General features: G+C 67.3%; 52 protein-coding genes and 5 tRNA genes (2 of these 57 only partly in view). 33 read left to right on the top strand and 24 right to left on the bottom strand.

The genetic code is table 11. The features are described from left to right. The 6 genes from C6P61_RS04890 to C6P61_RS04915 all read right to left on the bottom strand — a co-directional run. On the bottom strand, nucleotides 1–972 hold the 5' portion of the coding sequence (locus C6P61_RS04890) for an acyl-CoA dehydrogenase family protein (protein WP_105728807.1). Its footprint begins 192 nt before the window's first position; only the first 972 of its 1,164 coding nucleotides appear in the window; it begins with the start codon at nucleotides 970–972; its stop codon lies off the left edge, out of view. A gap of 159 nt (nucleotides 973–1,131) precedes the next feature. Then, a complete protein-coding gene (locus C6P61_RS04895; protein ID WP_105728808.1) occupies nucleotides 1,132–1,941 on the bottom strand; it encodes a sugar phosphate isomerase/epimerase family protein in 810 nt (269 codons plus the stop codon). A 16-nt stretch (nucleotides 1,942–1,957) separates the two neighbouring features. Continuing rightward, nucleotides 1,958–2,584, bottom strand: coding sequence for an NIPSNAP family protein (locus tag C6P61_RS04900; RefSeq protein ID WP_105728809.1), 627 nt, complete (start codon nucleotides 2,582–2,584; stop codon nucleotides 1,958–1,960). Between the two features lie 62 nt (nucleotides 2,585–2,646). Continuing rightward, nucleotides 2,647–4,389 carry an FAD-dependent oxidoreductase gene (locus C6P61_RS04905; RefSeq protein ID WP_105728810.1) on the bottom strand — a complete coding sequence of 581 codons (1,743 nt, stop codon included), beginning with the start codon at nucleotides 4,387–4,389 and terminating at the stop codon, nucleotides 2,647–2,649. Between the two features lie 16 nt (nucleotides 4,390–4,405). Continuing rightward, nucleotides 4,406–5,239: an IclR family transcriptional regulator gene (locus C6P61_RS04910; protein WP_105728811.1), complete on the bottom strand. Its 834-nt coding sequence runs from the start codon at nucleotides 5,237–5,239 to the stop codon at nucleotides 4,406–4,408. A 21-nt stretch (nucleotides 5,240–5,260) separates the two neighbouring features. Next, a complete protein-coding gene (locus tag C6P61_RS04915) occupies nucleotides 5,261–6,307 on the bottom strand; it encodes a Gfo/Idh/MocA family protein (RefSeq protein ID WP_105728812.1) in 1,047 nt (348 codons plus the stop codon). Nucleotides 6,308–6,435: 128 nt separating this feature from the next. On the opposite strand from C6P61_RS04915, the gene C6P61_RS04920 reads away from it, so the two are divergent. The 8 genes from C6P61_RS04920 to C6P61_RS04955 all read left to right on the top strand — a co-directional run bounded on the left by C6P61_RS04920 (nucleotide 6,436) and on the right by C6P61_RS04955 (nucleotide 15,647). Next, the gene (locus tag C6P61_RS04920) at nucleotides 6,436–7,230 is read left to right on the top strand and encodes a shikimate dehydrogenase family protein (protein WP_105728813.1); all 795 of its coding nucleotides are present in this window, start codon (nucleotides 6,436–6,438) and stop codon (nucleotides 7,228–7,230) included. Next, entirely contained in the window at nucleotides 7,231–8,985 is a 1,755-nt protein-coding gene (locus tag C6P61_RS04925; protein ID WP_105728814.1) for an FAD-dependent oxidoreductase, read from the top strand. Nucleotides 8,986–9,153: 168 nt separating this feature from the next. After that, nucleotides 9,154–10,167, top strand: coding sequence for a tripartite tricarboxylate transporter substrate binding protein (locus C6P61_RS04930; protein WP_105728815.1), 1,014 nt, complete (start codon nucleotides 9,154–9,156; stop codon nucleotides 10,165–10,167). A 114-nt stretch (nucleotides 10,168–10,281) separates the two neighbouring features. Beyond that, on the top strand, nucleotides 10,282–10,788 hold the full coding sequence (locus C6P61_RS04935) for a tripartite tricarboxylate transporter TctB family protein (protein WP_105728816.1): 507 nt from the start codon (nucleotides 10,282–10,284) through the stop codon (nucleotides 10,786–10,788). Beyond that, nucleotides 10,785–12,278 carry a tripartite tricarboxylate transporter permease gene (locus C6P61_RS04940; protein ID WP_105728817.1) on the top strand — a complete coding sequence of 498 codons (1,494 nt, stop codon included), beginning with the start codon at nucleotides 10,785–10,787 and terminating at the stop codon, nucleotides 12,276–12,278. Before C6P61_RS04935 ends, C6P61_RS04940 begins: the two co-directional genes overlap by 4 nt. 171 nt (nucleotides 12,279–12,449) lie before the next feature. Continuing rightward, nucleotides 12,450–13,463 (top strand): tripartite tricarboxylate transporter substrate binding protein, encoded by a 1,014-nt coding sequence (locus tag C6P61_RS04945; protein ID WP_105728818.1) that lies wholly within the window; start codon nucleotides 12,450–12,452, stop codon nucleotides 13,461–13,463. Between the two features lie 368 nt (nucleotides 13,464–13,831). Further along, nucleotides 13,832–14,875, top strand: coding sequence for a TRAP transporter substrate-binding protein (locus tag C6P61_RS04950; protein WP_105728819.1), 1,044 nt, complete (start codon nucleotides 13,832–13,834; stop codon nucleotides 14,873–14,875). Nucleotides 14,876–15,002: 127 nt separating this feature from the next. After that, nucleotides 15,003–15,647 (top strand): HAD family hydrolase, encoded by a 645-nt coding sequence (locus C6P61_RS04955; protein WP_105728820.1) that lies wholly within the window; start codon nucleotides 15,003–15,005, stop codon nucleotides 15,645–15,647. A 3-nt stretch (nucleotides 15,648–15,650) separates the two neighbouring features. Here the strand turns inward: C6P61_RS04955 and C6P61_RS04960 are convergent, their stop codons facing one another. Then, entirely contained in the window at nucleotides 15,651–16,736 is a 1,086-nt protein-coding gene (locus C6P61_RS04960) for an ABC transporter ATP-binding protein (protein WP_105728821.1), read from the bottom strand. A gap of 60 nt (nucleotides 16,737–16,796) precedes the next feature. On the opposite strand from C6P61_RS04960, the gene C6P61_RS04965 reads away from it, so the two are divergent. From C6P61_RS04965 to hemP, 8 genes are all read left to right on the top strand, one after another. Next, nucleotides 16,797–18,428 carry an ABC transporter permease gene (locus tag C6P61_RS04965; RefSeq protein ID WP_105728822.1) on the top strand — a complete coding sequence of 544 codons (1,632 nt, stop codon included), beginning with the start codon at nucleotides 16,797–16,799 and terminating at the stop codon, nucleotides 18,426–18,428. Between the two features lie 180 nt (nucleotides 18,429–18,608). Next, on the top strand, nucleotides 18,609–20,921 hold the full coding sequence (locus C6P61_RS04970) for a TonB-dependent receptor (RefSeq protein ID WP_105728823.1): 2,313 nt from the start codon (nucleotides 18,609–18,611) through the stop codon (nucleotides 20,919–20,921). Nucleotides 20,922–20,975: 54 nt separating this feature from the next. Further along, nucleotides 20,976–21,662: a Fe2+-dependent dioxygenase gene (locus C6P61_RS04975; RefSeq protein ID WP_105728824.1), complete on the top strand. Its 687-nt coding sequence runs from the start codon at nucleotides 20,976–20,978 to the stop codon at nucleotides 21,660–21,662. Between the two features lie 15 nt (nucleotides 21,663–21,677). Next, a complete protein-coding gene (locus tag C6P61_RS04980; RefSeq protein WP_105728825.1) occupies nucleotides 21,678–22,817 on the top strand; it encodes an alpha-hydroxy acid oxidase in 1,140 nt (379 codons plus the stop codon). 56 nt (nucleotides 22,818–22,873) lie between these two features. Next, nucleotides 22,874–23,662, top strand: a complete 789-nt coding sequence (locus C6P61_RS04985; RefSeq protein WP_105728826.1) for an energy transducer TonB — start codon at nucleotides 22,874–22,876, stop codon at nucleotides 23,660–23,662. Between the two features lie 4 nt (nucleotides 23,663–23,666). Next, entirely contained in the window at nucleotides 23,667–24,365 is a 699-nt protein-coding gene (locus C6P61_RS04990) for a MotA/TolQ/ExbB proton channel family protein (protein WP_105728827.1), read from the top strand. A gap of 10 nt (nucleotides 24,366–24,375) precedes the next feature. Beyond that, on the top strand, nucleotides 24,376–24,786 hold the full coding sequence (locus tag C6P61_RS04995; RefSeq protein ID WP_105728828.1) for an ExbD/TolR family protein: 411 nt from the start codon (nucleotides 24,376–24,378) through the stop codon (nucleotides 24,784–24,786). A 53-nt stretch (nucleotides 24,787–24,839) separates the two neighbouring features. After that, nucleotides 24,840–25,046: a hemin uptake protein HemP gene (gene hemP / locus C6P61_RS05000; protein ID WP_244908774.1), complete on the top strand. Its 207-nt coding sequence runs from the start codon at nucleotides 24,840–24,842 to the stop codon at nucleotides 25,044–25,046. A gap of 13 nt (nucleotides 25,047–25,059) precedes the next feature. Here the strand turns inward: hemP and C6P61_RS05005 are convergent, their stop codons facing one another. Then, nucleotides 25,060–26,259: a HAMP domain-containing sensor histidine kinase gene (locus C6P61_RS05005; protein ID WP_105728830.1), complete on the bottom strand. Its 1,200-nt coding sequence runs from the start codon at nucleotides 26,257–26,259 to the stop codon at nucleotides 25,060–25,062. After that, complete coding sequence (locus C6P61_RS05010) at nucleotides 26,256–26,975, bottom strand: response regulator (protein WP_416338611.1); 720 nt, start codon at nucleotides 26,973–26,975, stop codon at nucleotides 26,256–26,258. Before C6P61_RS05010 ends, C6P61_RS05005 begins: the two co-directional genes overlap by 4 nt. Nucleotides 26,976–27,101: 126 nt before the next feature. Between C6P61_RS05010 and C6P61_RS05015 the strand changes: the two genes are divergently transcribed. Further along, nucleotides 27,102–27,692, top strand: coding sequence for a Spy/CpxP family protein refolding chaperone (locus C6P61_RS05015; RefSeq protein ID WP_105728832.1), 591 nt, complete (start codon nucleotides 27,102–27,104; stop codon nucleotides 27,690–27,692). Nucleotides 27,693–27,707: 15 nt separating this feature from the next. Here C6P61_RS05015 and C6P61_RS05020 read toward each other — a convergent pair whose 3' ends face one another. Then, on the bottom strand, nucleotides 27,708–28,724 hold the full coding sequence (locus C6P61_RS05020) for a Fe(3+) ABC transporter substrate-binding protein (protein ID WP_105728833.1): 1,017 nt from the start codon (nucleotides 28,722–28,724) through the stop codon (nucleotides 27,708–27,710). 180 nt (nucleotides 28,725–28,904) lie between these two features. On the opposite strand from C6P61_RS05020, the gene C6P61_RS05025 reads away from it, so the two are divergent. The 4 genes from C6P61_RS05025 to greB all read left to right on the top strand — a co-directional run bounded on the left by C6P61_RS05025 (nucleotide 28,905) and on the right by greB (nucleotide 29,904). Further along, nucleotides 28,905–28,981, top strand: a tRNA-Arg gene (locus C6P61_RS05025). A 77-nt stretch (nucleotides 28,982–29,058) separates the two neighbouring features. Next, nucleotides 29,059–29,135: transfer RNA gene (locus tag C6P61_RS05030), tRNA-Arg, on the top strand. 76 nt (nucleotides 29,136–29,211) lie between these two features. Continuing rightward, a tRNA-Arg gene (locus C6P61_RS05035) sits at nucleotides 29,212–29,288 on the top strand. Nucleotides 29,289–29,346: 58 nt separating this feature from the next. Beyond that, nucleotides 29,347–29,904: a transcription elongation factor GreB gene (greB, locus tag C6P61_RS05040; protein WP_105728834.1), complete on the top strand. Its 558-nt coding sequence runs from the start codon at nucleotides 29,347–29,349 to the stop codon at nucleotides 29,902–29,904. A 29-nt stretch (nucleotides 29,905–29,933) separates the two neighbouring features. On the opposite strand, the gene C6P61_RS05045 is transcribed toward greB, so the two are convergent. From C6P61_RS05045 to C6P61_RS05060, 4 genes are all read right to left on the bottom strand, one after another. After that, nucleotides 29,934–32,195 carry a RelA/SpoT family protein gene (locus tag C6P61_RS05045; RefSeq protein WP_105728835.1) on the bottom strand — a complete coding sequence of 754 codons (2,262 nt, stop codon included), beginning with the start codon at nucleotides 32,193–32,195 and terminating at the stop codon, nucleotides 29,934–29,936. Nucleotides 32,196–32,320: 125 nt separating this feature from the next. After that, the gene (gene rpoZ, locus C6P61_RS05050) at nucleotides 32,321–32,524 is read right to left on the bottom strand and encodes a DNA-directed RNA polymerase subunit omega (RefSeq protein ID WP_105728836.1); all 204 of its coding nucleotides are present in this window, start codon (nucleotides 32,522–32,524) and stop codon (nucleotides 32,321–32,323) included. 32 nt (nucleotides 32,525–32,556) lie between these two features. Next, nucleotides 32,557–33,177, bottom strand: coding sequence for a guanylate kinase (gmk, locus tag C6P61_RS05055; protein WP_105728909.1), 621 nt, complete (start codon nucleotides 33,175–33,177; stop codon nucleotides 32,557–32,559). Between the two features lie 11 nt (nucleotides 33,178–33,188). Further along, nucleotides 33,189–34,097 carry a YicC/YloC family endoribonuclease gene (locus C6P61_RS05060; protein ID WP_105728837.1) on the bottom strand — a complete coding sequence of 303 codons (909 nt, stop codon included), beginning with the start codon at nucleotides 34,095–34,097 and terminating at the stop codon, nucleotides 33,189–33,191. A 135-nt stretch (nucleotides 34,098–34,232) separates the two neighbouring features. Between C6P61_RS05060 and rph the strand changes: the two genes are divergently transcribed. From rph to C6P61_RS05080, 4 genes are all read left to right on the top strand, one after another. Continuing rightward, entirely contained in the window at nucleotides 34,233–34,991 is a 759-nt protein-coding gene (rph, locus tag C6P61_RS05065) for a ribonuclease PH (RefSeq protein ID WP_105728838.1), read from the top strand. 10 nt (nucleotides 34,992–35,001) lie between these two features. Then, nucleotides 35,002–35,625 (top strand): non-canonical purine NTP pyrophosphatase, encoded by a 624-nt coding sequence (locus C6P61_RS05070; RefSeq protein ID WP_105728839.1) that lies wholly within the window; start codon nucleotides 35,002–35,004, stop codon nucleotides 35,623–35,625. Beyond that, nucleotides 35,622–36,818: a radical SAM family heme chaperone HemW gene (gene hemW / locus C6P61_RS05075; protein ID WP_105728840.1), complete on the top strand. Its 1,197-nt coding sequence runs from the start codon at nucleotides 35,622–35,624 to the stop codon at nucleotides 36,816–36,818. Before C6P61_RS05070 ends, hemW begins: the two co-directional genes overlap by 4 nt. A gap of 101 nt (nucleotides 36,819–36,919) precedes the next feature. Next, entirely contained in the window at nucleotides 36,920–39,577 is a 2,658-nt protein-coding gene (locus tag C6P61_RS05080; protein ID WP_105728841.1) for a DUF349 domain-containing protein, read from the top strand. Between the two features lie 28 nt (nucleotides 39,578–39,605). Here C6P61_RS05080 and C6P61_RS05085 read toward each other — a convergent pair whose 3' ends face one another. From C6P61_RS05085 to C6P61_RS05105, 5 genes are read right to left on the bottom strand one after another with little or no spacing between them, the layout of a single operon-like run. After that, the gene (locus C6P61_RS05085; RefSeq protein ID WP_105728842.1) at nucleotides 39,606–40,466 is read right to left on the bottom strand and encodes a M90 family metallopeptidase; all 861 of its coding nucleotides are present in this window, start codon (nucleotides 40,464–40,466) and stop codon (nucleotides 39,606–39,608) included. Nucleotides 40,467–40,520: 54 nt separating this feature from the next. Beyond that, entirely contained in the window at nucleotides 40,521–41,339 is an 819-nt protein-coding gene (locus C6P61_RS05090; RefSeq protein WP_105728843.1) for a UDP-2,3-diacylglucosamine diphosphatase, read from the bottom strand. Further along, on the bottom strand, nucleotides 41,329–41,835 hold the full coding sequence (locus C6P61_RS05095) for a peptidylprolyl isomerase (protein ID WP_105728844.1): 507 nt from the start codon (nucleotides 41,833–41,835) through the stop codon (nucleotides 41,329–41,331). The genes C6P61_RS05090 and C6P61_RS05095 overlap by 11 nt, the downstream gene beginning before the upstream one ends. Before the next feature lie 2 nt (nucleotides 41,836–41,837). Further along, entirely contained in the window at nucleotides 41,838–42,437 is a 600-nt protein-coding gene (locus C6P61_RS05100) for a peptidylprolyl isomerase (protein ID WP_105728845.1), read from the bottom strand. A 35-nt stretch (nucleotides 42,438–42,472) separates the two neighbouring features. Next, on the bottom strand, nucleotides 42,473–43,027 hold the full coding sequence (locus C6P61_RS05105) for a tetratricopeptide repeat protein (protein WP_146114966.1): 555 nt from the start codon (nucleotides 43,025–43,027) through the stop codon (nucleotides 42,473–42,475). 154 nt (nucleotides 43,028–43,181) lie between these two features. On the opposite strand from C6P61_RS05105, the gene cysS reads away from it, so the two are divergent. The 8 genes from cysS (at nucleotide 43,182) to C6P61_RS05145 (ending at nucleotide 52,124) form a co-directional block, all read left to right on the top strand. Continuing rightward, on the top strand, nucleotides 43,182–44,564 hold the full coding sequence (cysS, locus tag C6P61_RS05110) for a cysteine--tRNA ligase (RefSeq protein ID WP_105728846.1): 1,383 nt from the start codon (nucleotides 43,182–43,184) through the stop codon (nucleotides 44,562–44,564). 1 nt (nucleotide 44,565) lies between these two features. After that, the gene (locus C6P61_RS05115; protein ID WP_105728847.1) at nucleotides 44,566–45,252 is read left to right on the top strand and encodes a DNA-3-methyladenine glycosylase family protein; all 687 of its coding nucleotides are present in this window, start codon (nucleotides 44,566–44,568) and stop codon (nucleotides 45,250–45,252) included. Between the two features lie 39 nt (nucleotides 45,253–45,291). After that, nucleotides 45,292–46,281: an acetyl-CoA carboxylase carboxyltransferase subunit alpha gene (locus C6P61_RS05120; protein WP_105728848.1), complete on the top strand. Its 990-nt coding sequence runs from the start codon at nucleotides 45,292–45,294 to the stop codon at nucleotides 46,279–46,281. After that, nucleotides 46,259–47,251, top strand: coding sequence for a tRNA lysidine(34) synthetase TilS (tilS, locus tag C6P61_RS05125; RefSeq protein ID WP_105728849.1), 993 nt, complete (start codon nucleotides 46,259–46,261; stop codon nucleotides 47,249–47,251). The genes C6P61_RS05120 and tilS overlap by 23 nt, the downstream gene beginning before the upstream one ends. Nucleotides 47,252–47,324: 73 nt before the next feature. After that, nucleotides 47,325–48,608, top strand: coding sequence for an aspartate kinase (locus tag C6P61_RS05130; protein ID WP_105728850.1), 1,284 nt, complete (start codon nucleotides 47,325–47,327; stop codon nucleotides 48,606–48,608). Nucleotides 48,609–48,642: 34 nt separating this feature from the next. Beyond that, nucleotides 48,643–48,735, top strand: a tRNA-Ser gene (locus tag C6P61_RS05135). Nucleotides 48,736–48,884: 149 nt separating this feature from the next. After that, nucleotides 48,885–50,114 carry a GGDEF domain-containing protein gene (locus C6P61_RS05140; RefSeq protein ID WP_170067322.1) on the top strand — a complete coding sequence of 410 codons (1,230 nt, stop codon included), beginning with the start codon at nucleotides 48,885–48,887 and terminating at the stop codon, nucleotides 50,112–50,114. Between the two features lie 78 nt (nucleotides 50,115–50,192). Beyond that, nucleotides 50,193–52,124 carry a 3'-5' exonuclease gene (locus tag C6P61_RS05145; RefSeq protein ID WP_105728852.1) on the top strand — a complete coding sequence of 644 codons (1,932 nt, stop codon included), beginning with the start codon at nucleotides 50,193–50,195 and terminating at the stop codon, nucleotides 52,122–52,124. Nucleotides 52,125–52,512: 388 nt separating this feature from the next. Here C6P61_RS05145 and C6P61_RS05150 read toward each other — a convergent pair whose 3' ends face one another. The 5 genes from C6P61_RS05150 to C6P61_RS05170 all read right to left on the bottom strand — a co-directional run. Further along, the gene (locus tag C6P61_RS05150; protein WP_105728853.1) at nucleotides 52,513–52,719 is read right to left on the bottom strand and encodes a hypothetical protein; all 207 of its coding nucleotides are present in this window, start codon (nucleotides 52,717–52,719) and stop codon (nucleotides 52,513–52,515) included. A gap of 154 nt (nucleotides 52,720–52,873) precedes the next feature. Beyond that, nucleotides 52,874–52,965 (bottom strand) — tRNA-Ser (locus C6P61_RS05155). A gap of 40 nt (nucleotides 52,966–53,005) precedes the next feature. Continuing rightward, on the bottom strand, nucleotides 53,006–54,301 hold the full coding sequence (locus tag C6P61_RS05160) for a tryptophan--tRNA ligase (protein ID WP_105728854.1): 1,296 nt from the start codon (nucleotides 54,299–54,301) through the stop codon (nucleotides 53,006–53,008). Nucleotides 54,302–54,344: 43 nt separating this feature from the next. After that, nucleotides 54,345–55,013: a site-2 protease family protein gene (locus C6P61_RS05165; protein ID WP_105728855.1), complete on the bottom strand. Its 669-nt coding sequence runs from the start codon at nucleotides 55,011–55,013 to the stop codon at nucleotides 54,345–54,347. Nucleotides 55,014–55,035: 22 nt separating this feature from the next. Then, a protein-coding gene (locus C6P61_RS05170) for an L-threonylcarbamoyladenylate synthase (protein ID WP_105728856.1) crosses the window boundary here: on the bottom strand, nucleotides 55,036–55,074 show its end. It continues 594 nt past the right edge of the window; the window shows 39 of its 633 coding nt (coding positions 595–633); its start codon lies off the right edge, out of view; its stop codon occupies nucleotides 55,036–55,038.

The raw sequence follows: 55,074 nt of genomic DNA on the forward strand, positions 1-55,074 counted from the left end.
GGTCTCGGCCGCGTGCACCTTGACCATCGCGATCTGCTCGCGCGCGTCCAGACCCTGGTCCAGCATCCAGGCCGCCTGATACACCATCCAACGCGCGGCATTGATCTCGATCACGCTGTCGGCCAGCATCTGCTGCACCATCTGGAAGTCGCCGATGCGGGTGTTGAACTGCTTGCGGTCATTGGCGTAGTCCAGCATCATTTCGCAGACATGGGTCGCCTTGCCGACCGCGCGTGCGCCGACCTGGGCCAGACGCACCACGTTGAGCGCGCCCATCGCGAGCTTGAAGCCCTGGCCCTGCTCGCCCAGCAGCGTGGCGTCTTCCAGCACCACGTTGTCGAAGAACAGTTCCAGGTGCGGCGTGCCGCGCAGGCCCATCATCTTCTGGTCCTTGCCGACCGTGAAGCCGGGCAGGCCCTTGTCGACCATGAACATCGAGATCTCCTTCTCGCCGGTCTTGGCCGAGACCAGGAAGAAGTCGCTCCACTCGCCGTCGCTGATGAAATGCTTGGAGCCGTTGAGCACCCACTGGCCTTGCTCGTTGCGCTTGGCGTGGGTCTTGATGCCGGCGGCGTCGGAGCCGGCGCCGGATTCGGTGATCGTGATCGCGCAGGTGCGCTTGCCCTCGATCGCGGGCTTGAGCCAGCGCTCGACCTGCTCGCCCTTGCAGTGCAGCAGCGGCTCGTAGACGTTGCCGAAGGCGCGCCGGACCAGGATGTCGGTGGTGTGGCCGAACTGCTCCTCGCACAGGATGCGGTCCATGTTCGACAGGCCACCGCCGCCGAGTTCGGCCGGCATGTTGAGCGCGTACAGGCCGAGTTCCTTGCCCTTGGCGTGGATCGCGGCGGCCTTTTCAGGTTCGAGATAGCCTTTTTCCTCGACCTCGTTTTCCAGCGGCTTGAGGTCTTCGGCGATGAAGCGACGGATGGTGTCGATCATCATTTTCTGTTCGTCGTTCAGGGAAAAGTCCATGGGGTGCTCCTGTTTTCAAGTCATGGGGGCGAATCGCCACCCGGGGTTCAATGCGGTTGGATCAAGGCGGCTGATGCCCGGGCTCAGGCGCTGCTGAACCAGCGCGCACCAAAGAAGAAGGGCAGGCGCGACAGGATTTCTGAACGGACGAACATGGCTTCAGCGCTCGACGAAGGGGCGGCTGGCCGCCAGGCAGATCGCGGCCCATTCGGCCGGGTTGGCGGTCTTTTCGCGCTCGAAGTTGACCACTTCGACGCTGATCGGCAGATCGGCCGGCAGGGCATCGAACAGGCCCTGCAGGTCGATGTTGCCGTCGCCGGGCAGCAGGCGTTCGCAGCGCGCGGTATGGATCATCTGCTCGGTCGTGAACTCGCGCCCCGCCTGCGCGTCGCAGATCTGGGCGTAGTGCAATAAAGAGCGCGGGATGGCGCGGATGTCGTCCAGCGTCGTGCCCGAGCGGCCGAAATGCAGCGCGTCGACCAGGATGCCGGCATTGGCCGGCTGGCCGGCGTTATTGACGATGCGCAGCGCGGATCTGGCGTCGGGCACCGCGGTCCAGGGCATGAACTCGAGGTCGGCGCTCATGCCGTAGGGGGCCATGACCTCGCACAGGCGGGCGTAGTTGGCGGTCAGGCGCGCCTCGTCGGTGTCGTCGCCGGCGACCAGGATCGCCTTGGCCTGCAGCGCCGCGCCGGCTTCGTAGAGCGCCTGCCAGCGCTGCGGGTCGAAGTCGGCATCGAGCCGGATGATCTCGAGGTCGAACACGCCGACGCCGGTATCGCGCTGGACCGCCAGCGTTTCGCGCAGCACCTCGGGCTGGCCGAGCAGGAACTGCTGCGGCGCGCCGGCCGCGTTGGGCCACAGGCGCAGGCCGACATAGGCATAGCCGGCCTGGGCCGCGACCCGAAGGGCTTCGGGCGGGCTGCAGCGGTGCGAGTTCAGGTAGGCGAGCGAATAGGTACGCGACATGTTCGACTCCAGCGGCTTACTTCAGCGGCGAAACGGCGGTGGGCAGGGCGATGGTCGAGACCATGGCGGTGGTCAGGTGGGCCGGGCCGCCCTTGGGCGGCCAGATGCCCTGTGCCACTGCGTCGGCGCGCGCCTTGCTGCGGGCGTCGAGCGTCGGGTAGGACCAGATGTTGGTGAAGCGCAGCGGGCCGTCGAGCGCGACCATCGCGACCACGCAGGGCGACAGCGCCTCGCGCGGCGGCACATATTGCTGCCACAGGTCGATGGTGGGCTGGACGCCGCCCGGCTTGATGCCGTAGGTGCGGATCTCGTAGACCGGGCCGCTGATGCCGCTCTCGGCGCTCGGGCGCACCGGCTTCATCCACGGGAAGCCCTTGTAGCTGTGCTGCTCCAGGCTCTGGAAGATCTCGCCGCAGCCAAACGGGCTGGCGCTGTGCTGGGTGCGCTCGCGCTCGGCCAGCAGGTCCTGCTCGTTGGCGAAGCCGCGCAGCACGATCATCTGGTTCAGCACGCCGATGTCGGTGAACCAGCAGCCCAGCAGCTCGCCCTTGGCTTCAGCGGCAGTGGCGAAGGCCTGGACGTTGGCAGCGGCGGCGCCAGCGGTGCCGAACGGCAGGGTCATGGTCGCGAGTTCGTAATACATGGAAGTCCTGTTGAAGCGGGAAAAAGGAAGGAAGAGGGCGTTCGAGCCGGTGCGTCAGTGCCTTAGCCGGCCTGTGTGGCCGGATCGACGCCGGCGGCATGGTGGGCGGCGATGAAGCCGAAGGTCATGGCCGGCCCGAGCGTGATGCCGCCGCTCGGGTAATGCCCGCTCATCATGCTGCTGAGGTCGTTGCCGCCGGCGTAGAGGCCGGCAATCGGCTGGCCCTGGGCGTCGAGCACCTGGGCCTGGTCGTTGACCTTGAGGCCGGCGAAGGTGCCCAGGCTGCCCATGACCACCTTGACGGCATAGAACGGACCCTGTGCCAGCGGCCCCATGCAGGGATTCTTGAGGCCGGCAGCCTGGGTCCGGATCGCGTCACCCTGGATCCGGTTGTAGGGCGTCTCGCCCTTGGCGAAGTCCTGGTCCCGGCCCTGCAAGGCCATGGCGTTGTAGCGCTCGACCGTGGCCTGCAGTGCCGCGGCCTTGATGCCGCAGGCCTGCGCCAGTTCGGCCAGGGTCCGGCCGCGCTTGAGGTAGCCGTTCTTGAGCCAGGGCCCCAGCGGCAGCGGGAAGGGCTTGACCGCGCCCAGGCCGTAGTAGCGGATGAAGGCATGGTCCACCACCAGCCAGGCCTCGGGTTTTTCGCCTTGGGGCGTGGCGGCCAGCAGGCCCTGCATGAAGTCGTGGTAGCTGTCGGCCTCGTTGGTGAAGCGCTGGCCGCGCGCGGTGACCGCGATCAGTCCGGGCTTGGCGCGTTCGATCAGGTGCGGGAAATGCGCCACGCTGCCGTCGGCGCGCGGCACCAGCGACACCGGCGCCAACGCGGCGGCTTGTACCAGGTCGTCGGCCACCCGGCCGCTGGCGCTTTCGCCCAGGCGCAGGCCGTCGCCGCTATTGCCACGGTTGGCGGCCGACCAATGTTCCTGCCCGGTCGGGGCATGCGGCAGCAGCTGCGCCTTGCGCGCCGGGTCGTGCGGGAAGCCGCCGGTGGCCAGCAGCACGCCGCGCCGGGCGTGGATCGTCACCTCGCCGTCGGGCGTCTGCAGCACGGCGCCGGTCACGCGACCGGCTGCCCGCAGCAGGCGCCTGGCCGGGCTGTTGACGCGGATCTCGACGCCGCGGTCGAAGGCCGACTTGGCCAGTGCCGCCACCAGCGCGTTGCCGTTGACGGATCGGGTGCCGCGCCCCTTGAGCAGCAGATCCTTGCCGTGGCGCAGCACCAGCTTGGTCACATGCCAGAACGAGGCCGGCTTGGAGCTGGCGTTGAGGAAATGGCGCAGCTCGGCGCCCGAGGCGATGCCCATGCCCCAGAGCGTGGTCTCGTGGAGCGGTGGTTTGAGCTCGTGCAGTCGCGCGCCGAGCTGGGCCGCATCGAACGGCGCGGCGCAGATCGAGCGCCCGCCGGTTGCCGCATCGGGCGTGCGGCCGTGAAAATCCGGGATCACATTGCCGTCGATGAACTGCAGCGCGGTCCTGCGCTGGAAGAACTCGACCATGCGCGGACCGTTCTCGAGGAAGGCGCGTGCGCGCGACTCGTCGAACTTGTCACCGAGCTCATGGCGCAGGTAGGACAGCGGTTGGTCAATGTCCTCGACGATGCCGGCCTGCCGCGCCAGCGGATTGCGCGGAATCCACATCCAGCCGCCCGACCAGGCCGTGGTGCCGCCGAACTGCGGATCTTTCTCGGCCACGATCACCCGCAGGCCCAGTTCGGCCGCAGTGACGGCCGCCGACAGGGCACCGGCGCCCGAACCCACGACCAGCAGGTCGCACTCGGTAGCGTGTTGGGGGGCAGCGTAGGACATGCGGGGTGAGGTGGCGTCAGAGCGCGTAGATCGGCTTGCGGCCGGCCGCGCCGTCGCTGGCACCGGTCTCGGCGGTCAGGGTGAAGAAGGGCGAGGCGCCGCTGGTCGCCGCCAGCTGGGCCGTGGTGCTCAGCAGCTCGGGCAGCAGCGCCTGCATGCGCTCGGGCGTGAAGCGCACGGTCGGGCCGGCGATCGTGACCACGCCGAAAGCCGGCTGGCCGGCGAAGCGCACCGGCGCCGACATCGCGCTCAGGCCGGCGGTATAGGTTTCGATCGTGATGCTGTAGCCTTGGGCGCGCGTGACATGCAGCGCTTCGAGCACGGCCGGCAGCGTGGCCGGCGCCGCCGGGCCGAAATGCTCCGGCTGGCCTATGCCCTGGCGCGCCACCAGGGCCAGCGCCTCGTCATCGCTCATGGTCGACAGCCAGGCCCAGCCCGAGGACGAGCATGAGAGCCGCGCATCGCTGCCCATGTCGGGGTCGTAGCGCAGGCCCTGGCGTGCGCCCTGGGCCCGGGCGACCCAGGTCAGGCGCTCGCCGTCGACCACCGACAGCCGCACCAGTTCGCCCGAGATCTCGGCCAGCCGGTTCAGCAGCGGCTGGGCGATGTCGATGATGCCGCTGTTGCCCAGATAGCTCAGGCCCATCGAGACCAGCTTGGTCGTCAGCAGATAGTCACCATGGCCGCGCGTCTGGCGCACATAGCCCAGTCGCACCAGGTCGGCCAGCAGGCGGTGCACCGCGCTGCGCGGGATGTTGAGCTGGTCGGCGATGGCGCCGAGTTCCATGCCTTCACCATGCTGGGCCAGCAGCTCCAGAATGCCCAGGGTTCGTTCGAGTACGCCGTTCATGCTTGTTTCTCCTGTTTTCAGTCAGGAGGCTAGCGTACAGGCGATGGCCTGGCCCGAGACCGCCGCCTCGTGCACTGCCAGCGTGGCTTGCAGCGTGCGCAGGCCGTCGAGCGCGCTGCACAGCGAGTGCTCGCGGCCCTCGATCACGCCGGCGAAATGCTCCAGCTGGCGCTGGTAGGGGTCGGCCAGGTGCACCATGGTCTGCTCGCGCGTCAGCTCGGCATGCCAGCTGCGCTCGCCGCGGTAGTGCCACAGTGCCAGATCGGGCAGCGACAGCGAACCCTGGGTGCCGGCAATGAAGTGTGACTGCACTTGCTGGCGCGGGTATTGCCCCTGTTCGCCAGCGCTGAAGTCCCAGCTCCAGGGCGAGGCGGTCGCGTCCGACAGCACCACGGTGCCGATCGCGCCGTTGGCAAAGCGCAGCACGGCGGCCGCGCTGTCCTCGACCTCGAAGCCGCGCACGGCGCGGCTGTCCATCGCCTGCACCGAGACGATCTCGCCGACCAGGAAGCGCAGCATGTCGATCTCGTGGATCAGGTTGATCAGGACCGGGCCGCCGCCGGCCACCCGGCGCCAGGCAACGTCGAAGTAGGCATCGGGTTTCAGGAAGGTCGCCATCACGTTGGCCGTCACCAGCTGGCCGAGCTGACCGCCCTGGATGATGTCGCGCGCCCGGCGGTTGATCGGGTTGTGGCGGCGGTGGTGGCCGACCAGCACCGGCACGCCGCTGCGGGCCTGCGCATCGACCAGCAGCTGGGCTTCGGCCACGCTGTCGGCGACCGGCTTTTCCACCAGGGCCGCGACGCCGCGCTCCAGGCAGTCCAGCGCGACCGGGATATGGCTGGCATTGGGCGTGGCCACGATCGCGCCCTGCGGCTTGAGCTGTTCGAGCAGGCTGCGGTGATCCGCGAACCAGGGCAGGTCCAGGCTGCGTGCCAGCGCCTCGCCAGCCGGCGTCGGGTCGGCAATGCCGACCAGCTCCAGCGTCGGGCTGCGCTGCAGTCGATCGATGTGGGTGCGGCCGATGGCGCCGGCGCCAATCACAGCCAGTCGGGTTGCTTGGGTCATGGGGTTTTGCTTGAGTTCTGATTTGCGAGTGTATTCAAAAATTGAGACATATTCAATAATTGAACGATATTCCACTTTTATGTATGATCGGCCTCAAACGTTAACTTCCCTCTTTGGCAGAGACAGACATGACCCAGCTTCTCAATGGTGCGACGCGAGTGCATTTCATCGTCGGCGACCCGATCGCCCAGGTGAAATCCCCGGCTGGCGTGACCCAGGCCTTCAACGATGCCGGCCACAACGCCATCTGCATCCCGGCCCATGTGACGCCGGCCAATCTGGCAGGCTGGCATGCCGGTGTCTCGCTGGCCGGCAACGTCGACGGCATCATCGTGACCGTGCCGCACAAGTTCGCCTATCAGGCGCTGTGCGACACCAGCTCCGACCGTGCCGCCTTCCTGGGGGCTTGCAACGTCCTGCGTCGCAACGCCGACGGCCGTTGGCATGGCGACATGTTCGACGGCGTGGGCTATGTCGAGGCCATGCGCAGCAAGGGGGTGACGCTCGAAGGCAAGCGCGCGCTGCTGGTCGGTGCCGGTGGTGCCGGCTCGGCGATCGCCTATTCGCTGGTCACCGGCGGCGTCAGCCAGCTCGCGATCCACGACCCGGACCTGAACCGGCGCGACAGCCTGGTGCAGCGCCTGGGCAGCCTGGGCCTGTGCCCGGTGGTGGCGGGCAGCCCCGACCCGAGCGGCTACGACATCGCGCTCAATGCCACCCCGATCGGCATGAAGGAGGGCGATCCGCACCCGATCGACTCAAGCCGCTTCACGCCCGAGATGTTCGTCGGCTGCGTGATCACCGCGCCGGCCGTGCCGCCCATGATCCAGGCCGCGCGCGAGCTGGGTTGCAACACCCTGATCGGCGCCGACATGTTCGCCCGGGTGCGCGACCTGATGGTGGCCTTCCTGCTGGAGCAATAAATGCAAGTCCTGAGCCAGAACCTGCAAGCGATCCCGGAGCAGGACAGCTACGACCTGGTCGTGATCGGCGCTGGCGGCGCCGGCATGTCGGCCGCGCTCTACGCCGCGATCGACGGCGCCAAGGTGCTGCTGGTCGAAAGCACCGAACATGTCGGCGGCACCACCGCCTGGTCGGCCGGCACCACCTGGGTGCCGGGCAGCCACCATGCGGCCAAGGTCAATCCGCAGGACAACCTGGCCGAGGCCAAGCGCTACCTCGACAATGCCATCGGCGAGCGCAGCGATCCAGCACTGCGCCAGGCCTTTCTCGACCATGGCAAGGCCGCAGTCGAGCAGATCGAGGCCCACAGCGAGCTGCGCTACCGTCCCTACCCGAAGCACCCGGACTATATCTCCGACCTCGGCGGCTCGACCCTGAGCGGGCGCGCGCTCGAGCCGCTGCCCTTCGACGGCCGCCTGCTCGGCGACCTGTTCCCGCTGATCCGTCCGCCGATCCCCGAGTTCACCGTGCTCGGCGGCATGATGGTCGACCGCACCGACATCAACCACCTGCTGGCCATGACGAAGTCGCTGGCCTCGTTCAAGCATTCGGCCCGCATCATCCTGCGCCACCTGAAGGACCGCCTCAGCCACAGCCGCGGCACCCGCCTGGTGATGGGCAACGCCCTGACGGCGCGCCTGCTGTATTCGCTCTCGAAGCACGACAAGGTCACGCTGGCGCTCAACACCACGGTCGAGCATATCCACCAGAACGCCCAGGTTGGCCAGACCGGCCAGGCCGTTGACCGCGTGACGCTGCTGCAGAACGGCCAGCGCCGCACGGTCAAGGTGCGCGGTGGGGTGGTGCTGGCCAGCGGCGGCTTCAACCGCAACCCGGAACTGCGCGCCAGGCTGCTGCCCGGCATCCCGCTCGACTGGTGTCCGGCTGCGCCGGGCCATACCGGCCAGGCCCATGAGCTGGCAGCCAGCCTGGGCGCGCATTACGGCCAGGGCGCCTTGTCCAACTCGTTCTGGGCTCCGGTGTCGCGGCGCCAGCGCCCGGACGGCAGCACCGCGGTGTTCCCGCATTTCGTGATGGACCGCGCCAAGCCCGGCTTCCTGACCGTGAACCAGGCCGGCGAGCGCTTCCTCAACGAAAGCACCTCCTATCACCTGTTCGGCCTCGGCATGCAGGCGGCGCACCAGCAAAGCCCCAGCATTCCGGCCTACCTGGTCTGCGACAGCGCCGCGCTGCAGCGCTACGGCGTCGGCATGGTGCGCCCCGGTGCCAGCGCCGGCCTGCTCAAGACCTTCCTCGATGACGGCTACCTGACCCAGGGCGCGACCCTGGACGAACTGGCGGCCCGGCTCGGCATCAACGCCCAGGGCCTCAAGTCCAGCGTCGAGAAGATCAACGCCTACGCCCGGACCGGCATCGATCCGGACTTCGGCCGCGGCTCGACCGCCTATTCGCAGAACATCGGCGACGCCAGTGCCGGCGGCAAGAACCCCAACCTGGGGCCGCTGCGGCAAGGCCCGTACTACGCGGTCAAGCTCTATCCGGGAGACATCGGGGCCTGCACCGGCTTTGCCACCGATGCCAGCGCGCGCGTGCTGGGCGCCGACCAGCAGCCGGTCGCCGGCCTGTACGCGGTCGGCAACGACCAGCATTCGATCATGGGCGGCGTCTACACCGCGCCGGGCATCACGATCGGCCCGGGCCTGGTGTTTGCCTATATCGCGACCCGCGACGCGCTGGCGCGTGCGCGAGCCTGACGCTTACCCCGTGATTACCCTTGCTTTGATCGATGATCGTTCGGAAGTTGTCGATTGACGAACATCGCAAGGGTGCTCAGGTGGGCCCACTGGCCGCAAACGGGCATAGAGTGCACCACCTGCAGCCCCCCAGCTCTTCAACCTTTTTATCTTGACAGGAGACAGCAGATGCAACACCACAAACGACAGATCCTGGGTGCAGCCCTGGTAGCCGTGGCCGCCGCCAGCGTCGGCGCCAACGCCTTTGCCCAGGCCTACCCGGCGCGTGACATCACGGCCGTGATCCAGTGGGGTGCTGGTGGCGGCACCGACGTGGCAATGCGTGCCTACGCGCCCTATGCCGAAGAGGCACTCGGCAAGAAGATCGTGTTGCAGAACAAGCCCGGCGCGTCCGGTGCCATCGGTGCCAACTTCGTGCTGCAGCAGCCGGCCGACGGCTACACCCTGTTGATGGGCGCCGAGCCGCAGTCGCTGTTCCGCGTCATGGGCACGGCCGATTTCGACTACGACAAGTTCTACCCGATCAACATCGCCGCCATTGCCAACACCGTGTTGCTGGTGGCGCGCGCCGATGCACCGTGGAACACGATGCAGGACCTGCTGAGCCATGTCCAGGCCAACCCGAACAAGGTCAAGCAGTACACCTCCGGCCCTGGTTCGGTGCCCTTCACCGTCAACGCCATGATCGGCAGCCTGACCAAGTTCGACACGATCCGGATTCCGTTCGACGGTGACGGTCCGGCGATCGCGGCGCTGCAAGGCGGCCATGCCGACATCGGCTTCATTGCCTCGGGTGCCGTGATCGAGCACATCAAGGCCGGCCGTCTGAAGGCACTCGGCGTGCTGAGCGACAAGCCCTACCAGGGCATTCCGCCGATGACCGATGCGCCGTCGGTGCGCAACATCACCAAGTACCTGCCCTGGGGTGCCTGGTATGGCGTGTTCGTGCGCAAGGAAGCCCCTGACGAGGTCAAGGCCAAGCTGGTCGCGGCCTTCAAGAAGGCCGCCGAGACGCCCAAGTACCGTGAGTTCATGGCCAACCGTGGCACCACGATCCTGAACCTCAGCGGCGCCGAAGCCGAGAAGTTCATCAAGAAATGGCAGTCGACCACGGCCTGGCTCTACCAGGGCGCTGGCGTGGCCAAGAAGAACCCGGCCGAGCTGGGCATCGCCAAGCCCTGAGTCTGGCCTGACCTGGGACCGGCCTGACATCCGTTGTCGGCCGGTCCCGGGCATCTTGTCAACGCAGTACCCCCAGCCTGCCAGTTCTCTGGCTTACAAGAGGAGACATATTTCATGCACACCAGCCATCCGCGGCTGCCCGGCGAGTTGACCTTCATGGTCCTGGCCGTGGCATTCAGCGCCTTCATGCTTTGGACTGCCTACGGCATTTCCCAGTTCGAATCGATCTCGTCGCCTGGCGTCTTCCCGATGCTCTGCGCCGCCTTGCTGCTGATCACGGGCCTGATGAGCCTGGTCAGCACCGCCAAGGCCCGGCTTCAGCTCGAAGGCGAGACCTTTTTCCAGCATTTCGTGCGCAAGCTCGCGCCGCTGCAGCTGGTGTTGTTCACGGTGTTGATCGTGGCCTATGCGCTGACGCTCGAGATCCTGGGCTTCCTGCTCGGCTCCTACCTGTTCCTGCTGCTGTCGATGCAGGTGCTGGGCAGCAAGCGCATCGGCCTCAACCTGCTGGTGAGCGCCGTGGTGCTGGCCGCGATCTTTGTCGTGTTCCAGACCGCTTTCTCGGTCGTGCTGCCTGCGGGTAGCCTGGTCGGTCCCTATCTGCCGGAGTTCCTCAAATGACCGAAATCCTGGGCTATTTCCTGATGTCCTGGCTCGATCCGATGATGCTGCTGCTGACCGCAGCGGGCACCTTCGCGGGCATCTATATCGGCGCGATCCCTGGCCTGTCGGTCACGATGGCGGTGTCGATCCTGGTCTCGTTCACCTTCAAGTGGGACGTCAACCACGCGCTGGCGCTGATCTCGGGCATCTACCTGGGTGGCGTCTACGGCGGCTCGCGCAGCGCGATCCTGCTAAACATCCCGGGTGCGCCGTCGGCCATCGCCACCGGCCTGGACGGCTTCCCGCTGGCCAAGCGCGGCGAGGCAGGCCAGGCCATCGGCCTGACCACGGTGGTCTCGGTCTATGGCGGCTTCATCGGCATCCTGGCCCTGGCCGTCGCGGCCCCGGCCGTTTCGGAGCTGGCGCTCAAGTTCGGTCCGCGCGAATACCTGCTGCTGGCCATGTGGGGCCTGCTGCTGGTGGGCAGCCTGTCGGGCGAGTCGCTGTCCAAGGGCATCTTCTCGGGCGCGCTCGGCGCGCTGATTGCCTGTGTCGGTCTCGACCCGATGACGGGCGAGCAGCGCCTGACCTTCGGCAGCCTGCAGCTGTCGGCCGGCATCTCCTACATCGCGGCCATGATCGGCTTCTTCGGCGTCGCCGAGGTGATCGCGCAGGTGCACGAGCTCAAGCTCAAGGCGGTCAAGCAGAACGTCAGCAAGATCATCCCGTCCTGGAGCCTGGTGCGCAAGCACCTGGGCCTGGCGACCCGCACCTCCACTATCGGCGTGGTGGTCGGTGCGCTGCCGGGTGCCGGTGGCGACATCGCGGCCCTGATGGCCTACGACCATGCCAAGCGCACGGTCAAGAACCCGTCGCGTCCCTTCGGTGAAGGCGCTTACGAGGGCCTGGTGGCGCCCGAGTCGGCCAACAACGCGGCCGTCGGCGGTGCCTATGTGCCGATGCTGACGCTGGGCATTCCGGGCGATGCGGTGACCGCCGTCATCATCGGCGCGCTCTACATCCACGGTCTCAAGCCGGGCCCGATGCTGATGATCGAGACCCCGCACCTGTTCTGGTTCATCGTCGGCTCGCTCTGCCTGGCCAATATCTTCCTGCTGGTGTTCGGCCTGACCGGCATCAAGATCTTCGCCAAGATCGTCGAGACCCCCAAGCCGGTGCTGCTGCCGCTGATCCTGGTGCTGTCCGCCGTGGGCGCCTATGCCATCAACAACAACCCGGTCGATGTCTACTGGATGCTGGGCTTCGGCTTGCTGGGCTATTTGCTGAAGATGTACGGCTTCCAGGTCGGCCCGGTCATCCTGGGCATGATCCTGGGCCCGATGATGGACCGCAGCTACCGGCAGGCCATGATGTCGACCGGCAACGACGTCGGCCTGTTCGTGACCGAGTTCTTCACCACCCCGCTGTCGGCCATCATCCTGGCCGCCGTGGTCTTCACCGTGGTCAGCCAGACCCAGTGGTGGAAGAAGCTGCTGCGCCGCAGCTGATCAGCCTCGGAGCCCGGGCCCTGTCCCGGGCTTTTTTCCGCAGCGACTGGGCCGGCAGGTTCGGGTTTTCATCCATAGACTGAACCGTAGCCGCTGCATAGAATCTCAACTGGAATGGCATTCCAGTAAAACTGCTGCCAAACAGCAAAACCACCCCGTCAGGAGACAACCATGCAAAACCATAAACGACAGCTCCTGGGCGCAGCCCTGGTAGCCGTGGCCGCCGCCAGCATCGGCGCCAACGCCTTCGCCCAGGCCTACCCGGCGCGCGATGTCACCGCCGTGATCCAGTGGGGTGCTGGCGGCGGCACCGACGTGGCAATGCGTGCCTATGCGCCTTACGCCGAAGAGGCACTGGGCAAGAAGATCGTGCTGCAGAACAAGCCTGGCGCGTCCGGTGCCATCGGCGCCAACTTCGTGCTGCAGCAACCGGCCGACGGCTACACCCTGCTGATGGGCGCCGAGCCGCAGTCGCTGTTCCGCGTCATGGGCACGGCCGATTTCGACTACGACAAGTTCTACCCGATCAACATCGCCGCCATCGCCAATACCGTGTTGCTGGTGGCGCGCGCCGATGCACCGTGGAACACGATGCAGGACCTGCTGAGCCATGTCCAGGCCAACCCGAACAAGGTCAAGCAGTACACCGCCGGTCCCGGCACCGTGCCCTTCACCGTCAACGCCATGATCGGCAGCCTGACCAAGTTCGACACGATCCGGATTCCGTTCGACGGCGATGGTCCGGCGATCGCGGCGCTGCAAGGCGGCCATGCCGACATCGGCTTCATTGCCTCGGGTGCCGTGATCGAGCACATCAAGGCCGGCCGCCTGAAGGCGCTCGGCGTGCTGAGCGACAAGCCCTACCAGGGCATCCCGCCGATGACCGATGCACCGTCGGTGCGCAACATCACCAAGTACCTGCCCTGGGGCTCCTGGTATGGCGTGTTCGTGCGCAAGGAGACGCCGGACGACGTCAAGGCCAAGCTGGTCGCGGCCTTCAAGAAGGCCGCCGAGACGCCCAAGTACCGCGAGTTCATGGCCAACCGCGGCACCACGATCCTGAACCTCAGCGGTGCTGGCGCCGAGCAGTTCATCCAGCGCTGGCAGTCGACCACCGCCTGGCTCTACCAGGGCGCTGGCGTGGCCAAGAAGAACCCGGCCGAGCTGGGTATCGCCAGGCCCTGAGACTGGCTGCAGCACAGTTCCCGCGGCTGCGGGACTGCATGGCCCGCGACTGCCTGGCAGCGCGGGCTTTTTCATGGGCCAGCCTGAACTTTTCAGCGCCTGTCTGCTGAACTGAATCTGGGCCAGGCGCGTCCCGGTCAGACGGCCGCTGGGCCTCGGGCATACTAGGACTAACCCTATGACTGAACGTTCATCGATCGTGGGTGTTCGTTGATCGAGCTTCATGTGCAGGCCGCATGGCCTCAAGTCAGCGGCTTAAACCTAAAGTCCAGTCATCGAATCGAAGGCTGACCAGGCCGCTGTCATCCAGCCTGCTGGTTGGCAGTGGTGGGGCTTCCCTAGTTTTCCAATCATCAGGACATAGACAGATGCAACAGTTCAAGCGCCAATTCCTGGCGGCCGCCGTCGCCACGGTCGCCGCCGTCGCCTTCAGCGGCTCGGCCTTCGCCCAGGTCAAGGAGCGCACGCTCAAGTTCGCGATGCAGAACAGCGCCGGCAGCGCCCAGTACGATGCCGCCATCAAGTTCGCCGACATCGTCAAGGCCAAGAGCGGCGGCAAGATCAAGGTCAACGTCTTCGGTGGCGGCGCGCTCGGCAAGGACACTGCGGTGGTTTCCGCAATGCAGGGCGGCACGATCGACCTGTGCGTCATGAACTCCAGCCTGCTGGCTGGCGTCGTCAAGGAAATGGCCCTCTACGACTTCCCCTTCGTCTTTGCCAACGAGCAGGAAGCCTACACCGTAGTCGATGGCGCCTTCGGCAAGAAACTGCACGCCATGCTCGAGTCCAAGGGCCTGGTCGGCCTGTCCTACTGGGAACTGGGCTTTCGCCATTTCCACAACAGCAAGCGCCCGATCGCCAAGCTCGAGGACCTGCAGGGCCTGAAGATCCGCGTCATCGAGACCCCGATCTACGTCGACTTCATGCGCGCCATGGGCGCCAACCCGGTGCCGCTGCCTTACCCCGAGCTCTACGGCGCGCTTGAGCAGGGTGCGGTCGATGGCGGCACCCAGCCGGTCATCAACATGACCAGTGCCAAGCTGTACGAGGTGCAGAAGTACTTCTCGCTGACCGGCCACATGTACAACCCGCAGTCGGTGATCTACAGCAAGAAGATCTGGGACGGCTTCAGCGCCGAGGAGAAGAAGCTGCTGCAGGACGCCGCTGACGAGGCGCGCGACTACCAGCGCAAGATCTCGCGCGAGCGCAATGCCGCCGGTATCGCCGAACTGAAGGCCAAGGGCATGCAGATCAACGAGCTGCCGGCCGCCGACCGCGCCAAGATCAAGGAAAAGGCCCAGCCGGTGGTCGACAAGTACACCAAGCAGATCGGCGAGCCGCTGGTCAACGAGCTGTACGCCGCCGTTGACAAGGCGCGCGCTGCCGCTGCTGCCCCGGCCAAGAAGAAGTAAGTCCCGGCCAGCCGGTGCTGCGGCTGACGCTCAAGCCTGGGCCAGTCCCAGCCGCAAGCCCCGGGCTCATGCCCGGGGTTTTTTGCACCCGCGCTTACCATCAGTGATTTGAACCGGAGCATTGACGATGCAGCCAATTGAAGCGGTGATATTCGATGCCGACGGCACCCTGGTCGACAGCGAAACCCCCGGGCTCGACGTGCTGCACGAGCAGGCCCTGGCGTTGGGCCTGAGCTGGGAGCGCGAGGCCCTGCATGACCGCTTTCGCGGCGTGCGCATGGCCGAATGCGCCGCCAGCCTGGCCGCCGAGGCCGGCCGCCACGAGCCCGGCTTCGCCGACGCCTTCCTGCAGCAGATCCGCGCCGCGATGGCCGAGCGCTTTCGCCGCGGGCTGTCGCCGATGGCCGGCGCCGAGGCCTTGCTGCGCCGCCTGACGCTGCCGTTCTGCATCGCGACCAATGGCCCGCGCGAGAAGGTCGAGCTCACGCTTGGCCTGACCGGCCTGCTGCCGCTGGTGCAGCAGCGCCTCTACAGCGCCTACGAGGTCGGCAGCTTCAAGCCCGAGCCGGGCCTGTTCCTGCATGCGGCTGCCGGCCTGGGCGTGGCGCCGGCGCGCTGCGCGGTGGTCGAGGACAGCCTGCCCGGCGTCGAGGCCGGCCTGGCCGCCGGCATGCAGGTCTTCACGCTGCTGCCACGCCAGCAGGCGCCGCTGGCACTGCAGGACCGCGCAATCTTCATCCGAGAGCTTGCCGAGCTCGAGCGCTATTTCTGAGCCTCAGGTCGCGCTCGACTTGAATGCGACCACATGGTCGACGTCGAGCCGGATGCCGATCGGCTCGCCGAGTGCATGGTTGTGGTGGCTCGGCACCAGCGACAGCACCCGCTCGCCGCTGCTGAGCTCCAGCGTGTAGAGGATCTCGGCGCCGCGAAACGCCTTGTTGACCACCTTGGCCCGTACCGGGCTGTCATCGTCGTGCACCACGTCGTCCGGGCGCAGCAGCACGTCGACCGCGCAGGGCTCGGACGGCTGGCGGCTCGGACAGCCGGCGCAGCTGCGGCCGCATTCGACCGGATCGACCGACGGCAGGACGCCGAGCGCGATCTCGACCTCATGCTCGTTGATGATCCGGCCTGGCAGCAGCACGCCCTGGCCGATGAAGTTGGCGACGAAGCGGTTGGCCGGCTGGTGGTACAGGTTGTAGGCGCTGTCCCATTGCTGGATCCGGCCCTCGGCGACGACCCCGATCACGTCGGCCATCGCGAAGGCCTCGTTCTGGTCATGCGTGACCAGCACCGCGGTCGCGCCCTCGCGCTTGAGGATTTCGCGCACCTCGAGCGAGAGCCGCTCGCGCAGGTCGACGTCGAGATTCGAGAACGGCTCGTCGAGCAGCACCAACTGCGGCCGCGGCGCCAGCGCGCGCGCCAGCGCGACCCGCTGCTGCTGGCCGCCCGAGAGCTCGTGCGGATGCTTGTGGCTCTGGCCCGACAGTCCGACCCGCTCGAGCAGATGCTCGACCCGCTGTTGCCGCTCGGCCGCGCTGGCCTGGCTCAGGCCGAAGCCGACGTTCTGTGCCACCGTCAGGTGCGGAAACAGCGCATAGTCCTGGAACACCATGCCGATCTGGCGCTTCTCGGGCGCCAGGCTGTAGCCCGGGCGGCTGACGCAGACGCCATCGAGCCGGATCTCGCCGCCGGCCACCGGCTCGAAGCCGGCGATGCAGCGCAGCAAGGTGGTCTTGCCGCAGCCCGACGGCCCCAGCAGACAGGCGATCTGGCCCGCCTGCACCTGGAGGCTGACGTCCTGCACGATGGTCTGCTGACCGTAGCGTTGCACGAGATTGACAATGTCCAGATGAGCCATGGCAGCAAGGATAGTTAACAAACGATTATTATTCTCAACTAAAAACCGGTTCCGTTCACCATGCGCCCCATTTCTCCCTTGCTTCAGCTGTCGCTGCTGGTCGCTGCCCTGGCGGCGCTGCCGGTCGCCAGCATCGCTTTCTACCTGCTGGCCGGAGGCACCGGCGCGACCTGGCAGCATCTGGTCGACACGGTGCTGGCGGACTATATCCTCAACTCGCTGCGGCTGTGCCTGGGGGTGGCGGCGGGCGTGATCCTGCTCGGCGTCAGCACCGCCTGGCTGACCGCGATGCATGATTTCCCGGGCCGGCGTGTCTTCGAATGGGCGCTGGTGCTGCCGATGGCGATGCCGGCCTATGTGCTGGCCTACCTCTACACCGACTGGCTGCAGTTCGTCGGTCCGGTGCAGACCGCCTTGCGCGAGGCCTTCGGCTGGCGCCGCAGCGACTACTGGTTCCCGGACGTGCGCAGCCTGGGCGGTGCGGCCGCGATGTTCACGCTGGTGCTCTATCCCTATGTCTACCTGCTGGCGCGCAATGCCTTCCTCGAGCGCAGCAGCGGCATGCTGGAGGCGGCGCGCACGCTGGGGCAGGGGCCCTGGCAGGTGTTCTGGCGCATCTCGCTGCCGCTGGCGCGACCCGCGATTGCCGCCGGCGTCGCGCTGGTGCTGATGGAAACCCTGGCCGACTACGGCACCGTGGCCTATTTCGGCGTCGACACCTTCACCACCGGCATCTACCGCGCCTGGTTCTCGCTGGGCGACCGCACGGCCGCGGCCCAGCTCGCTACGCTGCTGCTGGGTTTCGTCGTGCTGCTGCTGCTGATCGAGCGCCATTCGCGCGGTCGCGCCAGCTATCACAACACCACCGGCCGCAACCGGCCCATGCCGGGCCAGCGGCTGCAGGGCGGGCGCGCCTGGCTGGCGGCGCTCTGGTGCCTGCTGCCGCTGCTGCTGGGCTTCCTGTTGCCGGCCGGCCTGCTGCTGCGCATGGCCTGGGCCCAGGGCATTGGCGAGTTCGGCAGCCGCTTCTTCCACCTGGCCGGCAACAGCCTGACGCTGGCGCTGCTGACGGCGGCGCTGGCGGTCGGCCTGGCGCTGCTGCTGGCCTATGCGGCACGCCTGTCGCGCAGCTGGCTGGCGCGTGGCCTGAACCGGCTGGTCGGGCTCGGCTACGCGGTGCCGGGTTCGGTGATCGCGGTCGGAGTGCTGATTCCGGTGACCCGGCTCGACCATTGGCTGGCGGCCGGCTGGCAGCAGCTGTTCGGCCACAACCCCGGCCTGCTGTTGACCGGCGGCATCGCGGCCCTGGTCTATGCCTATCTGGTGCGCTTCCTGTCGGCGGCGCTGCAGACGGTCGAAGGCAGCCTGGGCAAGATCACCCCGAGCATGGACGACGCCGCGCGCAGCCTGGGCTCGGGCCAGTTCGCGGTGCTGCGCCGGGTCCACCTGCCGATCCTGCGCGGCAGCCTGTTCACCGCCGGCCTGCTGGTGTTCGTCGATGTCATGAAGGAGCTGCCCGCCACCCTGGTCATGCGACCGTTCAACTTCGACACCCTGGCGACCCAGACCTACAACCTGGCCTCCGACGAGCGCCTGGCCGAGGCCTCCAGCGCCGCACTGGCCATTGTCGTGGTCGGCCTGCTGCCGCTGATCCTGCTGTCGCGCCAGATCGCCCGCGGCCGCAAGGTCTAGCCCGCACCTCATCCGCCGCGCTATCGCCCGCGCCCTGGAGCGGGGCGAAGCGGAGCAGGGGAAATTTTGGCTTGCGAATGAGATTGATTCTTGTTTGATGTCATAATCGCGCCATCCAGCCAGCCACAGCGCGTCCCGGCGTTGCCAGCCAGCCAGCAATCTATCCAACGATTCTGCAACATGACTCGCAACGCCCGCTCCGATCTGTCTCTCGGTTTCCAGACCTCCCAGCCGCCCCGCGCTGAAGTCCAGGCCCCCACCGCCTCCGGTCTGCCGCTGCTGCCCCTGTTGCCGCTTGGCGCGCTGCTGCTGGCCGGCTCGATCAATGCCGCCGCTCAGACGGTTCCTGCCGCCAGCGAGGCCACGCTGTCGACCGTGACCGTCAAGGAGCAGGGCGATCCGATCGAGCTCAAGGCCAAGAACAGCCTGCGCACCACCGCCAGCCGGATTGGCAAGGGCGAGCAGGCGCTGCGCGACATTCCGCAGAGCGTCACGGTGATGACCGAGCGGCTGATGGATGACCGCAACCTCGACGATTTCCGTGAAGTGCTCAAGACCACCGCTGGCGTGACCTTCATGGCCGGCGAAACCGGCGAGGAAGACGTGCGCCTGCGCGGCTTCTCGCTCGGCCAGGCCGGCGACATCTACGTCGACGGCCTGCGCGACGCGCCGCTGATCGAGCGCGACACCTTCAACCACGGCAGCGTCGAAGTGCTGAAGGGATCGGCCTCGATGCTGTTCGGCAAGGGCTCGACCGGTGGCGTGGTGAACCAGGTCAGCAAGCAGCCCTATCTGATGGACCAGCACGAGGTCGATGTCACCGTCGGCAGCGGCAATGAACTGCGCGTGACTGGCGACTTCAACCTCAAGACCGGCGAGGACTCGGCGCTGCGCATCAACGCGATGACGCACGAGGCCGACAACCACGGCGCCAGCATCGACAAGAAGGGCATCGCTGCCGGCTATCGCTGGGGCATCGGCTCGCGTGACGAGTTCTCGGTCGGCCTGTATCACCTCGAAACCGACGGACAGCCGCTCTACAACCACCCCTGGTTCACGGCCAACGGCAAGATCGAGCCGACCCTGTCGGCCAAGAACTACTACGGACTGGTCAGCGACTACCTCAAGACCGAAAGCAGCTACGCCACCCTGAGCCACCTGCACCGCTTCAGCCAGGACTCCGAGCTCAAGACCACCTTGCGCCACGGCCGCTATGAGCGCGACCTGCTGGCCAGCGCGGTCCGCTTCGCGCCGGCGGCGCAGCAGCCGGGCGGAGTGGCCGTGACGGCCGACACCCTGAGCGCCAACAGCGTGCTGTCCCGCAGCGCCAAGGCCCGGGTCGGCTACAGCGACCTGACCCAGCTCCAGAGCGACTACAGCGACAAGTTCCAGGCCTTCGGCAAGCAGCACAGCCTGATCGCCGGTGTCGACCTGTCTTACGAGGACGCTGAGCGCAACAACAGCTACACCAGTGGCCTGACCGCATCGCCCAATACCCAGGTCGGCACGCCGAACGACGGCGCCAGCGTGGCCGATACCCGCCTGCCGCCGCTGCTCAATACCTTCCAGGCCAGCAACATCGGCCTCTATGCGCAGGATACCGTCAGCCTCACCGATACCGTCAAGCTGATTGCCGGCCTACGCCTGGACCATTTCGAGGCTTCCTACCATGCGCCGGCCAACGGCAGCACGCCGGCGGCGAGCTTCAAGCGCAGCGACGACCTGATCAGCCCGCGCCTGGGCGCGCTCTACCAGCCGAACGCGGCCGAGTCCTACTACGCCTCTTTCGGCACCTCGTACAACACCTCGGGCGACAGCTACCAGTTCGCGCTCGGCTCGCTGGCAGCCGGCAGCAGCAACGCCAGGACCGCCCAGACCGACCCCGAGAAGAGCCGCAACTTCGAGCTCGGCAGCAAGTTCGAGCTGTTCGACAACAAGGCTTCGCTCGGCGTCGCGCTGTTCCACTCCGAGAAGTACAACGAGCGCAACACCGACCCGGACAGTGCCTCCAGCCAGATGCTGCTGTCGGGCAAGCGCCACGCCACCGGCATGGAATTCAACCTGGCCGGCCGCATCACGCCGAAGTGGGAAATCTTCTACAACCACAGCTGGATTCCGCTGGCCAAGATCGACGAGAGCAACGTCGCGCTCAACGCCGCGGGCACCGGGTCCCAGGTCAAGGGTGACCGCCCGGCGCTGACGCCCAAGCACAGCGCCAGCCTGTGGACCACCTACCGCGTCGCGCCGCAATGGCGCCTGGGTGCCGGCCTGAACTACCGTGGCGAGCAGAACCCCGAGGGCGCGCGCCAGATCACGGCCAAGGCCTTCACCACGGTCGACGCGATGGCCGAATACACCGTGGACGCCAACCAGACGCTCAAGCTCAACGTCACCAACCTGACCGACGAGCTGTATGCCGACGCGCTCTACCGTGGCTTCTATGCTCCGGGTGCCGCGCGCCAGGTCCAGCTGAGCTACAAGGTCCTGTTCTGATCCGATCCTGTTGTTGAACACTGCTCCGGCCGCGCGGCCGGGGCTCAAGTCCCCATGTTGCTGCACCTTAAAAACCTCCTGCGCCCCGAAGAACTGGCCCGCGCCCGTACCCTGCTCGGTGACGATGCGCCCTGGACCGATGGCGCCAGCACCGCCGGCGCCCAGGCCGTCACGCACAAGCGCAATGCCCAGCTGGCGCAGGACAGCCCGCAGGCGGCCGAACTGCAGCAGTTGGTGCGCGGCGCGCTGCAGCGCGACCCGCTGTTCTTCTCGGCCGCGCTGCCGCGCAAGATTTTCAACCCGCTGTTCAATCGCTACAGTGGCGACATGAACCATTACGGCCCCCATGTCGACGGCGCGGTGCTGCATTCCAGGGCCGGGCAGGAATGGGTGCGCACCGATGTCTCCTGCACCCTGTTCCTGGCCGAACCCGACGAGTACGACGGCGGCGAGCTGCTGGTGCATGACACCTATGGCAGCCGCGGCGTCAAGCTGGCCGCTGGCGATGCGGTGCTCTACCCCGGCACCAGCGTGCATGAGGTCACGCCGGTCACGCGCGGTGCCCGCCTGGCGAGCTTTTTCTGGATCGAGAGCATGGTGCGCAGCGACGAACAGCGCCGCACCCTGTTCGAGCTCGACATGAACCTGCTGCGCTTGCGCGAGCGCCATGGCGAGAGCGCCGAGACCATCGCCTTGAGCGGCGTCTATCACAACCTGCTGCGGCAATGGGCCAGCACCTGAGCCCGGCCTGACACCATGCATTCCTTGCCGCGTCGCCAGCACCTGCCGCCCGGTCTGCTCACGCTGGCCGACCACGAGACCCACGCGCAAAGCCGGCTCGATGCCGCGGTCTGGGCCTATTTCAGTGGCGGCGCCGCCGACGAGATCACGTTGCACGCCAATCGCCAGGCCTGGGACCGGCTGTCGCTGCGGCCCCGGGTGCTGCGACCGCTGCAGCCGCTCGACCTCAGTTGCCATCTGCTCGGAAAAAGCTGGCCGACCCCGCTGCTGGTCGCGCCAATGGCCTGCCAGCGCCTGGCCCATCCCGATGGCGAGCGCGCGACTGCGCTGGCCGCTGCCGCGCTCGGTGCCGGACTGGTGCTGAGCGCGCAGACCAGCACCGCCCCCGAAGCCGTGGCGCAGCTGGCGCTGGGCGATGCCGGGCGCGGCCCGCTCTGGTTCCAGCTCTACGGGCTGGGCGACCGGGGTTGGATGCTCGAGCTGGTGCAGCGCGTGCAGCAGGCCGGCTACGAGGCGCTGGTGCTGACGGTCGATGCCCCGGTCAACGGTGTGCGCGACCGCGAACGGCGCGCCGGCTTCACCCTGCCGCCCGACTGGCTGGCGCTGCCCGGCCCTGCGGCGCCGGCAGGCGGGCCGGGTGGGCCTGGTGGGCCGGTTGGCCTGCAGGCCTTGCTGAGCCAGGCCCTGTCCTGGGCCGATGTCGAGTGGCTGCTGGCGCACAGTCCGCTGCCGCTGCTGCTCAAGGGCATCACCCATCCGGACGACGCACGCCAGGCCGCCAGCCTGGGCGTGGCGGGCCTGATCTGCTCCAACCACGGCGGCCGCGTGCTCGATACCCTGCCGGCAACGGTCGAGCTGCTGCCCGCCATCGTGCAGGCCGTGCAGGGCGCCTGCCCGGTGCTGGTCGATGGTGGCATCCGGCGCGGCACCGACATCGTCAAGGCGCTGGCGCTGGGCGCGCAGGCGGTGCTGGTCGGCCGGCCGGTGCTGTACGGCCTGAGCAATGCCGGCGCCACCGGGGTCGCCCATGTGCTGCGCCTGCTGCTCGACGAGTTCATGGCCGCGCTGGCCCTGTGCGGTATTGATCGCTTGGCCGACCTCAAGCCCTCCTGTTTATGGAGCTTGAACATGAATGAGATTGATTCTCGTTTATAATCTGCTTCTCCCTTCCATGCGGCCCGGCCTGTCCCCGCGCCACAGGGCGACACCCTATGACCATTGCTTCCCCCTCTGCCCGCAGGCCTGATCCGGCCACTGCCTCGCCAGACCGTCACCGGCGCCACGCCTCGGTGCTGGTAGCCGTGCTGGTCGCGCATGCGCTCGGCCTCTGGGCCCTGCTGGCCGGCTTGTCCGATCCGCCCGAACTGCCGGTGCCCGGCGAGGTCGTCACGACCGCCTTGCTGCTGCCCGAACCGGCCTCGGCCGCTTCAGCGGCTGCTCCAGCCAGGCCTGCCGCCGCGAAGCCGCAGCCGGCCAGGCCCCAGGCCAAGCCGGCGCAACAGCCGCCGACTGCCCAGCCGCTCCCGACTCCCTCGGCGCCTGCCAGGTCGCAGTCATCCGCTGCGCTGCCGGCGGCCGTTCCGACCCAGGCGCCGAGTGCGCAAGCACCAGCGGGCGCCAGGTCGCCGGCCGCGCCAGCGTCCCAGGCCGCTGCGGCGCCCGCCAGCGCTGCTACCGGCAGTGCCGCCACTGCTGCAGCCACCCCGGCCCCGGCCCGGGTCGAGCTGCCAAGCTCGAGCGCCGACTACCTCAACAACCCCAAGCCGGCCTATCCTGGCTTGAGCAAGCGGCTCGGCGAGGAGGGCAAGGTCGTGCTGCGCGTGCTGATCGAAGCCGACGGCAGCGCCTCGAAGGCCGAGATCCGCAGCTCGAGCGGCTACGACCGGCTCGACCAGGCCGCGCTGCAGACCGTGCTGCGCTGGCGCTACCTGCCCGGCAAGCGCGGTGGCGTGGCCGAGGCCATGTGGTTCAACGTTCCGATCAATTTTGTCTTGGAGTAAGTCTATGGAAACGCAATTCGGCCTCGCGCATGTCTGGAACCAGGGCGACTGGGTCACCCGCACCGTCGCGCTGATCCTGCTCGGCATGTCGGTCGCCTCCTGGGTCGTCATCGTCGTCAAGGCGCTCGACCTCAGGCGCCACCTGGCCCAGGCCCGCAGCAGTCATGATTTCTGGCACAGCCAGGATTTCGCCACCGCCCTCGACAAGCTGGCCGGCAGCGACAACCCGTTCCGCCTGCTGGCCCAGGAAGGCCAGGACGCGACCCGGCATCTGCTGCACCTCGACGGCGAAGCGCCGGCCCAGCTGCACGACAGCCTCGATGTCAGCGAATGGGTCACGCGCGCGCTGCGCAACTCGATCGACGACTTCACTGCCCGGCTGCAGTCCGGCCTCAGCGTGCTGGCCTCGATCGGCTCGACCGCGCCCTTCGTCGGCCTGTTCGGCACCGTCTGGGGCATCTACCACGCGCTGCTCGGCATCGGGGCCGCCGGCCAGGCCAACATAGCCCAGGTCGCCGGCCCGATCGGCGAGGCCCTGATCATGACCGCGCTCGGCCTGGTGGTCGCGATTCCCGCCGTGCTGGGCTACAACGCGCTGGTGCGCGGCAACAAGGGCGTGCTGCACCAGCTCAACCGCTTTGCCCATGACCTGCACGCCTATTTCGTGACCGGCGCCCGTGTCACGGTGACCCGCAAGGGCTGAGGAGGACGGGATGGCCTTCGGTAAATTCGACTCCGACAGCGAGGACGAGGTCCTGAGCGAGATCAACATGATCCCGCTGATCGACGTGATGCTGGTGCTGCTGATCGTCTTCATCATCACGGTGCCGGTGATCCGCCACGCGGTGCAGCTCGAGCTGCCCCAGGCCACCAGCCAGCCGAGCCAGGAGCGCCCGGCCACGATCCGGCTGGCGATCGACGCCCAGGGCCAGTACCACTGGAACGAGGCCGCGATCAGCGACCAGGAGCTGCAGACCCGCCTGGATGCCGCCGCCGCCCAGCAGCCCCAGCCCGAGCTGCACCTGAGCGGCGACAAGGCGGTGCGCTACGAGCGGGTGGCGCAGGCCATGGCCGCAGCCCAGCGCGCCGGCCTCGGCAAGATCGGCTTCCTGACCCGGCCATGAACGAGTCTGCCCGACCTTTTTCAGCCTCCTTGCCAGCGTCGGAGTCAGAGTCAGTGCTTGCCTTGCCGTCCGGACAGTCGCCTGTCGCACCGGCGTTGGCAGCGGATGCTGCCGCCAGCGACCCGGTCGGCTCCATCCTGGCGCAGCCGCTCGACAGCCAGCTGCTGCTGCAAGGCCGGCGCGAGCTGCAGATCCTGCATCAGGGCCAGATCTACCGCCTGCAGCAGACGCGCCAGGGCAAGCTGATCCTGACCAAGTAGGCGGTCGCGCGCCTCATTTCTCTGCGCTGGCCGGCAAGGTCAGCCGCACCGACAGCCCGCCACCGGCGCGGTTCTCGGCGCTCGCGCGTCCGCCGTGCAAGCTCATGACCCGGCTCGTGATCGCGAGCCCCAGGCCATAACCGGCATGGGCCTGGGCGCCGGCACTGCGCATGAAGGGCGCGAAGATTGCCTCGAGCTCGGCCGGCGGCACGCCGGGCCCTTCGTCGTCGACCCGGATTTCGAGCCAGCCAGGCCGGATTTCGGGCTGGCTCGTGATGCGCACCGTACCGCCATCGGGCGAATGCCGCAGCGCGTTGCGCACCACGTTTTCCAGCGCGCGGTGCAGCAGCTCGCGGTCGCCGTGCAGGACCGCGCCCTGATTGCCCTCGACCAGGATGCGGCAGCCGCGCTGCTGGCCCTCGAACGCGGCGTCCTCGGCCACATTGGCCACCAGTTCGGCCAGCTCGACCCGTTCGCGCTGGCGCGGCGCAATGCCGGCATCGAGCCGCGCCAGCGTCAGCAGCTCGCCGACCAGCTGATCCATGCGGCCGCTTTCGCGCTCGATCCGCTCGATGAATTCGGCCGCGCGCTCGGGCTGCTGCGCCAGCAGGTCGGTCGCCGCCTGCAGCCGCGCCAGCGGCGAGCGCAGCTCGTGCGAGACATCGTGCAGCAGCCGGCGCTGGCCCTCGAGCAACTGCTGCAGCTGGCCCGCCATCAGGTCGAAGGCCTGGCCCAGATCGGCCAGCTCGTCGCGCCGGCCCGACAGCAGCGGGCCGACCCGGACCTCGAGCCCGCCAGCGGCGGCCTGCTCGAAGGCCCGCTGCAGATAGCGGATCGGGCGCGAGAAATACCAGGCCAGCGCAGCCGCGAACACCAGGCTGACCAGTCCGCCCGCCAGCAGCGGCAGGTAGGGCGGACGCAGCAGCCAGGGCCTGGCGCCGGAGCGGGGCCGGTCCGCCATCGCGCCGGCCATGGCGCCGGTTGGCGGCAGGCCAGGTCGCAGCTCGGCCGGGCCGCGCCAGGCGGGCACTGGCGCTGGTGCCGGTGCCGGTGCCGATGTGCCAGGCGCCTGCCACTGATGCGCCGGCCGATCGGCACGTTCGCCACGCAGCATCCAGACCGCCGCGCCGACCCCGGCCGAAGTCAGCAGCTGCGCGCTCCAGAAGGCGAAGAAGAACTTCCAGAACAGCCGGCCGGTGCTTTTTCCCGTCATGGCAGCACCAGCATATAGCCCTGGCGGATCACGGTCTCGATCGGCGAGCTGCCGTCGGGCAGCTGACCGAGCTTCTGTCGGATGCCGCTGATGTGGACATCGATGCTGCGGTCAAAGCGCGTCAGTGGCCGCCCGAGCGCTTCCTGCGACAGGGTCTCCTTGCTGACCGGTTGGCCGGCATGGCGCGCCAGCAGATCCAGCAGGCTGAACTCGGTGCTGGTCAGCTCGAGCGCCTGGCCGCGCCAGGCGGCGCGGCGCTTGCCGGGCCAGAGCTGCAGCTGGCCGACCACCCGTTCCTGCGCGGTCTCGGTGCCAGCGCCCTTGCCGGCCTGCACCCGCTTGAGGATGGCGCGCAGCCGTGCCGCCAGTTCGCGCGGGGTGCAGGGCTTGGGCACATAGTCATCGGCGCCGAGTTCGAGCCCGACGATGCGGTCGGCATCGTCGCCGCGCGCGGTCAGCATCAGCACCGGTACCTGGCTGCTGGCGCGGATGCGGCTCAGCGCCTGGATGCCGTTGAGCCCCGGCATCGTGACGTCGAGCACCACGATGTCATAGCGGCCTGAAATCGCCGCGCTGGCGCCGGACTCGCCGTCATGGGCGCAGTCGACCGCGAAGCCGTCGCGCGCGAGGTAGTCGCGCAGCAGGCCGGCCAGCTCGATGTCGTCGTCGACCAGCAGCACCTGGGCATTCATGGCAGGGAAGGGGGAGAGTGGCATGGCTGCCGATCTTAGGCCCGCCGGGTCGCTGCCGCAGCCCTCTTTACGCGGATTTACCCCGGCTTAACACCCGTTAACGCGTTCGGCCGCAACAATGAGGCTGTCTTTCACTTACAGAGGTTCACCATGAAATCACTCCCGATCCTGCGCCATACCGCCCTCGGCCTGCTGGCCGCCCTGAGCCTGACGGCAATGGCCGCTGCCCCGGCCGCCGGTGATGGTTGCGAACATCAGGGCCGGCCTGGCATGCATGGCATGGCGGGTACCGAAGGCCATCACGGCGGTCGCATGGGCCATGGCCCGATGGGGGCTGGGGAAGGTCAGATGAGCGGCCATATGGGGGGCCGCATGGGCGCTCACATGGGCGGCCTGTCGCCCAGAATGCTGCAGTCGCTCCAGCTCAGCGATGCCCAGCGCGCCCAGGTGACCGAGCTCACCCAGGCCCAGGCCAAGACGATGCAGGAGCAGATGAGCCAGAGCCGCGCCCGCCATGAGCAGCTCGACCAGCTGTCACGCGCGCCCAGCTTCGACGCTGCCAAGGCGCGTGCCCTGGCCGACGAGCAGGGCCAGCAGATGGCCCAGCATCTGTTCCAGCGCGTTCAGCTCCAGTCCCAGCTGCGCGCGCTGCTGACGCCCGAGCAGCTCAAGCAGCTCGACGCGCGCCAGGCCGATGGCCGTCCGATGGACGGCAAGGGCCCGCGGCAGCAGCCGCGCTGAGGCCCCGTTCCGGCTTCAACGGAAGCCGGCGCGGTCGAACACCATCTGTGCCTTGGTGCGGTACATCGCCAGCTGACCGATCGGCAGCTGGTCGACCTTGAAGGCGCCCAGCGCCTTCAGCGCCGGGTTGCTGGTCTTGACGCTGCTGACCACCGGCCACTCGTTGTTGCCGTCGGCCAGGTAGCGCTGGGCCTGGTCGCTGGCCAGGTATTCGAGGAACTTGACCGCGGCCTGCGGATTCGGCGCGTGCTTGAGCATGCCGCCACCCGAGACGTTGACATGGGTGCCGTTGCCCTTCTGGTCCGGTGCGATCACGCCCACGCTCTCCATCACCTTGCGATCGGCCGGATCGGTCGAGCGCATCAGTCGCGCGACGTAGTACGAGTTAGCGATCGTGACGCCGCATTCGCCAGCCGCCACGGCCTTGATCTGGTCGGTATCGCCGCCCTTGGGGGCGCGCGCGAAGTTGGCCACCAGGCCCTTGGCCCATTGCTCGGCCTTTGCTTCGCCCTCGTGCGAGATCACCGAAGCCAGCAGCGAGATGTTGTAGGGGTGCGAGCCCGAACGCGAGCAGAACTTGCCCTTGAGCGCCGGCAGCGCCAGGTCGGCGTAGTTGCGCACCTGATCCGGCTTGACGTCGAGCTTGTTGTAGACGATCACGCGGGCCCGGGTCGAGAACGAGAACCAGTCGTCGGTGCGCAGATAGCCCGGAATCCGGCTTTCGAGCAGCTTGGACTTGACCGGAGCGAACAGGCCCAGATCATGCGCCTGCGCCAGTCGCGCTGCATCGACGGTCAGCAGCACATCGGCCGGGCTGTTCGCGCCCTCGTTCTTGATGCGCTCAAGCAGCTCCTCTTCCTTGCCTTCGATCCGGTTGATCTTGATGCCGGTCTGCTTGGTGAAGTCGCTGTAGAGCGCCTCGTCGGTCTGGTAGTGGCGTGCCGAGTAGAGGTTGAGCACCGGTTCGGCGGCCTGGGCGCCCAGGGCGGTGCCGGCCAGCAGCAGGGAGAGCAGGGGAGTGCGGATAGACATGAAGAGGCTCCGGATCAAGGTCAGGGGATGAGCGATTCTAGGAATCTGCGGTCTGATTGTAAATGAGACTGATTATCAACCGTATTGCTGATCCGGGTATTGGTGCGATTTTGTGACTTTTGCTCGCTGGCGGAAAAAAAGCCGGAAAGCGTGGCAAATCCTGCTACAATTTCGTTCTCGGCGGCTGTAGCTCAGTTGGATAGAGTACTTGGCTACGAACCAAGGGGTCGTGGGTTCGAATCCTGCCAGCCGCACCAGATATGTAAATCGCAGCGCCAACGGCTGCGATTGTCGTGAGAAGAGTTTCATCCGTCGCAAGGCGGACTACGGTTTAGCGGCTGTAGCTCAGTTGGATAGAGTACTTGGCTACGAACCAAGGGGTCGTGGGTTCGAATCCTGCCAGCCGCACCATACAAGAAGATCGCAACGTCAACGGTTGCGATCTCGTGAGAAGAGTTCCATCCGTCGCAAGGCGGACTACAGTTTAGCGGCTGTAGCTCAGTTGGATAGAGTACTTGGCTACGAACCAAGGGGTCGTGGGTTCGAATCCTGCCAGCCGCACCAATGAAAAAACCTGCAACAGTCCTTGTTGCAGGTTTTTTTTCGCCCTTAGACTTTGCGCATGAGCAAAGCCTTCACCCGCGAAACCGATGCCGACGACGACGAGGATCTCGGTGCTCCCAAGCTGCCGGCCGGCAGCAAGAACTACATCACCCGTGCCGGCCACGACCGGCTGCGCGCCGAACTGCTGCAGTTGCTCGACGTCGAGCGCCCGAAGATGGTCGAGATCGTGCATTGGGCCGCCAGCAACGGCGACCGCTCGGAAAACGGCGACTACCTGTACGGCAAGAAGCGGTTGCGCGAGATCGACCGCCGCATCCGCTTCCTGACCCGCCGTCTCGACATTGCGCTGGTGGTCGACCCTTCGCTGCACCATGGCAAGGAGCAGGCCTATTTCGGCGCCACTGTGCGCTATGCGCGCGAGGACGGCAGCGAGACTACGGTCACCATCCTCGGCATCGACGAGGTCGACAGCGCCCAAGGCCAGATCAGCTGGGTCTCGCCGGTGGCGCAGGCGCTGCTGAAGGCCAGCGTGGGCGACGAGGTCCGACTGCGCACGCCCGTCGGCTGGGAAACGCTGGAGCTGCTCGAGGTCAGCTACCCGGCGCCAGCCGCCTGAGGGGGCGAGCCGGCAGCTAAGCTGCTGGCTCAGTGCGCCGTCACCTTGTCGTCGTCCGGGCGCTCGCGCACGATCCGCATCACGGTCGGCGTGCGCTTGAGGCTGCGCAGCACATGGGCCAGGTGGATGCGGTCGCGCACCGCGACCGTGAACCGGATGTCCAGGTCGGACAGCACCGGTTCCTTGCTCATTTCCAGATGGGTGATGTCGGCCTCGGCCGCCGCCAGCGCGCCCGCCACCTTGGCCAGCGCGCCCTTGACGTTGTTGAGCGTCACCAGCAGGCGGGTCTCGAACGAGCGCACCGGCTCGTCCGACCATTCGACCTCGGTGAAGCGCTCGCTGTCGCGCAGCAGCTGCTTGCGGATCACCGGACAGTCGTCGGTATGCACTACCAGGCCTTCGCCGCGTCCCAGGTAACCGACGATCGCGTCGCCCGGTATCGGGTGGCAGCAGGTCGCGTAGCGCACCGAGGCGCCCTCGCTGCCGTCGAGCGCCAGCACGCCCTGGCTGATCTGGTCATGGCCGCCGGCGTAGCGCTCCTGCGTCATCAGCAGCACATCGGGCTTCTGGCCGGACTCGCCGAGCAGGGCGGCCAGCTTGATCGCCACCATGGTCGCGATGCGCTTGCCCAGTCCGATGTCGGCCAGCAGCTCGTCGCGGTTCTTGTTGCCGGTGAAGCGCAGCAGCTTGTCCCACAGGCCGTGGGTCGGGCCGCTGGTCTCGGGCAGGCTGGCGATACCCTCGGCGCGCAGCGACTGCAGCAGCAGCCGCTCGCCGAGCTCGCGCGACTCCTTGATCTCCATCGTCTTGAGGTGGTGGCGGATCTTGGAGCGCGCCCGTCCGGTGCGCACGAAGCTGAGCCAGGCCGGGTTCGGCTTGGCATGCTGCGAGGTGGCGATCTCGACCACGTCGCCGTTCTTGAGCTCAGTGTGCAGCGGGCTTTGCTCGCGGTTGATCAGCGCGCCGATCGCATGCGAGCCGATGTCGGTATGGATCGCGTAGGCAAAGTCGACCACGGTCGCGCCGCGCGGCATCGCCATGATGCGGCCCTTGGGCGTGAAGACATAGACCGCCTCGGGGAACAGGTCGATCTTGACATGGTCCCAGAATTCGGCCGCGTCATGGGTTTCCTGCTGGATGTCGAGCAGCGACTGCAGCCATTGCGTGCTGAGGTCCTGCGCCGCCGCGCTGTCGGGCTCGCTGGCCTTGTAGAGCCAGTGCGCGGCCACGCCCGATTCGGCCACCACGTCCATCGGCTCGGTGCGCAGCTGGAACTCGATGTTGGTGCCGAACGGGCCCACCAGCGTAGTGTGCAGCGACTGGTAGCCGTTGGCCTTCGGGATCGCGATGTAGTCGCGGAACTTGCCCGGCAGCGGCTTGTAGAGCTGGTGCAGCACGCCCAGGGCGGTGTAGCAGTTCATCAGCTCGGGCAGCACGATGCGAAAGCCGTAGATGTCGGTCACCTGCGCGAACGACAGGTGCTTGAGCTGCATCTTGCGGTAGATCGAGAACAGCGTCTTCTGCCGTCCGCGGATGCGGGTCTCGATGCCCTGCTGGCCGAAGGCGTTCTCGACCTCGGTCTGCACGCGCGCGATCAGGTCCTTGCGCCGGTTGCGCGACTTGTTGAGCGCCTTGCTCAGAATCTCGTAGCGCCAGGGAAACAGGTGCTTGAAGGCCAGTTCCTGCAGTTCGCGGTAGCTGTGGTTGAGCCCGAGCCGGTGCGCGATCGGTGCGTAGATCTCCAGCGTCTCGGACGAGATCCGGCCCCATTTGCTGCGCGGCATGTCGCCCATGGTGCGCATGTTGTGGGTGCGGTCGGCCAGCTTGATCAGGATCACGCGCACATCGCGCGCCATCGCCAGCAGCATCTTGCGGAACGATTCGGCCTGGTTGTGCTCGCGCGAATGGAATTCGAGCTTCTCGAGCTTGGTCAGTCCGTCGACCAGTTCGGCCACCGGCATGCCGAAGCGCTCGATCAGGTCGGCCTTGCTGATGCCGCAGTCCTCCATCACGTCGTGCATCAGCGCCGCCGACAGCGCCTGGGCGTCAAGCTTCCATTCGGTGCAGATCTGCGCCACCGCGATCGGGTGCGTGATGTAGGGGTCGCCGTTCTTGCGCATCTGGCCCAGATGGGCTTCATCGGCCAGGCGGTAGGCGCGGCGCACCAGCTCGATGTCGCTGCTGCTCAGGTAGTCCAGGCCGGCTTCCAGGGCGGCAAAGCTGGCAGCAGAAGCCCGGGCCGCTGCTTGCGCCGGGTTCAGGGGAGTTGTCAAGGTCGCGTCCTGATTCATGGCTTTACTTTAGCCTGAATGCAGCAAATTGACGTGGATGCCATCATGACGGTCGGATTCGGGCCACACACAAACGAGAAAGCACCGCCAAGCGGTGCCTTCTTGCTGGATGATCTGGCAGCGGCTCAGATCGGGACCTTCTTGAGCATCTCCAGGCCGACCTTGCCTTCGGCGATCTCGCGCAGGGCGGTCACGCAGGGCTTGTTCTTGGTTTCGACCCGGGCGCTGTGGCCCTGGTGCAGCATGCGGGCGCGGTAGGTTGCGGCCAGAACGAGCTGAAAGCGATTGGGGATCTTTTCCAGACAGTCTTCGACGGTGATGCGTGCCATGACGGGCTCCGGTGCGGCGCAGGGCCGTGAGATTAGGGGATATCGAGAGCGCGGAAGGTCTCGGCGCGGGCGCGACGCTGGGCGGCTACCTTGAGCCGCTGCGCGTGCGCAATGGCTTTCAGGTCGAAAAGCGCGCGCTCGAACAGTTCGTTGATTATAACGAAATCGAACTTGTCGACCTGCGCGACTTCCTGGGCGGCGTTTTTCATGCGCAGCTCGATCGTCGCTTCGGAGTCCTCGTTGCGCCGCATCAGGCGCGCGCGCAGCTCGGGCCAGCTCGGCGGCAGGATGAAGATCAGCACCGCGTTGGGGAACTGGTCCTTGATCTGGACCGCGCCCTGGAAGTCGATCTCGAGCACGATGTCGGCGCCGGCCGCGATCTTGTCCTCGATCGTCTTGCGCGAGGTACCGTAGCGGTTGCCATGGACCTGGGCCCATTCGACGAAGGCGTCGGCGTCGACCATGCGGTCGAATTCCTCGTGGCTGGTGAAATAGTATTCGCGCCCGTGCACTTCCTGGCCGCGCGGGGCACGGGTGGTGTGCGACACGGACAGTTCCATGCGCGAGTCGACTTCCAGCAGGGCCTTGACCAGGCTGGACTTACCGGTGCCGCTCGGGGCAGCGACGACGTAGAGGTTGCCGGGGTAATCCATCTTGTGCTGCTTCATTCGAGGTTCTGTACCTGTTCGCGCATCTGCTCGATCATGACCTTCATGTCGACCGAGATCTTGGTCAGCTCCAGGCTTGAGGACTTGCTGCCCAGGGTGTTGGCCTCGCGGTGCAGTTCCTGGATGAAGAAGTCCAGCCGCTTGCCGACTTCGCCACCCTTGCCGATCAGGCGCTCGATCTCGTCGAGGTGGGCCTGCAGCCGGGTCAGTTCCTCGGCCACGTCGATGCGGATCGCGAATGCGGTGGCTTCGGACAACGCGCGTTCCTGTGCGGCCTGGGCGGCAGCGTCGGTCTGGGCGGCGCCGAGCGCCTCGTTCCAGCGCTCGAGGAAGCGCTGGCGCTGCAGCTCGACCAGTCGCGGCACCAGCGGCTGAGCCTGGGAGGCCAGCGCGCGCAGTTGCGCGGTGCGGTCGAGCAGCATCAGGCTGAGCTTGGCGCCTTCGCGCTCGCGCGAGGCGGTGAACTCGTCCACCGTCTGGCGCGCCAGCGCGAGCAGCAGGTCGGACAGCCCGGTCGGCGCCGGCGTGCTGCGGCCCAGCGTGGCCAGCACTTCGGCCACCGAGAGCGGGCGCGACTGCGGCATCCAGCTCAGCACATGGTCCTGCACGCCGATGAGCTTTTGCAGCTCGGCCATGCTGGGCTGGCGCAGCGCGTGGTCGCTGCGGCCTTCGATCCAGGCCCGCACCTCGACCTTGCCGCGCTTGATGCGCGCGCCGATCAGCTCGCGCAGCGCCGGCTCGGCCGGGCGCAGCTCGTCCGACAGGCGCAGGCTGATGTCGAGGAAGCGGCTGTTGACCGAGCGGATTTCCATGCCGAGCATGGCCGAGGCTGCGGGGGTGGGGAGGTCGGTATCGGCAGGCTGGCTCTGGGCCGTGGCGTAGCCGGTCATGCTGTAAACTGGCATTTCAATTCTCGCAGTCGGGAAGCAACGGCTTATGGTTGCAGAGATTGTGATTATGTCAAAGACCGGGGTCGCTCCAGCGCGACAGGCGTCAGGGCGGCTATCCTCCTGCCTCATTCATTGCCCAACACCTCCCCCATGACTGATCCGACCCTGACTGCGACGGCCCTGCGCGCCGATGGCCGCCGCCCCGATGCCCTGCGCCCGGTGCGCCTCACCCGCCACTACACCATGCATGCCGAGGGCTCGGTGCTGGTCGAGTTCGGCAACACCAAGGTCCTCTGTACCGCCTCGGTCGAGGAAAAGGTGCCGCCGCATCAGCGCGGCAGCGGCGAGGGCTGGGTCACGGCCGAATACGGCATGCTGCCGCGCGCCACCCACAGCCGCAGCAGCCGCGAGGCCGCCAAGGGCAAGCAGAGCGGTCGCACCCAGGAGATCCAGCGCCTGATCGGCCGCTCGCTGCGCGCGGTGTTCGACCTCAAGGCGCTCGGCGAACGCACCCTCACGCTCGACTGCGATGTGCTGCAGGCCGATGGCGGCACCCGCACCGCCGCCATCACGGGCGCCTTCGTCGCCGCGCAGGACGCGGTGCATCAGCTGCTGGCCGAGGGCAAGATCACCTCCAGTCCGCTGCTGCATCCGGTGGCGGCGATCTCGGTCGGCATCGTCGGCGGGGTGCCGGTGCTCGATCTCGACTATTTCGAGGATTCCGGCTGCGACACCGACATGAACGTGGTCATGACCGGTGCCGGCCACTATGTCGAGGTCCAGGGCACGGCCGAGGGCCTGCCGTTCAGCCGCGCTGAAATGAACCAGCTGCTGTTGCTGGCCGAAAAGGGCATCGCCGAGCTGATCGTGCTGCAGCAAGCCGCGCTGGCCGGCGCCGACGTGATCTGAGGAGCTGGAAATGACAGGTAGAAAACTGGTGCTGGCGTCGAACAACGCCGGCAAGCTGGTCGAGTTGCAGGCCATGTTCGGGTCGCTGGGGGTCGAGCTGATCCGCCAGGGCGAGCTTAATATTCCCGAGGCGCCCGAGCCGCACCGCACCTTCATCGAGAACGCGCTGGCCAAGGCGCGCCATGCGGCGGCCCTGAGCGGCCTGCCGGCGATGGCCGATGACGCCGGCCTTTGCGTCGACGCCTTCGGCGGCCTGCCGGGGGTCGATACCGCCTATTACTGCACCCAGTTCGGCTACGAGAAAAGCGACGCCAACAATGTGCTGGCCTTGCTCGAACAGTTGCAGGGGCAGGGCAACCGGCGCGCCGCCATGGTCAGCACCCTGGTCGCGGTGCGCAGCGCTGACGACCCCGAGCCGCTGGTCGCGAGCGGGCGCGTTGCCGGCCTGATCACCGAGCAACCGATCGGCGACAACGGCTTCGGCTTCGATCCGGTGATGTACATCCCCGAGTTCGGCCAGACCTTTGCCCAGCTGCCCAACGAGGTCAAGAACGCCAACAGCCACCGCGGCCGCGCCGCGCGCGCGATGCTGGCGCTGATGCGCGAGCGCTGGTATCCGGACGCTGCCGCATGAACCAGTCCGTCATCCAGCTGCACCGCCTGGGCCAGCTGCAGCTGTCGGCCCTGCCGCCGCTGTCGCTCTATATCCACCTGCCCTGGTGCCTGAAGAAATGCCCCTATTGCGACTTCAACTCGCACGAGGCCAAGGGCGAATTCCCCGAGCAGCGCTATCTCGACGCGCTGCGCGCCGACCTCGAATCCAGCCTGCCGCTGATCTGGGGCCGCAGCGTGCACAGCGTCTTCATCGGCGGCGGCACGCCCAGCCTGTTCTCGCCCGACGCGATCGACCGCCTGCTGTCCGACGTGCGCGCGCTGCTGCGGCTCGAAGCCGACACCGAGATCACGCTCGAGGCCAATCCCGGCACCTTCGAGAAGGACCGCTTCAAGGCCTTCCGCGAGGCCGGCGTCACGCGCCTGAGCGTGGGCGTGCAGAGCTTCGACGACCGCTTCCTGCAGGCGTTGGGCCGGGTCCACAGCGCCGACCAGGCCCGGGCCGCGCTCGACGAGGCCGCGCGCCATTTCGAGACCTTCAACATCGACCTGATGTATGCGCTACCGGGCCAGACACTGGCCGACCTGGACCGCGACCTCGACATCGCGCTGGGCTTCAATCCGCCGCATCTGTCGGTCTACCACCTGACGTTAGAGCCCAACACCTATTTCGCCAAGTTCCCGCCCGCCTTGCCGGACGAGGACCTGGCTTACGCGATGCTGGACCGCATCACCGAGCGCACGGGACAAGCCGGGCTGGCGCGCTACGAGGTCTCGGCCTATGCGCGCGCGGGCCACCGTTGCTTTCACAACTGGAACTACTGGCAGTTCGGTGACTACCTCGGCATCGGCGCCGGCGCGCATGGCAAGCTCAGCTTTGCGCACCGCGTGCTGCGCCAGGTGCGCTGGCGCGACCCGCAGCTCTACATGGACAACGCCCTCAAAGGCCAGCCGATGGCCAGCGAGGAGGAGGTCGCGCCCGGCGAGCTGCCGTTCGAGTTCATGCTCAACGCACTGCGCCTGCGCGAGGGCTTCCCGCTGGCGCTGTTCAACGAGCGCACCGGATTGCCGCTGAGCCGCATCATGCCGGCGCTGCAGCAGGCCGAGGCCAAGGGCTGGATCGAGCGCGATCTGGCCCAGCTGCGCCCGACCGAACGCGGCTTCGATTTCCTCAGCGATCTGCAGGAACTGTTCCTGCCCGACGAAGGCAGTTGAATCCGGTTTCCCTGTCTGGCAAAGACAGGCGACAATAGCGCATTACCCATGCCGGGGCGAAAGCCGCCCCGCGCGTCTAATTTCTGAATACTGTTCGCGTCGTGAATACCTCCAAGCCTTCCTCCAAGCCCGCCGATCTCTCGCAACTCGACGCCCTCACGGGCGGAGCCTTCACCGCGCCGACCTCGGGCGAGCGCGCCGCCCGCCTGCGTGAGTGGCTGGCGACCGAGCCTTCGGTCGACCAGATGGCCGAGGTCTACCGCGAGCTGTCGCACCGCGACAAGGGCGCGGCCAAGGCGCTGAAGGAAAAGCTCGACGAGCTCAAGCGCGCCAAGGCGCAGGAAGCGATCGCCGAGGAATGGGCCGCCAAGGCACGCGTCCTGATCGAGCAGCCCTGCCTGAACCTGGCTGATGCGATGGCCTGGCAGCGCGATGCCGCCAAGGCCGGCGCACCGCTGTCGCGCGAGCCGCTGGCCGGCCTCAAGGCCGCGCTGGCCGAGCGCATGAAGGCGGTCGAAGACCTGCAGCATCGGGTCCAGGTCGAGCGCGAGACCGCGCTGCTGCTGGCCCAGCGCATCGAGGTGCTCTCGACCAAGCCCTGGCGCGAGGCCCAGGCCTTGCTCGAGGCCCTGCGCGCCGATGTCACGCAGTGGCAGGCCGCCGCCGACCAGTTCAATGCCGATTCGGCCTGGAACAGCCTGGACCCCAAGTTCCCCAAGCAGCTCGACGCCTCGCGCCACCAGCTGACCCTGGTCTGGGAAGCCTTCTGCGCCGCGCTCGAGCAGGCCGCCGCTGCCGCCGAGAACGCCGAGGCCCCGCTGCCGGCGGTCCCGGTCTGGGCCGACGAGCTGCGCCTGGCGCGCGGTGAAGTCCCGGCGGCCGTGGCTGCCGTGGCGGCTGCCGCTGCTGCAGTCGAGATCGACCCGGCCCAGCTGGCACTGCTGCAGGCCAAGGCGGCCGAAGTCGTCGGCGCCGCGCTCGCCGCGCTGCAGCAGAACCTGGCCGAAGGCCACAACAAGGCCACGCCCAAGGCGGTTTCGGTGCTGCGCAGCGCGCTCAAGGAGCATGGCCGCCATGTCGCGGCCGAACTCGAGCCTCTGATCCAGGCCACGCTGGCGCAAGCCGGTGAACTCGCCGGTGGCCAGCGCCAGCGCGCCGACCAGCTGCGCGAGGAGCTGCTGGCCAAGGCGCTCGAGCTGACCCAGGCCCCCGAAGGTCAGCGCCCGGGCGGCCGCAAGATCCAGGAAACGCTGCGCACCCTGCGCGAGCAGTGGAAGGCGACCGACCAGGGCGGCGCCCCGAACCACGCGCTGTGGAAGAAGTTCGACGAGGCCTGCACCGCCGCGCACAAGCTGGTCGAAGCCTGGCTCGGCAAGCTCAAGGAACAGAACGAGACCAGCCGCGCCCAGCGCCTGGCCATGATCGAGGACCTCAAGGCCTGGACCGTGGCACAGGCCGACAGCAGCGACTGGAAGGCCCAGCTGCGCGAGCTGCACGCCTTCTCCGAGCGCTGGCGCCAGTCGGGCCATGTCAGCGAGAAGCTCTACACCGAACTGCAGCCGCTCTGGAAAGCCGCGATGCAGTCGGCCCATGCGCGCCTGGAAGCGGCCCAGCACGAAAGCATGGCGCGCCGCCATGCGCTGATCGACGAAGCCAGGCAGCTGGGCGCCGCCCCGACCCTGCGCATCGACGCGGTCAAGGCGCTGCAGCAGCGCTGGCAGCAGGAGGCCCATGCCGTCCCGCTCGACCGCAAGCAGGAACAGAAGCTGTGGGAAGCGTTCCGCCAGCCGATCGACGAGGCCTTCGAGCGCAAGGGTTCCGAGCGCAGCAAGTCGGCCTCGGCCGTCAGCGAACATGACAAGATCGTGCTCGAGGCCGCCAAGGCGCTCGAGGCCGCCAACGCCGGTGGCGACGCGCAGCAGATCCGCGCGGCCATGCAGGCGCTGCAGGAAGCGATCCGCGGCCAGGCCGCGGCCATCGCCGCCGAGCAGGCCAAGCCGGCCGCTGTTGCTCCGGCCGAGCCTGCGGCTGAAGCTGCCGCTGACGCAGCGACCGAAGCCGCTGCCGATGAACCGGCCGCAGCTCCGGCCAAGCCGGCGCCCGCACCGCGCAAGATCGTTGCCGTGCGCGGCGACGACCGTCCCGGCATGGTCAAGGCCCAGCCGGCTGTCGCAGGCCGCCCGGGCGACCGGGGTCCGCGTGCCGGTGGCCGCGACGATCGCGGCGGCAGCCGTGACAGCCGCCGCGACGGCCCTGGCCGTTTCGAGCGCAGCGACCGTGCCGATTTCGAGCCGCGCGGTCCGCGCCTGGGCGACAGCGCTTTCCGCGCTCAGCGCGAGGCGATCGAGCATGCCGAGGCCGCGCTGCGCAAGCTCGCCGCGCAAGCCCATGGCGAAGTGATGACCCAGCTGCTGGGCGCCTGGGAGCAGCGTGACGCTGCCGCCCTGCCGGCCGCACAGGCCCTGGGTGGTCGGGTCGGCAATGCCCGCGCTACCTGGGCCCAGGCCCTGGGCCAGGCGCCGGCCGGTGCTTCCGCCGCCGAGAGCCTGCTGCGTCTCGAGATGGCCGCCGAGGTCCCGACCCCGGCCGAACAGCTCGACGCGCGTCGCGCGCTGCAGCTCAAGCTGCTGACCCGCCGCAACGACCCGGCTCCGGCCCAGACCTGGGCCCAGGACGTGGCCCAGGTGCTGGCCTCGGGCTATGACGCAGCCCAGGCCCGTCGCCTGCAGGCAGCGCTCAAGCTGCTGCTGCGCAAGTAAGGGTCTTGACTTTAGGCGGCCGCGCCTTTCAGCGTGGCGGTCGCCTGAAGAAGGCGTCGAGCAGCGCAGCGAGCGCTGGAAACTCGAGCCCAAAGCGCTCCCGCGCCACCCAGTAGGCCTCGCAGGTGCAGGCGAAGAACTCGGCCGGCGCCTGTGCCGCGTAGGGGTCGAGCCAGGGCGCCGGCTGGCCGAAGCGTTCGGCCAGTGCCAGCTGTTGGCAAAAATGCGCGTAGGCCGCGCTCCAGTCCTGCTGCCAGCGTTGGCGCGCAGCCGACGGCCCCAGCCCCATGAAGCCTGCCGGCAGCGGCGGGCAGCCATTGGCTGGCGTACCGGCCGGCTTGCCGCGCAGGTCGAGCTTGTGCGCGAACTCGTGGATCACCAGGTTGTGCCCTTGCGTCTGTGCCTGCCGGTCGCCCCTGACATGCGACCAGGCCAGCATCACCGGACCGCCGGCCATGGTTTCGCCGATCAGTGGCTCGCGCCAGTGGTGCAGCACGCCGGCCTCGTCGAGCGCCTCGCGCGGTGCCAGCACCTCGCCGGCATGCAACACGATGCCGACGAAATCGTCATACCAGTCCAGCGCATCGGGGCCCCAGTACAGCAGCGGCAGGCAGGCCTGGGCCGCGACGGCCAGCGCCATCGCGTCGCTGACCGCCAGGTCCTGTGCGCCATGGAATTCCTTGTCGGCCAGGAAGCGCGCACACAGCCCCTGCAGCCTGGCCTTTTCCTCGCGGCTCAGGTCGGCCAGGCAGGGCAGGTCGTGCAGAACCTGTTGCCAGAGCGCATCGGGTATGACGGTGGGGAGTAGCAGGCCGGGGCGGACCAGCCAGCGCCGGGCCCAGCCTGGCAGCCGTTGCAGCAGCTGGGTCCAGCGGCTTGGGGTGCTCATCGGCCAGTTGGTGTCATGGCAGCAGGTGGGGGTTCGAGCGGGTTCGGCCTGAAATCAGGCCGCCAGCGCGATCCGCTGCCAGCCGCCTGTGGCTTCTAGCCGCAGCGCTTCAGCGCGCGCGGGGCTGGCATCAAGGTCCCAGTCGCTCAGCACCAGCCGCTGCCGCCCGTCGCCCAGCTCGTGTCTGGCCGGCTGGTGGGTATGGCCGTGCACCAGCGTCGCGGCGCCACTGGCCTGCAGCCAGTCGCTGGCCGTCGCCGGGTCGACATCAGCCCAGTCCTGGCTTGGGTCCTGCTTGCGTGCCTCGCTTTGGGCGCGCAGGCCGCGCGCGAGCGCCGCGCGCTCAGCCAGCGGGCGTTGCAGGAAGGCGGTCTGCCAGCCGGGGCTGCGTACCTGGGCGCGGAATTCGAGGTAGTCGCGGTCGCCCAGGCACCAGGCATCGCCATGGCTCAGCAGCACCCGCTGGTTATTCCAGTGCAGCAGGGTCGGGTCGTCGAGCAGGGTGGCGCCGCTGGCGGCGGCAAAGCGCGATCCGAGCAGGAAGTCGCGGTTGCCGTGCATGACGTAGAGCGCACGCCGGGCCGAAAATGCGCGCAGATCGGCGCAGATGCCGGCCAGGAAATCATATTCGGGTTCGGTGGCCCGTTCGGCCGGAGCAGCGTCGAGCAGGTCGTCGCCGATCCAGACCTCGAACAGGTCGCCGAGGATCAAGAGCGCGTCCGCCTGGCAGCCCTGCAGGTAGCGCCTGAAGGCCTGCGCGGTGGCGGGCTCACCGGCCTGCAGGTGCAGGTCGGAGATGAAGTCGATTGCGCGCCAATGCGCCGGGGCGTTCAGTTCGCCCCAGCGCGCCGGCGCCTCGGGATCAGAGCGCAACGGCCTTTTCGATCACGACATCGGCCACCGGCACATCGCTGTGATAGCCCTTGTTGCCGGTCTTGACGCCGCGGATCTTGTCGACGATCTCGGTGCCCTGGACGACCTTGCCGAACACGGCATAGCCCCAGCCGCTCGGGGTCTCGCTCTTGAAGTTCAGGAACTCGTTGTCGGCGACGTTGATGAAGAACTGGGCCGTGGCCGAGTGCGGGGCGTTGGTGCGCGCCATCGCGACCGTGTACTTGTCGTTCTTGAGCTTGTTGTTGGCTTCGTTCTTGATCTCGGCGCCGGTGGGCTTTTGCTTCATGCCGGGCTCGAAACCGCCGCCCTGGATCATGAAGCCGTCGATCACGCGGTGGAAGATGGTGTTGTCGTAGTGACCGCTCTTGACGTACTCAAGGAAGTTGGCGGCCGAGATCGGCGCCTTCTCGTCGTCGAGTTCGAGCGTGATCACGCCGTGGTCCTTGATGTGCAGTTCGACTTGGGGCTTGGCCATGTTCATTTCTCCAATGTGGCTTTGAGGATGGTGACGGGGGTGGTCGGCAGGTCCTGGAACATGCCGCGGTTGCCGGTGCGGACCTGGCGGATCTTGTCCACCACGTCGGCGCCGGCAACGACCTTGCCGAACACCGCATAACCCCAGCCGTTCAGCGTCGGCTGGGTGTGGTTGAGGAAGCGGTTGTCGGCGACGTTGATGAAGAACTGGGCCGAGGCCGAATGCGGATCGTTGGTGCGCGCCATCGCGACCGTCAGCGGCAGGTTCTTCAGGCCGTTGTCGGCCTCGTTCTGGATCGAGGGCCGGGTCGGCTTTTGCTGCATGTCGGCCGTGAAGCCGCCGCCCTGGATCATGAAGCCGTCGATCACGCGGTGGAACACCGTGCCGTCGTAATGCTTGTCCTTGACGTACTGGACGAAGTTGGCCACCGTCCTGGGCGCCTTTTGCGCATCGAGTTCGAGCGTGATCACGCCCAGGCTGGTTTCGAGCTTGACGCGCGGCGCGGCCGTGGCCGGGCCGGCGGTCTGGGCCGAGGCGGGCAGGGCGGCGGCGATGGCCAGCGCGGCGCCGGCGACCCAGCGGGTCAGGGTTCTTCTGTGCATGGCTTGTCCTTGCTCAATCGATGATGTCGGTCGGATCAGCGCGCCGCGCCGGTTGTCGGCAGCTGCTGCAGGATCTGCAGCCGGGGCTGCAGCGCGGGATTGGCGGGGTCGAGCTCGAGCGCGCGCGCCCAGGCCCGGCCCGCGAGGCGGGCGTAGACATCGCCGAGGTTCTGCTGCGCGGTTGCATAGCCGGGGTTCAGGCGCAAGGCGGTCTCGAGTGCGGCCCGCGCCGCGTCGAGCCGGCCGGCGGCTGCCTCCAGCACCGCGAGGTTGTTGTACGGCTCGGGCAGCTCGGGAAAATCCTGCGTCAGCGCGCTGAAGGTGGCGCTCGCGGCCTCGGACTGGCCGCGCTGGCTTTGCGCCACGCCCTTGAGAAAGCGCAGCTGTGCGTCGTTCGGCTGCGTGGCCAGACCGGCCTCGGCCTTCTGCTGGGCCTGTTCGGCCAGGCCGGCGCGCAGCAGTCGCGCGACTTCCTCATGCGCCGCTGACTGGGCCTGCGCGGCGCCGACGGCCAGCCAGCAGCCCAGGCCCAGCAGGGTGTTGCAGGCGGCGGACCGGAGGCGGGCGAAACCGTGGTGGAAGCGTGGCATGGTGGCGTTGCGGCAAGGGGTGGGGCCGGCGGCGCGCCAAAACGGGCACAATACGCGACCTTGCGCAGTGCGGGACCGTCCAGCACGATCCCGTCAGCCTGCGCCGATATACTGCAAAAGATTGTATCTGAGGGGTCCTGCCCCCAAGCTCCCCATGACCTTGCGCATCTATAACTCGCTGACGCGCCGCGTCGACGACTTCTCTCCGCTCGAGCCCGGCCATGTGCGCCTCTACGTCTGTGGCATGACGGTCTACGACCTCTGCCATCTGGGCCATGCCCGCTCGATGGTCGCCTTCGATGTCGTACAGCGCTGGCTCAAGGCCAGCGGCTACCGCGTCACTTATGTGCGCAACGTCACCGATATCGACGACAAGATCATCGCGCGTGCGCTCAAGAACGGCGAAACCATCCGTGGCCTGACCGACCGCATGGTCGATGCGCTGCACCAGGACGCCGACGCGCTCAAGATCGAGCGCCCGACCTTCGAGCCGCGCGCGACCGACTATGTGCCGCAGATGCTCGACCTGATCGGCAGGCTGGAACAGAAAGGCCTGGCCTACCGCAGCGCCAACGGCGACGTCAACTACGCCGTGCGCCAGTTCGAGGGCTACGGCAAGCTGTCGGGCAAGAGCCTGGACGAGCTGCGTGCCGGCGAGCGCGTGGCCGTGGCCGACGACAAGCGCGACCCGCTCGACTTCGTGCTCTGGAAGGCCGCCAAGGCCGACGAGCCGGCCGAAGCCAAGTGGGACGGCGCCTACGGCCTGGGACGACCGGGCTGGCATATCGAATGCTCGGCCATGAGCTGCGAGATGCTGGGCGAGAGCTTCGACATCCACGGCGGCGGCGCCGACCTGCAGTTTCCGCACCACGAGAACGAGATCGCGCAGAGCGAAGGCGCGACCGGCCAGCCGCTGGCGCGGTTCTGGATGCACAACGGCTTCGTTCGCGTCGACAACGAGAAGATGTCCAAGAGCCTGGGCAACTTCTTCACGATTCGCGAGGTGCTGGCCAAGTACGACGCCGAGACGGTGCGCTTCTTCATCCTGCGCGCGCATTACCGCAGCGCGCTGAACTACAGCGACGCGCACCTCGACGACGCGCGCAACGCCCTCAAGCGCCTCTACACCGCGCTGGCTTCCGTCCCGGCGGCCGATGGCGCGATCGACTGGAACGACGAGTACGCCGCGCGCTTTCAGGCCGCGATGGACGAGGACTTCGGCACCCCCGAGGCGGTCGCCGTGCTGTTCGAGCTCGCCAGCGAAGTCAACCGCAGCCGCTCGGCCCAGCGCGCCGGCCTGTTGAAGGCGCTCGGCGCGATCCTGGGCCTGCTGCAGGAAGAACCGACCGCCTTCCTGCAAGGCGGCAGCGTGGCTGGCGGCCTCGATGAAGCAGCGATCCAGGCGCAGATCGAAGCCCGGACCGCTGCCAAGGCAGCCAAGGACTGGCCCGAGGCCGACCGTATCCGCAAGGCCCTGCTCGAGCAGGGCGTGCTGCTCAAGGACGGTCCCGCCGGCACGAGCTGGGAACGGGCCTGAAATGGCCAAGACCCCGATCGAGTCGGCCGCCTTGCCACTGGCCGAAGCGGCGGCGGGTGCAGCGCCACCGTTGCGCCCGCCCTACTGGGCCGAGGCCTGCCGTCACCTGATGAAGCGCGACCGCGTGATGAAGAAGCTCATCCCGCAGTTTCCGGATGTGACGCTGCAATCGCGTGCCGATCCCTTCACGACGCTGGCGCGCAGCGTGATCGGCCAGCAGATCTCGGTCAAGTCGGCGCAGGCGGCCTGGCACCGCTTCGTCAAGCTGCTGCCCGAAGTCAGTCCGGCCCGCGTGCTGGCGCTGGCGCCCGAGGCCATGCGGGCTGCGGGCCTGAGCGCGCGCAAGATCGACTACCTGGTCGACCTCGCGCGCCATTTCGACTCGGGCGACTTGCATGTCGAGGCCTGGCACGACATGGATGACGAGTCCATCATCCAGGAGCTGGTCGCGATCCGCGGCATCGGCCGCTGGACGGCCGAGATGTTCCTGATCTTCTACCTGTTGCGTCCCAACGTGCTGCCGCTCGATGATGCGGGGCTGATCCGCGGCATCAGCGAAAGCTATTTCTCGGGCGAACCGGTCAGCCGCAGCGAGGCGCGCGAGGTCGCCGCGGCCTGGTCGCCCTATTGCAGCGTCGCGACTTGGTATATTTGGCGCTCGTTGGATCCCGTGCCGGCGGCGACCTGAAGCGTTCGCGCACCATAGAACCGACCAAAGGAGTAAACCTTGGCGAAAAAGAATTTCCTCGACTTCGAGCAACCGATTGCCGAACTCGAAAACAAAATCGAAGAACTGCGCTATGTCCAGAGCGAGTCCGCGGTCGACATCTCGGAAGAGATCGAGCAGCTTGGCAAGAAGAGCCTGCAGCTGACCAAGGACATCTACAGTCAGCTGACGCCCTGGCAGATCACCAAGATCGCGCGCCACAGCGACCGGCCCTACACGCTGGACTATGTGAACGGCATCTTCACCCATTTCGTCGAGCTGCACGGCGACCGTCATTTCGCTGACGATCTGGCGATCGTCGGCGGCCTGGCGCGCTTCAACGGCCAGCCCTGCATGGTCATCGGCCACCAGAAGGGCCGCGACACCAAGGAGCGCGCGATGCGCAACTTCGGCATGACCAAGCCCGAGGGCTACCGCAAGGCCCTGCGCCTGATGAAGCTGGCCGAGAAGTTCAAGCTGCCGGTGTTCACCTTCGTCGACACCCCGGGCGCCTACCCCGGCATCGATGCCGAGGAACGCGGCCAGTCGGAGGCGATCGGCCGCAACATCTTCGAGATGGCGCAGCTCGAAGTCCCGATCATCTCGACCATCATCGGCGAGGGCGGCTCGGGCGGCGCGCTGGCGATCTCGGTCGCCGACCAGGTGCTGATGCTGCAGTATTCGGTCTATTCGGTCATCAGCCCGGAAGGCTGTGCCTCCATCCTCTGGAAGACCAGCGAGCGCGCCAGCGACGCGGCCGAGGCACTCGGCATCACCGCGCACCGCCTGAAGGCGCTGGGCCTGGTCGACAAGATCGTCAGCGAGCCGGTCGGCGGCGCCCACCGTGACCCGCAGGCCATGGCCGCCAGCCTCAAGCGCGCGCTGGCCGACGCCTGGCGCCAGCTGGCCGATCTCAAGACCGACGAGCTGATCGAGCGTCGCCACGCCCGCCTCAACAGCTACGGCCGCTTCACCGACACCAAGGCGGATGCCAAGGGCCGGCGCGGCTGACCATCCCTGCCTCGGCGCCCTGGGTGCCTGGGCGGCGCGCCATCCGCTGCCGCCCGAGGCGGCTGCCGCCAGCCAGCCCTGGGCCGTCGCCTACAGCGGTGGCGCCGATTCGACCGCCTTGCTGCTGGCTGCGCAGGCGCTGTGGCCGGGTCGGGTGCAGGCGCTGCATGTGCACCACGGCCTGCAGGCCGCTGGCGATGATTTCGAGCGCCATGCGCGCGCTGCCTGCTCCCGCCTCGATGTTCCGCTGACCGTGCTGCGCGTCGATGCGCGCCATGCGCCCGGTCAGAGTCCCGAGGACGCCGCGCGCCAGTCCCGCTACCGCGCGCTGGCCGCTGCAGCCCTTGATGCCGGTGCTGCCTGCGTGCTGCTGGGCCAGCATGCGCAGGACCAGGCCGAGACCCTGCTGCTGGCGCTGAGCCGTGGCGCCGGACTGCCGGGCCTGGCCGGCATGGCCGAGTCCTTCGAGCGCCATGGCGCACGCTTCGGTCGCCCGCTGCTGGCGGTCGATGGCCAGGCCTTGCGCGACTGGCTCGATGGGCAGGGCATTGCCTATGTGGTCGATCCGACCAATGCCGATCAGCGCTACACCCGCAACCGCATTCGCGCGCGTCTGCTGCCGGCCTTCGCCGAGTCGTTTTCCGCCTATGCGCAGACGCTGGCGCGCAGTGCGCGCCACGCCGCGCAGGCGCAGACCCTGCTCGACGAGGTCGCGGCACAGGACCTGGCGCTGGTCGGCGACCCACCCGTCATCAAGGCGCTGCAGCGTCTGAGCCGGGCCCGGCAGGCCAATCTCCTGCGCCACTGGCTGCGCCTGCATTGGCAGGCCGGCCCCAGCGAGGCCCAGCTCGAGCAGGCGCTGGAACAGATCGCCGCCTGCACCACGCGCGGCCATCAGATCCGGCTCAAGCTCGCCAGCGGCTATCTGCTGCGCGCCGGCGCCGGGTTGAGCTATCAGCCACCGATATAATTGAAATGTTTTGCGTCCGGCAGCCGGCGTCGCAAAAGTTTCACATTCCGGCCTTACCTACACCGTTTTCACGATGGCACTGATCGTTCACAAATACGGCGGCACCAGCATGGGCTCGACCGAGCGCATCCGCAACGTTGCCAAGCGTGTCGCCAAGTGGCACCGCGCCGGTCACCAGATGGTGGTCGTGCCCAGCGCCATGAGCGGCGAAACCAACCGCCTGCTGGGCCTGGCCAAGGAACTCGCACCGGCCAAGCCGGGCGCTGCCTATGGCCGCGAACTCGACCAGCTCGGCGCCACCGGCGAGCAGGCCTCGTCCGCGCTGCTGGCGATCGCGCTGCAGGCCGAAGGCCTGGAGGCGATCAGCTTCTCGGGCTGGCAGGTACCGATCAAGACCGACAGCAGCTACACCAAGGCGCGCATCGAGTCGATCGAGGATGTCCGCGTCAAGGCCGAGCTCGATGCCGGCAAGGTCGTGATCATCACCGGCTTCCAGGGCGTCGACCCGCTGGGTAACGTGACCACGCTCGGTCGCGGCGGCTCCGACACCTCGGCCGTGGCCGTGGCAGCGGCGCTCAAGGCCGACGAATGCCTGATCTACACCGACGTCGACGGCGTCTACACCACCGACCCGCGCGTGGTGCCGCAAGCCCGCCGCATGGAGCGTGTCAGCTTCGAGGAAATGCTCGAGATGGCCAGCATGGGCTCCAAGGTGCTGCAGATCCGCTCGGTGGAGTTCGCCGGCAAATACCGTGTCCCGATGCGCGTGCTCTCGAGCTTCACGCCCTGGGACATCGACCTGAACGAAGAAGCCCGCTCGGGCACCCTGATCACTTTCGAGGACAACGAAGATATGGAACAAGCCGTCGTTTCCGGTATTGCCTTCAACCGCGACGAGGCCAAGGTCTCGGTCCTGGGCGTGCCCGACACCCCCGGCATCGCCTACCAGATCCTGGGCGCGGTCGCCGATGCCAACATCGAAGTCGACGTCATCATCCAGAATGTGAGCAAGGACGGCAAGACCGACTTCAGCTTCACCGTCAACCGCAACGACCTGGCCAAGACGCTGGACCTGCTGCAGGAACAGGTCGTGCCCAAGCTCGGCGCCACCGAAGTGCTCGGCGACGCCAAGATCTGCAAGGTCAGCATCGTCGGCATCGGCATGCGCAGCCATGTCGGCGTCGCCAGCCGCATGTTCCGCTGCCTGAGCAACGACAACATCAACATCCAGATGATCTCGACCTCCGAGATCAAGACTTCGGTCGTGATCGACGAGAAGTACATGGAGCTGGCCGTGCGCGCGCTGCACCGCGAGTTTGACCTCGACCAGCCGCAAGATTCTCTGGCCAAGGCCTGAAAATCACGTTTTTTGAGGCATAATAGATGCTTCTGGAGCGGTGACCGAGTGGCCGAAGGTGCTCCCCTGCTAAGGGAGTATGGGGTGTAGAGCCTCATCGAGGGTTCGAATCCCTCCCGCTCCGCCAAGATAAAGCCCAAGTGATGCAAGTCACTTGGGCTTTTTTCTGTCTGTGCCGATCCCAGGTCTGGCGCCAGGGTGAGTGCCGCGCACGAATGCGGGCAGAATGCCCGGATGGATGTCAATGTTCCAAGTTTGCTGGTGGCGATCATCGTGATGAGTGCGACCCTGGTGCTTCCGGTCGCGCTGGTACCCTTGCGCCAGCATCCCGAATTGCGCACCTGGGCCTGGGCGCTCGGGGCCAATACGCTGGCCTATGTGCTGTTTGTGCTGCGCGGCCAGGTCAGCGATCTGTTGTCGGTCGTGCTCGCCAATGTCGCGGTGGCGCAGACGCTGGTGCTGTTTTACCTGGGCATCTGTCGCTTCCAGCAACGCGAGCCATCGCGCTGGCTCAGCGTTGCGCCGGTGCTGCTGGTCGGTGCGAGCTTCCCCTTGCTGCTCGACAAGCTGCCGCTGCGCGTCATGCTCGGCTGCTCGGTCTATGCGGCGCAATCGCTGGCCTGCGTCGTCATCCTGGTCCGGTGCCGAGAGCAGACCATCGGCAGAGGCCAGTATCTCCTGATGGCTGGCTTCACCCTGGCGACGCTGGTTTCGCTGTTCCGCATCGGTGCTGCCGCGAGCGGGTATATGGAACTGCTGTCGATCCTGCTGACCAATCCCGTGCAGGTCACAACCTTTCTGGTCCTCATCGTCGCGCTGATCCTGTTTGGCACTGGCCTGGCGCTGATGGTCCATGAGCGCAGCGAGTCGCAGCTCGCGCGCCAGAGCGGACTGCTTGAGCAGCAGAACCGGCTGTTGCAGCAGTATTCCAACAGGCTCGAGGCTGCCAACCTCAGCCTGACCGAGCTTTCGATCACCGACAGCCTGACCGGCCTGGGCAACCGCAGGCATTTCGACGAAGTGCTGCGCACCGAATGGGAGAGGGCCCGGCGCGGCGGCAAGCCGCTCGCGCTGCTGCTGATCGACATCGATTGCTTCAAGGACTACAACGACTGCTACGGCCATCAGGCCGGCGATGATTGCCTCATGAAGGTCGCAACCGTACTGCGCACCAGCCTCAGGCGCGCGGGCGACCTCGCGGCGCGTTACGGTGGCGAGGAGTTCGCCGTCGTGCCGGTCGATGCCGATCTCGAGCAGGCCCGTCAGCTCGCCCAGGCAATTTGCCGTGCCGTCGCAGCGCAGGCACTGGCTCATGTCCGCTCGCCGCATGGCCGGGTCACGGTCAGCATCGGTGTCGCCGCCCTCGTTCCATCCCTGGATGCGCAGAGCGAGCCCGAAGCACTGATCCGGCGTGCCGATGCTGCGCTGTACCGCGCCAAGGAGGGCGGGCGCAACAAGGTCGAGGTCGATCGCCTGCCTGCCCGCTGCGTCAATGCCCCGTCGTGATCCAGCCGTCCTCCAGCAGGCTGGTGCAGCGCTTCAACAATAATCAAGACTTCACCGACCATTGACTCAGAGGCACCGATGAGCGCGGCTCCCCCGATTGTCATGACCCGCGAGCAGAGCGATATCTGCGCCTGCACCCACCCGCGTATCCTGGTCGAGGCCAATGCGGGTGCCGGCAAGACCACGACCGCGGCGATGAAGATCGCCCGCCTGGTCGAGCAGGGCGCCAACCCGTCCCGGATTCTGGCGCTGTCCTACACCGAGCCCGGCGTCCAGGCCTATCTGGCGGCCTTCGAGCGGCTGGGGCTCAAGCCCGAACTGGCCCGTGCCATCCGGGTCGGCACGCTGGAGGATTTCTGCGCAGCGCGCCTGAAATGGCTGGAGAACTGGGTGGTCGAGCGGCTGAACCGGGCTGAGCAGGTGCGTCCCGCGGTACTGGCTGCGATCGCCAGCGCGCGCGAATCGGTCTCGGGCCGGTACGCGGGCGAGTTCGCGCTCGACGGCAGCGGTGAATTCGCGGTCGAGGGCTTGCTCGACGAATTTGCCCAGATCAAGGGTTCGATGCAGTTGCTGCGCCAGGAGGAGGGCTTTCGCATCACCCCGGACAGCGCGGGCGAACTGGGGCGCGATTTCACGACGCTGGCGGTCTACCATTGCTACGAGTCGCAGCGCTGCCACTTCGTCGATCCTGCCGGCGAGCCGCGCGTGAAGTTCCGCTATGCCGGCGACGCCACCTACGACCTGGCACGCATCCTGGCATCGGATGACCCGTCATTCAGCTGGGAGCGGCACCCGCTGCGGCTCAAGCTCGATGCGGTGATCCTTGACGAGATGCACGACAGCAACTGGGCCATGTTCACCGTGCTGCAGGCCTTGCTGGCCGTCAACGACGGGGTGCAATTCCTGGGCGTGGGCGATCGGGACCAGGTCATTCACGCCCGCGACGGTGCCGATGCCTATTTCATGGGGCCGGGCTTCGCGGCCTTCATCGGTGAGCCGCAGCGCCTGCCGCTGACCGAGACCCGTCGCTTCGGCGCCGGGATCGCGCAGCCCCTGGCCCGCCTGGCGCACAAGCCCTATCCCAGCCATGCCGCGCTCCAGTCCAGGGTGGAAATACGCCAGGCCGGCTCGGCTGCCGAGCTGATCGGCTGGATCAACGACGCGCTGACCCGGCGCCCGGGCTTGCGCCCGGATTCCCCGCGTTCGCAACTGGCGCTGCTGCTGCGTCATCCCAGTGCTGCGACCGAACTCGAGCATGGCTTGCGCCGGCAGGCGATCCGCTACCAGAGCGTCGGCTTCACCAGCTACCTGGAGCGACCGGAAGTCCTGTTCGTGCGCCTGCTGTTCGCGGCGGCCGTCAGGCTGCCGGATCAATTCCGCTCCGCGCTGCTGGCGCCGGCCAAGCGGGCGGCCTGGGAGTTCATCGGCGGCGTCGTGCTCGATGCCGACGCGGCCCAGACCGCCCAGGTCGTCGAGCAGGCGTCCGAGGCCAATTTCGCCGAGTTCGTGCTGCCCGCCCTGCTCAGACAGACCCCGCACCAGGCCGCGAGCCGGCAGGTGCAGCAGGCCATGCGGCTGGCGGCTTCCGACCGGATCGAGGATCTGCCGCGCGCCATTGCCGCGCTCGACATCCGCCAGCTCGCGCGCCGGGTCTTTGTGCAGGTCGAGGCTGCCGAGGACAGCGAGCGCTCGCTGCAAGGACTGGTGCGAGCGAGCCAGTCCTATGCCTCGATCAGCGAGTTCCTGCGTAGCCTGCTGGCGCATGACTATGATGCCCATGCCGAAAAATGGGCTGGCGAGCGCATCATCCTGTCGAGCATCGAGGCGGCCAAGGGACTGGAGTTCGAGCATGTCATCATTCCCGACCTGAACCGGAGCGATTTCGATGGCGAGCGGGCCGACGAGCGCAACCTGTTCTATGTCGCGGCCTCGCGCGCCAGGCAGCAGCTGACCCTGGTCCATCGCCCCGGCCAGGCCAGCAGCTATCTGCGCCATTTCGTGTCGAACTGAGGCTGGATGACGAGCCCGCAAACAACAAACCCGCACTGAGGCGGGTTTGTTACTGCTTGACTAGCAGGAGGATATCCCCGTCAAGACGGGGCAGGGCCTTGCGGCGTTCGGTTCAGTGATAGAGACTACTTGCGAAGCGGACCTCCTTTGCCAAAACCTGTCAGCATCAGCCTGCCCCACTGGTGTGGACGGCACGATCAGGAAAGAAATCACCGTTTGGTTCCATTTCTTTACCGGAGCCTGCCACTTGCGCTTGCACTCCGGACCTGACGCTTTTCACTATACGCTGACTGTGACAAGTCGCAAGCGATGTCCATGACAGGAGTCGGGTTTCTGCCTGGCTCGGGGAGTCGGACTGGTTCGCGCCGCCAACCTGAAAAGGGTGAGGTCAGTTGTCGCTGCTGTCGAGGAACTCGGACAGGCGATGATTGAGCCCGCCCCAGACGCTGATGCTGGCGAAATATTCGGCTTCTGCGCATTCCCGCTGTGCCGCCTGGTTGCCGGCCAGGCCGGTCTTCCTGCCGTGACGGACCAGGGGTTGCAGCTTCCACACGGTTTTGTGGCTGGAGGTGGCTGGCCTGTGCTTCTGATTCATGGCTGCTGCTGGATCTCTGATGCTGGGAGGGGGTGTCTCTTGAGAGACTGATCTGATCAATTATCCCGCACCATTGTGATAACGATGCCGGCGACAAAAAGCAAAAAAGCCAGCATTTCTGCTGGCTTTTCCGGACTTTGCAAGTCCTTGAATTTGGCGGAGAGATAGGGATTCGAACCCTAGATACGGTATGAACCGTATACCGGATTTCGAGTCCGGCGCATTCGACCACTCTGCCATCTCTCCGTGTCGAAGCCACTATTCTAGCAGCATTTCGCGCCGTTTTTCAAGCGGCGTCGCGCAAGACTTGCAAAGCTGCATCGGCTTCGGCCGCGCTGGCATCTTCGGCGACGGCTGCCATCGCGTGCAGCGCCGCGCTGGCGCTCCAGCCCTGGGCCTTGAGCTGGGCGATGGCCGCACCGCACTCCTTGGGCGAGGCATAGCCCAGGCTTTGCAGCAGCAGGCGGCCCTTGGCATCGGCGAGCTTGAAGTAGAACTGGCCATCCTTCTCGCGGTACTGCTTGAAGCTCGGCAGCGCGGCCTTGTCGGCCTTGGCCTTGGTCTCGACCGCGGCCTGCAGCGGGCGCAAGCCGACCGCATGGCGCAGGCGCGCAGCAAACGGCGTCGCGACCGCGCGTGCCTTGATGGCGCCGGCCTGCAGCAGTTCCTCGACCCGCTCGGGGTGGGCCATCAGCTCCTCGTAGGTCGCGCGCATCGGGGCGATCTCGGCATCGATGCGCTCGAACAGCCGCTGCTTGGCGTCGCCCCAGGCTATGCCGTCGGCATAGGCCTGGGCGAAGGCCGAGCTTTCCTCGGGCGTCGCGAAGGCCTGGTAGATCTGGAACAGCGCCGAGCCCTCGGTGTCCTTGGGCTCGCCGGGCGCCTTCGAGTCGGTCACGATGCCCAGGATGAGCTTCCTGAGCTGTTCACGCGGCACGAACAGCGGGATCGTGTTGTCGTAGCTCTTGCTCATCTTGCGGCCGTCGAGGCCGGGCAGGGTGGCCACCGACTCCTCGATCGCTGCTTCGGGCAGCACGAAATGCTCGCCGTACTGGTGGTTGAAGCTGGCCGCGATGTCGCGCGCCATCTCGATATGCTGGATCTGGTCGCGGCCCACCGGCACCTGCTGCGCGTTGAACAGCAGGATGTCGGCCGCCATCAGCACCGGGTACATGAACAGGCCGGCGGTCACGCCTTCGTCCGGTTCGGCGCCCGCCGCCGCGTTGCGGTCCAGCATCGCCTTGTAGGCATGGGCCCGGTTCAGCAGCCCCTTGCCGGTCAGGCAGGTCAGCAGCCAGGTCAGCTCGGTGATCTCGGGGATGTCGGACTGGCGGTAGAAGGTGACCTTGGCCGGGTCGAGGCCGCAGGCGATCCAGGTCGCGGCGATCTCGAGCGTCGAGCGTTGCACGCGCGCCGGGTCGCCGGTCTTGATCAGCGCATGGTAGTCGGCCAGGAACATGAAGCTTTCGACATGGCCAAGCCGGCTGGCGCGCACGGTCGGGCGCACGGCGCCGACGTAGTTGCCGAGGTGGGGCGTGCCCGAAGTGGTGATGCCGGTCAGAACGCGCAGGGGAGAGCTCATGGGAAGGAAAACGGTGCTTGGAACGAAGGAGAGGAGGGCCGGATCAGAGCAGCAGCCAGCGCAGCGGACTGAGCAGCAGTCCGATCGCGATCTTGCTCAGCGCGATCAAGGGGTCGAGCCAGAGGCTGCCGACGATGCCGCTGATGACCAGTGCCATCACGATGAAGAAGCCCCAGGGCTCGATGCGCGAGACGGCGACGGCCTGTTTCCAGGGCAGCAGGCCGACCAGGATGCGCCCGCCGTCGAGCGGCGGCAGCGGAAACAGGTTGAAGGCGAACATCACGAGGTTGACGTTGAAGCCGGCCACGCACATGCCGAGGAAGAAGCGCTCGTGCACGCCGAGCGCATGCAGCAGCATCAGCAAGGCGCCCCAGGCCAGCGCCTGCACGAAGTTGGAACCCGGTCCGGCCAGTGCGACCCAGACCATGTCGCGCTTGGGATTGCGCAGCCGGCCGAAATTGACCGGCACCGGCTTGGCATAGCCGAACAGGAAGTGGCCGCCGGTCGCGAAATAGAGGATCAGCGGCATCAGCAGGGTGCCGACCGGGTCGATATGCTTGATCGGGTTCAGGGTCACTCGGCCCTGGGACCAGGCCGTGTTGTCGCCGAAATGGCGCGCGGCATAGCCGTGCGCGGCCTCGTGCACGGTGATCGCGAACAGCACCGGCAGGGCGTAGATCGCAACGGTCTGGATGATTTGGGCGAAGTCCATGCGCTTATTGTCGCAGGCGGGCTCAGAGGCCGAGCGCGGCCAGCGGGCCGCGACCGGTCCG

This window comes from Malikia spinosa (genome assembly GCF_002980625.1).
In the GTDB taxonomy this organism is placed as follows: Bacteria; Pseudomonadota; Gammaproteobacteria; order Burkholderiales; family Burkholderiaceae_C; genus Malikia; species Malikia spinosa.

What these genes read in the sequence shown, in the direction of transcription:
- C6P61_RS04905 (WP_105728810.1), bottom strand. Translation starts at nt 4,389, where the DNA reads ATGTCCTACGCTGCCCCCCAACACGCTACCGAGTGCGACCTGCTGGTC.
- C6P61_RS05165 (WP_105728855.1), bottom strand. Translation starts at nt 55,013, where the DNA reads ATGGACTTCGCCCAAATCATCCAGACCGTTGCGATCTACGCCCTGCCG.
- C6P61_RS04915 (WP_105728812.1), bottom strand. Translation starts at nt 6,307, where the DNA reads ATGACCCAAGCAACCCGACTGGCTGTGATTGGCGCCGGCGCCATCGGC.
- C6P61_RS04925 (WP_105728814.1), top strand. Translation starts at nt 7,231, where the DNA reads ATGCAAGTCCTGAGCCAGAACCTGCAAGCGATCCCGGAGCAGGACAGC.
- cysS (WP_105728846.1), top strand. Translation starts at nt 43,182, where the DNA reads ATGACCTTGCGCATCTATAACTCGCTGACGCGCCGCGTCGACGACTTC.
- C6P61_RS04945 (WP_105728818.1), top strand. Translation starts at nt 12,450, where the DNA reads ATGCAAAACCATAAACGACAGCTCCTGGGCGCAGCCCTGGTAGCCGTG.
- C6P61_RS04900 (WP_105728809.1), bottom strand. Translation starts at nt 2,584, where the DNA reads ATGTATTACGAACTCGCGACCATGACCCTGCCGTTCGGCACCGCTGGC.
- C6P61_RS05045 (WP_105728835.1), bottom strand. Translation starts at nt 32,195, where the DNA reads ATGAATCAGGACGCGACCTTGACAACTCCCCTGAACCCGGCGCAAGCA.
- C6P61_RS05095 (WP_105728844.1), bottom strand. Translation starts at nt 41,835, where the DNA reads ATGGCCAAGCCCCAAGTCGAACTGCACATCAAGGACCACGGCGTGATC.
- C6P61_RS05160 (WP_105728854.1), bottom strand. Translation starts at nt 54,301, where the DNA reads ATGAGCTCTCCCCTGCGCGTTCTGACCGGCATCACCACTTCGGGCACG.
- C6P61_RS04980 (WP_105728825.1), top strand. Translation starts at nt 21,678, where the DNA reads ATGCATTCCTTGCCGCGTCGCCAGCACCTGCCGCCCGGTCTGCTCACG.
- C6P61_RS05130 (WP_105728850.1), top strand. Translation starts at nt 47,325, where the DNA reads ATGGCACTGATCGTTCACAAATACGGCGGCACCAGCATGGGCTCGACC.
- C6P61_RS05145 (WP_105728852.1), top strand. Translation starts at nt 50,193, where the DNA reads ATGAGCGCGGCTCCCCCGATTGTCATGACCCGCGAGCAGAGCGATATC.
- C6P61_RS04940 (WP_105728817.1), top strand. Translation starts at nt 10,785, where the DNA reads ATGACCGAAATCCTGGGCTATTTCCTGATGTCCTGGCTCGATCCGATG.
- C6P61_RS04965 (WP_105728822.1), top strand. Translation starts at nt 16,797, where the DNA reads ATGCGCCCCATTTCTCCCTTGCTTCAGCTGTCGCTGCTGGTCGCTGCC.
- C6P61_RS04950 (WP_105728819.1), top strand. Translation starts at nt 13,832, where the DNA reads ATGCAACAGTTCAAGCGCCAATTCCTGGCGGCCGCCGTCGCCACGGTC.
- C6P61_RS05005 (WP_105728830.1), bottom strand. Translation starts at nt 26,259, where the DNA reads ATGACGGGAAAAAGCACCGGCCGGCTGTTCTGGAAGTTCTTCTTCGCC.
- C6P61_RS04910 (WP_105728811.1), bottom strand. Translation starts at nt 5,239, where the DNA reads ATGAACGGCGTACTCGAACGAACCCTGGGCATTCTGGAGCTGCTGGCC.
- C6P61_RS04970 (WP_105728823.1), top strand. Translation starts at nt 18,609, where the DNA reads ATGACTCGCAACGCCCGCTCCGATCTGTCTCTCGGTTTCCAGACCTCC.
- rph (WP_105728838.1), top strand. Translation starts at nt 34,233, where the DNA reads ATGACTGATCCGACCCTGACTGCGACGGCCCTGCGCGCCGATGGCCGC.
- hemW (WP_105728840.1), top strand. Translation starts at nt 35,622, where the DNA reads ATGAACCAGTCCGTCATCCAGCTGCACCGCCTGGGCCAGCTGCAGCTG.
- C6P61_RS04995 (WP_105728828.1), top strand. Translation starts at nt 24,376, where the DNA reads ATGGCCTTCGGTAAATTCGACTCCGACAGCGAGGACGAGGTCCTGAGC.
- C6P61_RS04955 (WP_105728820.1), top strand. Translation starts at nt 15,003, where the DNA reads ATGCAGCCAATTGAAGCGGTGATATTCGATGCCGACGGCACCCTGGTC.
- rpoZ (WP_105728836.1), bottom strand. Translation starts at nt 32,524, where the DNA reads ATGGCACGCATCACCGTCGAAGACTGTCTGGAAAAGATCCCCAATCGC.
- C6P61_RS05115 (WP_105728847.1), top strand. Translation starts at nt 44,566, where the DNA reads ATGGCCAAGACCCCGATCGAGTCGGCCGCCTTGCCACTGGCCGAAGCG.
- C6P61_RS05015 (WP_105728832.1), top strand. Translation starts at nt 27,102, where the DNA reads ATGAAATCACTCCCGATCCTGCGCCATACCGCCCTCGGCCTGCTGGCC.
- gmk (WP_105728909.1), bottom strand. Translation starts at nt 33,177, where the DNA reads ATGGATTACCCCGGCAACCTCTACGTCGTCGCTGCCCCGAGCGGCACC.
- C6P61_RS04960 (WP_105728821.1), bottom strand. Translation starts at nt 16,736, where the DNA reads ATGGCTCATCTGGACATTGTCAATCTCGTGCAACGCTACGGTCAGCAG.
- C6P61_RS05150 (WP_105728853.1), bottom strand. Translation starts at nt 52,719, where the DNA reads ATGAATCAGAAGCACAGGCCAGCCACCTCCAGCCACAAAACCGTGTGG.
- C6P61_RS04930 (WP_105728815.1), top strand. Translation starts at nt 9,154, where the DNA reads ATGCAACACCACAAACGACAGATCCTGGGTGCAGCCCTGGTAGCCGTG.
- C6P61_RS05105 (WP_146114966.1), bottom strand. Translation starts at nt 43,027, where the DNA reads ATGCCACGCTTCCACCACGGTTTCGCCCGCCTCCGGTCCGCCGCCTGC.
- C6P61_RS05140 (WP_170067322.1), top strand. Translation starts at nt 48,885, where the DNA reads ATGAGTGCGACCCTGGTGCTTCCGGTCGCGCTGGTACCCTTGCGCCAG.
- C6P61_RS05010 (WP_416338611.1), bottom strand. Translation starts at nt 26,975, where the DNA reads ATGCCACTCTCCCCCTTCCCTGCCATGAATGCCCAGGTGCTGCTGGTC.
- C6P61_RS05060 (WP_105728837.1), bottom strand. Translation starts at nt 34,097, where the DNA reads ATGCCAGTTTACAGCATGACCGGCTACGCCACGGCCCAGAGCCAGCCT.
- C6P61_RS04975 (WP_105728824.1), top strand. Translation starts at nt 20,976, where the DNA reads ATGTTGCTGCACCTTAAAAACCTCCTGCGCCCCGAAGAACTGGCCCGC.
- C6P61_RS05070 (WP_105728839.1), top strand. Translation starts at nt 35,002, where the DNA reads ATGACAGGTAGAAAACTGGTGCTGGCGTCGAACAACGCCGGCAAGCTG.
- C6P61_RS05085 (WP_105728842.1), bottom strand. Translation starts at nt 40,466, where the DNA reads ATGAGCACCCCAAGCCGCTGGACCCAGCTGCTGCAACGGCTGCCAGGC.
- tilS (WP_105728849.1), top strand. Translation starts at nt 46,259, where the DNA reads ATGCCAAGGGCCGGCGCGGCTGACCATCCCTGCCTCGGCGCCCTGGGT.
- C6P61_RS05100 (WP_105728845.1), bottom strand. Translation starts at nt 42,437, where the DNA reads ATGCACAGAAGAACCCTGACCCGCTGGGTCGCCGGCGCCGCGCTGGCC.
- C6P61_RS04895 (WP_105728808.1), bottom strand. Translation starts at nt 1,941, where the DNA reads ATGTCGCGTACCTATTCGCTCGCCTACCTGAACTCGCACCGCTGCAGC.
- C6P61_RS04990 (WP_105728827.1), top strand. Translation starts at nt 23,667, where the DNA reads ATGGAAACGCAATTCGGCCTCGCGCATGTCTGGAACCAGGGCGACTGG.
- C6P61_RS04920 (WP_105728813.1), top strand. Translation starts at nt 6,436, where the DNA reads ATGACCCAGCTTCTCAATGGTGCGACGCGAGTGCATTTCATCGTCGGC.
- C6P61_RS04935 (WP_105728816.1), top strand. Translation starts at nt 10,282, where the DNA reads ATGCACACCAGCCATCCGCGGCTGCCCGGCGAGTTGACCTTCATGGTC.
- C6P61_RS05020 (WP_105728833.1), bottom strand. Translation starts at nt 28,724, where the DNA reads ATGTCTATCCGCACTCCCCTGCTCTCCCTGCTGCTGGCCGGCACCGCC.
- greB (WP_105728834.1), top strand. Translation starts at nt 29,347, where the DNA reads ATGAGCAAAGCCTTCACCCGCGAAACCGATGCCGACGACGACGAGGAT.
- C6P61_RS04985 (WP_105728826.1), top strand. Translation starts at nt 22,874, where the DNA reads ATGACCATTGCTTCCCCCTCTGCCCGCAGGCCTGATCCGGCCACTGCC.